The sequence below is a fragment of the Cellulomonas sp. P1_C4 genome, from assembly GCF_056406355.1.
The window spans coordinates 1-57,502 of sequence record NZ_JBFUAI010000010.1 but is presented as its reverse complement, the minus strand read 5'-3'; the positions used below and the strand labels follow the sequence as shown (position 1 = coordinate 57,502).

At 71.7% G+C, this 57,502-nt stretch carries 53 protein-coding genes (1 of these 53 cut by a window edge); 6 read left to right on the top strand and 47 right to left on the bottom strand.

The features are described 5' to 3' along the window. The 15 genes from AC1DYZ_RS09530 to AC1DYZ_RS09460 form a co-directional block, all read right to left on the bottom strand. On the bottom strand, window positions 1-1,902 hold the 5' portion of the coding sequence (locus AC1DYZ_RS09530) for a primosomal protein N' family DNA-binding protein (protein WP_477065064.1). 153 nt of this gene lie to the left of the window's left edge; 1,902 of the gene's 2,055 nt are visible here — the first part of the coding sequence; its start codon is at window positions 1,900-1,902; its stop codon lies beyond the left edge, outside the window. Between the two features lie 85 nt (window positions 1,903-1,987). Continuing rightward, entirely contained in the window at window positions 1,988-3,190 is a 1,203-nt protein-coding gene (metK, locus tag AC1DYZ_RS09525; RefSeq protein ID WP_477064964.1) for a methionine adenosyltransferase, read from the bottom strand. A gap of 43 nt (window positions 3,191-3,233) precedes the next feature. Further along, complete coding sequence (gene coaBC / locus AC1DYZ_RS09520; protein ID WP_477064963.1) at window positions 3,234-4,430, bottom strand: bifunctional phosphopantothenoylcysteine decarboxylase/phosphopantothenate--cysteine ligase CoaBC; 1,197 nt, start codon at window positions 4,428-4,430, stop codon at window positions 3,234-3,236. Between the two features lie 10 nt (window positions 4,431-4,440). After that, window positions 4,441-4,704, bottom strand: a complete 264-nt coding sequence (gene rpoZ / locus AC1DYZ_RS09515; protein WP_028046344.1) for a DNA-directed RNA polymerase subunit omega — start codon at window positions 4,702-4,704, stop codon at window positions 4,441-4,443. Between the two features lie 40 nt (window positions 4,705-4,744). Then, the gene (gene gmk / locus AC1DYZ_RS09510) at window positions 4,745-5,314 is read right to left on the bottom strand and encodes a guanylate kinase (RefSeq protein WP_477064962.1); all 570 of its coding nucleotides are present in this window, start codon (window positions 5,312-5,314) and stop codon (window positions 4,745-4,747) included. 43 nt (window positions 5,315-5,357) lie between these two features. Continuing rightward, a complete protein-coding gene (gene mihF / locus AC1DYZ_RS09505; protein ID WP_370505526.1) occupies window positions 5,358-5,669 on the bottom strand; it encodes an integration host factor, actinobacterial type in 312 nt (103 codons plus the stop codon). Window positions 5,670-5,813: 144 nt separating this feature from the next. Beyond that, the gene (gene pyrF, locus AC1DYZ_RS09500; protein WP_477064961.1) at window positions 5,814-6,674 is read right to left on the bottom strand and encodes an orotidine-5'-phosphate decarboxylase; all 861 of its coding nucleotides are present in this window, start codon (window positions 6,672-6,674) and stop codon (window positions 5,814-5,816) included. Then, window positions 6,671-10,009, bottom strand: coding sequence for a carbamoyl-phosphate synthase large subunit (gene carB / locus AC1DYZ_RS09495; protein ID WP_477064960.1), 3,339 nt, complete (start codon window positions 10,007-10,009; stop codon window positions 6,671-6,673). Before carB ends, pyrF begins: the two co-directional genes overlap by 4 nt. After that, window positions 10,009-11,166 (bottom strand): glutamine-hydrolyzing carbamoyl-phosphate synthase small subunit, encoded by a 1,158-nt coding sequence (gene carA / locus AC1DYZ_RS09490; protein ID WP_477064959.1) that lies wholly within the window; start codon window positions 11,164-11,166, stop codon window positions 10,009-10,011. The genes carB and carA overlap by 1 nt, the downstream gene beginning before the upstream one ends. Further along, window positions 11,163-11,699, bottom strand: coding sequence for a PH-like domain-containing protein (locus tag AC1DYZ_RS09485; RefSeq protein WP_477064958.1), 537 nt, complete (start codon window positions 11,697-11,699; stop codon window positions 11,163-11,165). The genes carA and AC1DYZ_RS09485 overlap by 4 nt, the downstream gene beginning before the upstream one ends. Beyond that, window positions 11,696-13,015: a dihydroorotase gene (locus AC1DYZ_RS09480; RefSeq protein ID WP_477064957.1), complete on the bottom strand. Its 1,320-nt coding sequence runs from the start codon at window positions 13,013-13,015 to the stop codon at window positions 11,696-11,698. Before AC1DYZ_RS09480 ends, AC1DYZ_RS09485 begins: the two co-directional genes overlap by 4 nt. Then, on the bottom strand, window positions 13,012-14,016 hold the full coding sequence (locus AC1DYZ_RS09475) for an aspartate carbamoyltransferase catalytic subunit (protein ID WP_477064956.1): 1,005 nt from the start codon (window positions 14,014-14,016) through the stop codon (window positions 13,012-13,014). Before AC1DYZ_RS09475 ends, AC1DYZ_RS09480 begins: the two co-directional genes overlap by 4 nt. Continuing rightward, window positions 14,013-14,603 (bottom strand): bifunctional pyr operon transcriptional regulator/uracil phosphoribosyltransferase PyrR, encoded by a 591-nt coding sequence (gene pyrR, locus AC1DYZ_RS09470; RefSeq protein WP_477064955.1) that lies wholly within the window; start codon window positions 14,601-14,603, stop codon window positions 14,013-14,015. The genes AC1DYZ_RS09475 and pyrR overlap by 4 nt, the downstream gene beginning before the upstream one ends. A gap of 122 nt (window positions 14,604-14,725) precedes the next feature. After that, window positions 14,726-16,132 (bottom strand): pyridoxal phosphate-dependent decarboxylase family protein, encoded by a 1,407-nt coding sequence (locus tag AC1DYZ_RS09465; protein WP_477064954.1) that lies wholly within the window; start codon window positions 16,130-16,132, stop codon window positions 14,726-14,728. Next, entirely contained in the window at window positions 16,129-17,520 is a 1,392-nt protein-coding gene (locus tag AC1DYZ_RS09460) for an MFS transporter (protein ID WP_477064953.1), read from the bottom strand. The genes AC1DYZ_RS09465 and AC1DYZ_RS09460 overlap by 4 nt, the downstream gene beginning before the upstream one ends. A gap of 76 nt (window positions 17,521-17,596) precedes the next feature. Here AC1DYZ_RS09460 and AC1DYZ_RS09455 point away from each other — a divergent pair, with 76 nt between their 5' ends. Then, window positions 17,597-19,885, top strand: coding sequence for a putative bifunctional diguanylate cyclase/phosphodiesterase (locus tag AC1DYZ_RS09455; protein WP_477064952.1), 2,289 nt, complete (start codon window positions 17,597-17,599; stop codon window positions 19,883-19,885). Between the two features lie 14 nt (window positions 19,886-19,899). On the opposite strand, the gene nusB is transcribed toward AC1DYZ_RS09455, so the two are convergent. The 26 genes from nusB to AC1DYZ_RS09325 all read right to left on the bottom strand — a co-directional run bounded on the left by nusB (window position 19,900) and on the right by AC1DYZ_RS09325 (window position 46,256). Next, on the bottom strand, window positions 19,900-20,316 hold the full coding sequence (gene nusB / locus AC1DYZ_RS09450) for a transcription antitermination factor NusB (RefSeq protein WP_456824660.1): 417 nt from the start codon (window positions 20,314-20,316) through the stop codon (window positions 19,900-19,902). A gap of 1 nt (window position 20,317) precedes the next feature. Then, window positions 20,318-20,881, bottom strand: a complete 564-nt coding sequence (gene efp, locus AC1DYZ_RS09445) for an elongation factor P (RefSeq protein ID WP_456824659.1) — start codon at window positions 20,879-20,881, stop codon at window positions 20,318-20,320. A gap of 121 nt (window positions 20,882-21,002) precedes the next feature. Beyond that, a complete protein-coding gene (locus tag AC1DYZ_RS09440) occupies window positions 21,003-21,443 on the bottom strand; it encodes a type II 3-dehydroquinate dehydratase (RefSeq protein ID WP_477064951.1) in 441 nt (146 codons plus the stop codon). A gap of 49 nt (window positions 21,444-21,492) precedes the next feature. After that, a complete protein-coding gene (gene aroB / locus AC1DYZ_RS09435) occupies window positions 21,493-22,617 on the bottom strand; it encodes a 3-dehydroquinate synthase (protein WP_477064950.1) in 1,125 nt (374 codons plus the stop codon). Continuing rightward, window positions 22,614-23,180, bottom strand: coding sequence for a shikimate kinase (locus AC1DYZ_RS09430; RefSeq protein ID WP_477064949.1), 567 nt, complete (start codon window positions 23,178-23,180; stop codon window positions 22,614-22,616). The genes aroB and AC1DYZ_RS09430 overlap by 4 nt, the downstream gene beginning before the upstream one ends. Next, window positions 23,177-24,367 carry a chorismate synthase gene (gene aroC / locus AC1DYZ_RS09425; protein ID WP_477064948.1) on the bottom strand — a complete coding sequence of 397 codons (1,191 nt, stop codon included), beginning with the start codon at window positions 24,365-24,367 and terminating at the stop codon, window positions 23,177-23,179. Before aroC ends, AC1DYZ_RS09430 begins: the two co-directional genes overlap by 4 nt. Window positions 24,368-24,499: 132 nt before the next feature. Continuing rightward, window positions 24,500-25,267, bottom strand: a complete 768-nt coding sequence (locus AC1DYZ_RS09420) for a hypothetical protein (RefSeq protein ID WP_477064947.1) — start codon at window positions 25,265-25,267, stop codon at window positions 24,500-24,502. A 1-nt stretch (window position 25,268) separates the two neighbouring features. Continuing rightward, complete coding sequence (locus AC1DYZ_RS09415) at window positions 25,269-25,964, bottom strand: PilN domain-containing protein (RefSeq protein WP_477064946.1); 696 nt, start codon at window positions 25,962-25,964, stop codon at window positions 25,269-25,271. Further along, window positions 25,961-27,022 (bottom strand): type IV pilus assembly protein PilM, encoded by a 1,062-nt coding sequence (gene pilM, locus AC1DYZ_RS09410; protein ID WP_477064945.1) that lies wholly within the window; start codon window positions 27,020-27,022, stop codon window positions 25,961-25,963. The genes AC1DYZ_RS09415 and pilM overlap by 4 nt, the downstream gene beginning before the upstream one ends. 89 nt (window positions 27,023-27,111) lie before the next feature. Continuing rightward, window positions 27,112-27,897: a prepilin peptidase gene (locus AC1DYZ_RS09405; protein WP_477064944.1), complete on the bottom strand. Its 786-nt coding sequence runs from the start codon at window positions 27,895-27,897 to the stop codon at window positions 27,112-27,114. A 1-nt stretch (window position 27,898) separates the two neighbouring features. Continuing rightward, window positions 27,899-29,494, bottom strand: coding sequence for a ricin-type beta-trefoil lectin domain protein (locus tag AC1DYZ_RS09400; protein WP_477064943.1), 1,596 nt, complete (start codon window positions 29,492-29,494; stop codon window positions 27,899-27,901). After that, a complete protein-coding gene (locus AC1DYZ_RS09395) occupies window positions 29,491-30,132 on the bottom strand; it encodes a PulJ/GspJ family protein (RefSeq protein ID WP_477064942.1) in 642 nt (213 codons plus the stop codon). The genes AC1DYZ_RS09400 and AC1DYZ_RS09395 overlap by 4 nt, the downstream gene beginning before the upstream one ends. Next, entirely contained in the window at window positions 30,132-31,985 is a 1,854-nt protein-coding gene (locus AC1DYZ_RS09390) for an Ig-like domain-containing protein (RefSeq protein WP_477064941.1), read from the bottom strand. The genes AC1DYZ_RS09395 and AC1DYZ_RS09390 overlap by 1 nt, the downstream gene beginning before the upstream one ends. A gap of 25 nt (window positions 31,986-32,010) precedes the next feature. Then, a complete protein-coding gene (locus AC1DYZ_RS09385) occupies window positions 32,011-32,418 on the bottom strand; it encodes a type IV pilin protein (RefSeq protein ID WP_477064940.1) in 408 nt (135 codons plus the stop codon). 122 nt (window positions 32,419-32,540) lie between these two features. Then, window positions 32,541-33,017, bottom strand: a complete 477-nt coding sequence (locus tag AC1DYZ_RS09380) for a prepilin-type N-terminal cleavage/methylation domain-containing protein (protein WP_477064939.1) — start codon at window positions 33,015-33,017, stop codon at window positions 32,541-32,543. Window positions 33,018-33,192: 175 nt separating this feature from the next. Then, window positions 33,193-34,422: a type II secretion system F family protein gene (locus tag AC1DYZ_RS09375; protein ID WP_477064938.1), complete on the bottom strand. Its 1,230-nt coding sequence runs from the start codon at window positions 34,420-34,422 to the stop codon at window positions 33,193-33,195. After that, window positions 34,422-36,023 (bottom strand): type IV pilus twitching motility protein PilT, encoded by a 1,602-nt coding sequence (locus AC1DYZ_RS09370; protein WP_477064937.1) that lies wholly within the window; start codon window positions 36,021-36,023, stop codon window positions 34,422-34,424. Before AC1DYZ_RS09370 ends, AC1DYZ_RS09375 begins: the two co-directional genes overlap by 1 nt. A 123-nt stretch (window positions 36,024-36,146) precedes the next feature. Continuing rightward, on the bottom strand, window positions 36,147-37,820 hold the full coding sequence (locus tag AC1DYZ_RS09365) for a GspE/PulE family protein (protein ID WP_477064936.1): 1,674 nt from the start codon (window positions 37,818-37,820) through the stop codon (window positions 36,147-36,149). Window positions 37,821-37,910: 90 nt separating this feature from the next. Then, complete coding sequence (locus AC1DYZ_RS09360; protein WP_477064935.1) at window positions 37,911-38,729, bottom strand: shikimate dehydrogenase; 819 nt, start codon at window positions 38,727-38,729, stop codon at window positions 37,911-37,913. Next, complete coding sequence (mltG, locus tag AC1DYZ_RS09355; protein ID WP_477064934.1) at window positions 38,726-39,874, bottom strand: endolytic transglycosylase MltG; 1,149 nt, start codon at window positions 39,872-39,874, stop codon at window positions 38,726-38,728. The genes AC1DYZ_RS09360 and mltG overlap by 4 nt, the downstream gene beginning before the upstream one ends. Before the next feature lie 58 nt (window positions 39,875-39,932). Beyond that, entirely contained in the window at window positions 39,933-40,502 is a 570-nt protein-coding gene (gene ruvX / locus AC1DYZ_RS09350) for a Holliday junction resolvase RuvX (RefSeq protein WP_477064933.1), read from the bottom strand. A 1-nt stretch (window position 40,503) separates the two neighbouring features. Beyond that, on the bottom strand, window positions 40,504-43,182 hold the full coding sequence (gene alaS / locus AC1DYZ_RS09345; RefSeq protein WP_477064932.1) for an alanine--tRNA ligase: 2,679 nt from the start codon (window positions 43,180-43,182) through the stop codon (window positions 40,504-40,506). Window positions 43,183-43,217: 35 nt separating this feature from the next. After that, entirely contained in the window at window positions 43,218-43,580 is a 363-nt protein-coding gene (locus AC1DYZ_RS09340; protein ID WP_477064931.1) for a hypothetical protein, read from the bottom strand. Further along, a complete protein-coding gene (locus tag AC1DYZ_RS09335) occupies window positions 43,580-43,948 on the bottom strand; it encodes a DUF948 domain-containing protein (RefSeq protein WP_477064930.1) in 369 nt (122 codons plus the stop codon). Before AC1DYZ_RS09335 ends, AC1DYZ_RS09340 begins: the two co-directional genes overlap by 1 nt. Before the next feature lie 112 nt (window positions 43,949-44,060). Then, window positions 44,061-44,687 carry a 30S ribosomal protein S4 gene (gene rpsD, locus AC1DYZ_RS09330; RefSeq protein WP_456824634.1) on the bottom strand — a complete coding sequence of 209 codons (627 nt, stop codon included), beginning with the start codon at window positions 44,685-44,687 and terminating at the stop codon, window positions 44,061-44,063. 198 nt (window positions 44,688-44,885) lie between these two features. Continuing rightward, window positions 44,886-46,256 carry a replication-associated recombination protein A gene (locus tag AC1DYZ_RS09325; RefSeq protein ID WP_477064929.1) on the bottom strand — a complete coding sequence of 457 codons (1,371 nt, stop codon included), beginning with the start codon at window positions 46,254-46,256 and terminating at the stop codon, window positions 44,886-44,888. 71 nt (window positions 46,257-46,327) lie between these two features. On the opposite strand from AC1DYZ_RS09325, the gene AC1DYZ_RS09320 reads away from it, so the two are divergent. After that, window positions 46,328-48,571, top strand: a complete 2,244-nt coding sequence (locus AC1DYZ_RS09320) for an MMPL family transporter (RefSeq protein ID WP_477064928.1) — start codon at window positions 46,328-46,330, stop codon at window positions 48,569-48,571. An 86-nt stretch (window positions 48,572-48,657) separates the two neighbouring features. Continuing rightward, window positions 48,658-49,008 carry a hypothetical protein gene (locus tag AC1DYZ_RS09315; protein WP_477064927.1) on the top strand — a complete coding sequence of 117 codons (351 nt, stop codon included), beginning with the start codon at window positions 48,658-48,660 and terminating at the stop codon, window positions 49,006-49,008. A gap of 1 nt (window position 49,009) precedes the next feature. Here the strand turns inward: AC1DYZ_RS09315 and AC1DYZ_RS09310 are convergent, their stop codons facing one another. The 4 genes from AC1DYZ_RS09310 to AC1DYZ_RS09295 are packed head-to-tail and all read right to left on the bottom strand — an operon-like array spanning window position 49,010 to window position 53,342. Then, a complete protein-coding gene (locus AC1DYZ_RS09310; protein ID WP_477064926.1) occupies window positions 49,010-49,765 on the bottom strand; it encodes a GNAT family N-acetyltransferase in 756 nt (251 codons plus the stop codon). After that, on the bottom strand, window positions 49,765-51,534 hold the full coding sequence (gene aspS / locus AC1DYZ_RS09305) for an aspartate--tRNA ligase (RefSeq protein ID WP_477064925.1): 1,770 nt from the start codon (window positions 51,532-51,534) through the stop codon (window positions 49,765-49,767). Before aspS ends, AC1DYZ_RS09310 begins: the two co-directional genes overlap by 1 nt. Window positions 51,535-51,587: 53 nt before the next feature. Continuing rightward, a complete protein-coding gene (locus AC1DYZ_RS09300) occupies window positions 51,588-52,241 on the bottom strand; it encodes a hypothetical protein (protein ID WP_477064924.1) in 654 nt (217 codons plus the stop codon). Between the two features lie 39 nt (window positions 52,242-52,280). Then, entirely contained in the window at window positions 52,281-53,342 is a 1,062-nt protein-coding gene (locus tag AC1DYZ_RS09295) for an Rv2578c family radical SAM protein (RefSeq protein WP_477064923.1), read from the bottom strand. Window positions 53,343-53,425: 83 nt separating this feature from the next. Here AC1DYZ_RS09295 and AC1DYZ_RS09290 point away from each other — a divergent pair, with 83 nt between their 5' ends. Further along, a complete protein-coding gene (locus AC1DYZ_RS09290; protein ID WP_477064922.1) occupies window positions 53,426-53,950 on the top strand; it encodes a TspO/MBR family protein in 525 nt (174 codons plus the stop codon). Here the strand turns inward: AC1DYZ_RS09290 and hisS are convergent. Beyond that, window positions 53,943-55,301 (bottom strand): histidine--tRNA ligase, encoded by a 1,359-nt coding sequence (hisS, locus tag AC1DYZ_RS09285; protein WP_477064921.1) that lies wholly within the window; start codon window positions 55,299-55,301, stop codon window positions 53,943-53,945. The genes AC1DYZ_RS09290 and hisS overlap by 8 nt on opposite strands. Before the next feature lie 42 nt (window positions 55,302-55,343). Continuing rightward, window positions 55,344-56,048, bottom strand: coding sequence for an MBL fold metallo-hydrolase (locus tag AC1DYZ_RS09280; protein ID WP_477064920.1), 705 nt, complete (start codon window positions 56,046-56,048; stop codon window positions 55,344-55,346). A 160-nt stretch (window positions 56,049-56,208) separates the two neighbouring features. On the opposite strand from AC1DYZ_RS09280, the gene AC1DYZ_RS09275 reads away from it, so the two are divergent. Together AC1DYZ_RS09275 and AC1DYZ_RS09270 are read left to right on the top strand one after the other, a co-directional pair. Then, window positions 56,209-56,991: a peptidylprolyl isomerase gene (locus tag AC1DYZ_RS09275; protein ID WP_477064919.1), complete on the top strand. Its 783-nt coding sequence runs from the start codon at window positions 56,209-56,211 to the stop codon at window positions 56,989-56,991. Further along, window positions 56,988-57,502, top strand: a 515-nt coding sequence (locus AC1DYZ_RS09270) for a hypothetical protein (RefSeq protein ID WP_477064918.1), incomplete at its 3' end; no start/stop codon positions are given. The genes AC1DYZ_RS09275 and AC1DYZ_RS09270, both read left to right, overlap by 4 nt.

Below are 57,502 nucleotides of genomic sequence, written 5' to 3'. Positions count from 1 at the left end.
GCCGGCCTCGGCCTCCCCGACGGGGACCGGACCGAGGACCTCGGCGTCCGCCAGGTCGAGCCGCGCCAGCAGGGTGTCGACGGCGTCCCGCGGCCCGGTGACGGCCGCCATGCGGACCGACGGCGGGAGCGCGAGCTCGACCCGCTCGCCGACCTCCCGGGAGGCGTACCCGGCCGGGTCCCACCGCACGAGCGCCTGCGTCGCGCGCTCCTCGGCGTCGCCGACCAGCACGACGACCCCGCCCTCGGACGAGGGGCGCACGAGGGCCGCGGCAGCCAGCCAGCGACGCAGGGCGTCCTCGCCGGTGCGCAGCGACACCCCGGCGGTGCTCACCGCGGCGTCGAGCAGGAGGGCCGCCGCGTAGCCACCCGGTGCCACCGGCTCGGCGCCCGGCGTCGAGACGACGACGGCCGGCACGTCTGGGACCGTCGCCAGCACGCCGGCGGAGGCGCGCGCGCCGGACACCCGGACGGGGACGCCCGGGAAGGCGCGACCGAGCTCCTCGGCCGTCCGTTCCGACCCGACCCGCACCGACCGCAACGCCCCGGCACCGCACTCGGTGCAGCGCCAGTCGGTGGCCAGCCGGCCGCACCAGCCGCAGGTCGGGACCCCGCCGGCGCTGGTMAGGCCGAGCGGGCCGTGGCAGACGCCGCACAGGGCGGCCGTGCGGCAGCGGCCGCAGGCGACGACGGGCACGTACCCGGCGCGCGGCACCTGGACCAGCACGGGTCCGTCCGCGAGCCGGTCCCKGAGCGTMTTCCACGCGGGCGCGGGCAGCCGAGCGGCGGCCGCCGGACCCTCGCGGGCAAGCTCGACGGACGTGAGCGCGAGCACCCGKGCGGCCCGGGCGCGCGTCGTCGCCCGGTCCGCCGTGACCTCCCGCGCCCAGCCGGACTCCACGAGCGCCTGCGCCTCGACGCTGCGGCCGTGCGCCGCTACGAGGAGCGCGCACCCCTCGAGCTCCGAGCGCAGCGCCAGCACCTMGCGCACGTGCGGGTAGGGCGCGCGCGGCTCGGCGTGCAGCGGGTCGCCGTCGTCCCAGACGACGGCGAGCCCGAGGTTCTGGACGGGGGCGAACGCCGATGCGCGCGTCCCGACGACCACCGATGCCTGCCCGCGCAGCGCAGCGAGGAACGACCGGTAGCGCGCGGCGGGGCCGTCGTCGGCCGCCAGGCGGACGGCTCCGCCGGACGAGCCAGGGGTCCAGCGTGGGATCCCGACGTCCTCGAGCGCCGTGAGGACGCGGTCGATGTCCCGGGCGTCGGGGACGACGACCAGAGCGCCCCGGCCACCCAGCACGCACGCCGCGACGGCCTGGGCGAACGCGTCGGGCCACCGATCCCCCGCCGCGCCGGGCAGCGCCGACCAGACCGCACGCGGCGCCCCGCCGGCGGTCACGTGCTGCAGCAGGGCGGCGCCACCGCGGTACGGCGCCCACGCGGTGGCCGACGGCGACGGAGCCGGCGGCTCGTCCGCGGGCGTCGGCACCTCGGCCTCGACGCGGGCGTGCCGCGCGGGGATCGCGAGGCGCAGCACGTCGTTGAGCGTGCCGGCCCAGCGGTCGGCCACCGCGCGGGCGAGGCGCGCGACCTGCGGGGTGAGGACTGGCTCCGCGGACACGACCTTGCGCACGGGCACGAGCGCACCGTCGTGCTCCGCCTCGTCCACGCGGTCGAGGACGTAGCCGTTGACGTCTCCCTGCGCGCCGAACCGCACCTTGACCCGGGCGCCCGGCACTGCGGTGTCCGCCAGCGCCGCGGGCACCAGGTACTCGTACACGCGGTCGAGGTGGGCGGGCACCAGGTCCACGCACACCCGCGCCACCGGCTGGTGCTCGGCCAGGGCCGCACCGCCGGGCAGGGCGCGGGACCGGCGCCGGGGCTGCGGCAGGCCCTCGAGCATCAGCTGCTCGCCGCTCCCGCTCACGTCCACCGGGTCATCACACCATCCGCCGCCCACGGGTGACGGCCCGCGGGAAGGAGCCGGTTCAGCCCACCGCGGACTGCAGGTCCGCCACGCGGTCCGTGCGCTCCCAGGTGAACTCGGGCAGCTCGCGGCCGAAGTGGCCGTAGGCGGCGGTCTTGCGGTAGATCGGGCGCAGCAGGTCGAGGTCGCGCACGATCGCGGCCGGGCGCAGGTCGAAGACCTCGCGGATGGCGGCCGTCAGCCGGGCGACCGGCACGGTCTCCGTGCCGAACGTCTCGACGTAGAGGCCGACGGGGTTCGCCTTGCCGATGGCGTAGGCGACCTGCACCTCGCAGCGGCGCGCGAGACCCGCGGCGACGATGTTCTTGGCCACCCAGCGCATCGCGTACGCCGCCGAGCGGTCCACCTTCGACGGGTCCTTGCCGGAGAACGCGCCTCCGCCGTGCCGCGCGATGCCGCCGTACGAGTCCACGATGATCTTGCGGCCCGTGAGGCCCGCGTCGCCCTGGGGACCGCCGACGACGAAGGTGCCGGTCGGGTTGACCAGCAGGCGGTAGTCGGAGATGTCGAGGTCGAGCTGTGCGAGGACCGGCGTGACGACCAGCTCGGAGATCGCGGGCCGCAGCGTGGTCTCCAGCTGCACGTCCGGGTCGTGCTGCGTGGACAGGACGACCGTGTCGAGCCGCACGGCGCGGTCGCCGTCGTAGCCGATGGTGACCTGGGTCTTCCCGTCGGGCCGCAGCCCCGGGACGACCTCCTCCTTGCGCACGAGCGTCAGGCGCTCGGCCAACCGGTGCGCGAGCCAGATGGGCAGCGGGAGCAGCGTGGGGGTGTCGTCGCTGGCGTAGCCGAACATCAGCCCCTGGTCGCCGGCGCCCTGCGCGTCGAGCGGGTCGAGGTCCGACGTGTCCTCGCGGACCTCGATTGCCTTGTCCACGCCCGCGGCGATGTCGGGCGACTGCTGCCCGATCGACACGGAGATGCCGCACGAGTCGCCGTCGAAGCCGATGGCGGAGGACGTGTAGCCGATGCCCTTGACCACCTGGCGGACGATCTGTGGGATCTCGACGTACGCGCTGGTGGTGACCTCGCCGGCGACGTGCACCAGGCCCGTGGTCACCATCGTCTCGACCGCCACGCGCGCCTGCGGGTCCTGCTCCAGGATCGCGTCGAGGATGGCGTCGGAGATCTGGTCGCAGATCTTGTCCGGGTGCCCCTCGGTCACGGACTCGGACGTGAAGAGGCGCAGGTCGGGCTGAGTCATGGCCGACAGCGTAATGGGCGCGCCCCGCGCCAGGTGCTCGATCTCAGCCGCGGGCCACGACGGCGTCCCAGACGGCGTCGGCGACCTGGTCCTTGCTGCCGCTGGCCTCGGCGACGACCGCACCCGTCCCGTCGAGGATCGTGACGTCGTTGGCGTCGCTGCCGAACCCCCGACCACCACCCACGGCGTTCACCACGAGGAGGTCGGCACCCTTGCGCAGCGCTTTGGCGCGACCGTGCTCGAGCACGCTGCCCGTCTCGTCGCCCGTCTCGGCCGCGAAGCCGACGACGACCTGGCCCGCGCGCAGCCGGTCGGCGGCGAGCTCGGCCAGGATGTCGACCGTCTCGACCAGCTCCAGCACCGTGGGTTCGCCGTCGTGCTGCTTCTTGATCTTCGACTCCGCGCTCGTGCGCGGTCGGTAGTCGGCGACCGCGGCCGCCATGACGACGACGTCGGCGTCCTTCGCGGCGGCCCGGACGGCGTCACGCAACTCCGCGCCGGTCTCGGCGCGCACCACGTCGACCCCAGCCGGGGCGGGGACGTCGATGTTCGCGGCGACCAGCGTGACCCGGGCGCCCCGGGCGTGCGCCGCCCGGGCGAGCGCCACGCCCTGGCGGCCCGAGGACCTGTTGCCGAGGAAGCGAACCGGGTCGAGGGGCTCACGGGTGCCGCCGGCGGAGACCACGACGTGCCGGCCGACCAGGTCACGCGGCCGGTCGACGAGCAGGGCCAGGGCGGCGGCCGCGATGTCCTCGGGCTCGGGCAGCCGGCCCGGTCCGGTGTCCGCGCCGGTCAGGCGACCGGCGGCGGGGTCGAGCACGTGAGTGCCGCGGGCTCGCAGCGTCGCCACGTTCGCGACGGTGGCCGGGTGCTCCCACATCTCCGTGTGCATCGCGGGGGCGAGCAGCACCGGGCACCGGGCGACCAGCAGGGTGGCGGTCAGCAGGTCGTCCGCCTGGCCGGCGGCCGCACGGGCGAGCAGGTCCGCCGTCGCCGGGGCGACGATCACGAGCTCGGCCTGCTTGCCGACGGCGACGTGCGCCACCTGGTCGACGTCCTCGAACACGTCGGTGGTCACCGGCTGGCCCGAGAGGGCCTCCCACGTGGCACGGCCGACGAATTCGAGCGCCGCCCGCGTGGGCACCACGCGGACCTCGTGGCCCTGCTCACGCAGCAGCCGGAGCAGCAGCACAGCCTTGTAGGCGGCGATCCCGCCCGCGACCCCGAGGACGATGCGCATGGTGGGGCGGTCAGCCCTCCGTGGCCTCGGACGTCAGCAGGCCGGCGTCGATCTCGCGCATGGCGATCGAGAGCGGCTTCTCCTGCGGACGGGTGTCGACCAGCGGGCCGACGTACTCGAGCAGGCCCTCGTTGAGCTGCGAGTAGTAGGCGTTGATCTGACGCGCGCGCTTGGCCGAGTACAGGACGAGCGCGTACTTGGAGTCGGCGCGCTCGAGCAGACGGTCGATGGGCGGGTCGGTGATGCCGGTGGGGGCGGCGACGGTTCCGGACACGGTGATCTCCCGTACGTAAGAGGGTGGGACTGGGTCCATCCTACCTGGTCGCGATCCCCATCCCGCGGACCAGCTCGTCGGTCGCCCGGTGCACGTCGTCGTTCACGATGACCTGGTCGAACTCCGCCTCGGCCGCGAGCTCGACCCGCGCCGTCGAGAGGCGGCGCTCGCGCTCCTCGGCGTCCTCGGTCCCCCGCCCGACCAGGCGGCGCTCCAGCTCGGTGAACGACGGCGGCGCGAGGAACACGAAGTGCGCGTCCGGCATCGAGGCGCGCACCTGCCTCGCGCCCTGCAGGTCGATCTCGAGGAGGGCCGGCTTGCCGGCCGCGAGCCGCTCCTCGACCGGCTTGCGGGGGGTGCCGTACCGGTTGCGCCCGTGCACGACGGCCCACTCGAGGAGGTCGCCGCGCTCGACCATGCGGTCGAACTCGTCGCCCGAGACGAACAGGTAGTGCACCCCGTCCACCTCGCCCGGCCGCGGTGACCGCGTCGTCGCGGACACCGAGAGCCAGACCTCCGGGTAGCGGGAGCGGACGTCGGCGGACACCGTCCCCTTGCCGACGGCTGTCGGTCCGGCGAGCACGGTCAGCCGGGCAGGCGTCGTCGTCATGGGTGGTGCGGTACTCCTCGAGATGCGCGGCGCCGGCAGCCTGTCACCCGAAGCGGTCGACGAGGGCCTTCACCTGGTGCGGTCCGAGACCGCGGACGCGCCGGGTCTCGGAGATTCCGATCTCGGAGATGATCGCACGCGCCTTGACCTTGCCGACGCCAGGGAGCGACTCGAGCAGCGCCAAGACCTTGAGCTTGCCGATCGTCTCGTCCTGCTGCCCCTGGGCGATCACCTCGGAGAGCGTGCCCTGCGAGTACTTGAGGCGATTCTTGACCTCAGCGCGGGCCTGCCGGGCGGCCGCGGCCTTCTGGAGCGCTGCCGCTCGTTGTTCGGGAGTCAGCGGAGGGAGTGCCACGCGCGTCACCTTCTCGTCAGTGGGCCGGCGACCCACGTGGAGTGCGCGGGATCGTGAGAACGAAACTAGCGAGCGCCACCCTCATCGGCAATGTGAGCGGGCGTCCAACGCGCCCGGACCTGCACCGACACGCCGTGCGCGAGCTCAGGAGAGCGCCGCGGCAGCCTCGTCCGACCCCTTGCGGGCCGCGGCGCGCAGCGCGCTCACGGACGGGCCTGCGGCCAGGACGCCCCGCGACGACGACGCGAGCACCGACCGGCGCGCGTCGCCGAAGACGTCGGCCAGCTCGGCCGCGCCGGCGCCCTGGGCGCCGACCCCCGGGGCGAGCAGGGGTCCGCGGACGGCGGCGAGGTCGACGCCCACCTGACGCGCGGCGTCGCCGATCGTCGCGCCGACGACCAGGCCGAMCGACCCCAGCGCCGCGCCCGACGACGCGATCTCCGCCTCGTTGGCCGCCTGTGCCGCCCGCGCGATGCTCGCCGCCACCGAGACCCCGTCGGCGCTGCGCGCGTGCTGGACGCTCGCGCCCTCGGGGTTGGATGTCAGCGCCAGGACGAAGAGCCCGCGGCCCGAGGCCGACGCGGCCTCGAGCGCCGGGGCGAGCGATCCGAAGCCGAGGAACGGCGAGACGGTCAGCGCGTCGCCGGCCAGCGGGGAACCGTCCCGCAGGAAGGCGTCCGCGTAGGCGCCCATGGTCGAGCCGATGTCGCCCCGCTTGGCGTCCACGATCACGAGGGTGCCGGTGTCCCGGCCCGCCGCGACGACCTCCTCGAGCACGGCGACGCCGGCGGACCCGTGCCGCTCGAAGAACGCGGCCTGCGGCTTGACGGCCGCGACCTGCCCGGCGACCGCCTCGAGCACGGTCAGCGCGAACCGCCGCAGGCCCGAGGCATCGTCGGCCAGCCCCCATGCCTCCAGCAGGCTCGTGTGGGGGTCGATGCCGACGCACAGCGGCCCGTGGGCCTCCATGGCGGCCGCCAGGCGGGCGCCGAACGCGGCGATCACGCGCGGGCCGCCGCGCGTGCCTCGCGGCGCACCAGGGCGGCCGCGTCGTGCTCCTGCAGGCTGGTCACCTTGAAGGGGCCTGCCAGCCGCGCCTCGATGGCCTGCACGGCGGCGCCGAGCTGCTGGACGGTGGTGACCATGGCCTTGTCGGCCGCGGTCGTCGCCGCCCGGATCTCGTAGCCGTCCGCGCGGGCGCCCTGGCCCGACGGGGTGTTCACCACCATGTCGACGGAGCCGTCGGTGATGAGGTCGACGATGGTCGGCTCCCCCGACTCGCCGCGACCCGAGGAGTACTTGCGCACGACCGTCGACGCGATGCCGCTGCGGTGCAGGACGGCCGCGGTGCCCTCGGTCGCCAGGATCTCGAAGCCCAGCTCCGCCAGGCGCTTGACCGGGAAGATGATCGAGCGCTTGTCCCGGTCGGCCACCGAGATGAACGCCCGCCCGCCGGTCGGCAGGCCGCCGAACGCCGCGTCCTGCGACTTGGCGAACGCCGTCGGGAAGTCGACGTCGAAGCCCATGACCTCGCCCGTGGAGCGCATCTCCGGGCCGAGCACGGTGTCGACGACCACGCCCTCCTTGGTGCGGAACCGCTTGAACGGCAGCACGGCCTCCTTGACGGCGATCGGTGAGTCGAGGTCGAGCACGCTCGCGTCGTCCACCGGGAGGATGCCCTGGTCGCGCAGGTCGGCGATCGAACGGCCTGCCATGACCAGCGCGGCGGCCTTGGCCAGGGAGACGCCGGTGGCCTTGGAGACGAACGGGACCGTGCGCGACGCCCGCGGGTTGGCCTCGAGCACGTAGAGCACGTCGGAGACCAGCGCGAACTGGATGTTGAGCAGCCCGTGCACCCCGACGCCCCGCGCGATCGCCTCGGTGGACAGGCGGATGCGCTCGAGCTCGCTGGCCGAGAGCGTGACCGGCGGAAGCGTGCACGCCGAGTCGCCGGAGTGGATGCCAGCCTCCTCGATGTGCTCCATCACGCCGCCGAGGAACAGCTCGGTGCCGTCGAAGAGCGCGTCGACGTCGATCTCGATGGCGTCGTCGAGGAAGCGGTCGATGAGCAGCGGCGGCAGCGTGCCGGCCCGCCCCCCGTCGGCCGCGTTGTCGAGCGCACGCTGGACGTACTCGTTGAGCTGCGGCTCGTCGTAGACGATCTCCATGCCGCGCCCGCCCAGCACGTAGCTCGGGCGCACGAGGACCGGGAAGCCGATGCGGCGGGCCGTGTCGCGGGCCCCCGCCTGCGTCGTCGCGGTGCCGAACGCGGGTGCGGGCAGGCCGGCGGCCTCGAGCACCTTGCCGAACTCCCCGCGGTCCTCGGCGGCGTCGATCGCGGCCGGCGAGGTGCCGAGGATCGGCAGGCCGGCGTCGAACAGGCGCTGCGCCAGCGACAACGGCGTCTGGCCGCCGAGAGTGACGATGAGGCCCTCGACCGGTCCGGCGGCGAGCTCGGCGGTGTAGACCTCGAGCACGTCCTCGAACGTCAGGGGCTCGAAGTACAGCCGGTCGGACGTGTCGTAGTCCGTCGAGACGGTCTCCGGGTTGCAGTTGATCATCACGGTCTCGTACTCGCCCTTGAGCGCCAGCGCGGCGTGCACGCACGAGTAGTCGAACTCGATGCCCTGGCCGATGCGGTTGGGGCCGGAGCCGAGGATGAGGATCGCCGGGCGGGTGCGCGGGGCGACCTCCGACTCCTCGTCGTAGGACGAGTAGTGGTACGGCGTGCTGGCGGCGAACTCGGCGGCGCAGGTGTCGACGGTCTTGAACACCGGGCGCAGGCCGACCGCGTGGCGGGCGCCGCGGACGGCGTCCTCCGACGTGCGGCGCAGGGTCGCGATCTGGGCGTCCGACAGGCCGTGGCGCTTGGCGTGCAGCAGCACGTCGCGGGTGAGGGCGTCGGCCGTGCGGGTCTGCTCGGCCACCTCGTTGATGAGCTGGATCTGGTCGAGGAACCACGGGTCGATGCCGGTGAGCTCGTAGACCTTCTCCAGGCTGACGCCGAAGCGCAGGACCTGCTGGACGTCGACGAGGCGGTGCTCGGTGGGCCGGGAGATCGTCGCGACGAGCGCGTCGAGGGCGTCACCGGTCAGGGCGTCGCCGGCCCAGTGGAACACCGAGCCCTTCTTGTCGATCGACCGCATGGCCTTGCCGAGCGCCTCGGTGAAGTTGCGGCCGAGCGCCATCGCCTCGCCGACCGACTTCATGGTCGTGGTCAGCGTGTCGTCGGCCGCCGGGAACTTCTCGAACGCGAAGCGCGGGACCTTGACGACGACGTAGTCGAGCGTGGGCTCGAACGACGCCGGCGTCGAGCCGCCCGTGATGTCGTTGGGGATCTCGTCCAACGTGTAGCCGACCGCGAGCTTGGCCGCGATCTTGGCGATCGGGAACCCGGTCGCCTTCGAGGCCAGGGCGCTCGACCGCGACACGCGCGGGTTCATCTCGATGACGACGATGCGGCCGGTCGACGGCTCGATGGCGAACTGGATGTTGCACCCGCCGGTGTCGACGCCGACCTCGCGGATGACCGCGATGCCGATGTCCCGCAGGCGCTGGTACTCGCGGTCCGTCAGCGTGAGCGCCGGGGCGACCGTGACCGAGTCGCCGGTGTGCACGCCGACCGGGTCGACGTTCTCGATCGAGCAGACCACCACGACGTTGTCGTGCTTGTCGCGCATGAGCTCGAGCTCGTACTCCTTCCAGCCGAGGATCGACTCCTCCAGGAGCACCTCGGTGGTCGGCGAGTAGTGCAGGCCCTGGCCGACGATGCGGCGCAGGTCGGTCTCGTCGTACGCGATGCCCGAGCCGAGACCGCCCATGGTGAACGACGGGCGCACGACGACCGGGTACTTGAGGTCGTCGACGGCGGCGAGCGCGTCGTCGATGGTGTGGACGATCGCGGAGCGGGCGCTCTCGGCGCCGCAGACCTCCACGACCTCCTTGAACTGCTCGCGGTCCTCGCCCTTCTGGATCGAGGCGATGTTGGCGCCGATGAGCTCGACTCCGTACTTCTCCAGCACGCCCGCCTCGTCCAGCGCGATCGCCGCGTTGAGCGCCGTCTGGCCGCCCAGCGTCGGCAGGATCGCGTCCGGGCGCTCCTTGGCGATGATCGTGGTGAGGACCTCGGTGGTGATCGGCTCGACGTAGGTGGCGTCGGCGAACTCCGGGTCCGTCATGATCGTCGCCGGGTTCGAGTTGACCAGGATGACCCGCAGGCCCTCCTCCTTGAGCACGCGGCACGCCTGCGTCCCCGAGTAGTCGAACTCGCACGCCTGGCCGATGACGATCGGGCCGGACCCGATGACGAGGACGCTCTGGATGTCTGTGCGCCGGGGCATCAGGCGGCACCCTTCTTCTCGTTCATGAGGTCGACGAAGCGATCGAACAGGTAGGCCGCATCGTGCGGGCCTGCCGCCGCCTCCGGGTGGTACTGCACCGAGAACGCCGGCAGGTCGAGCGCCTGCAGGCCCTCGACCACGTCGTCGTTGAGGTCGACGTGGCTGACCACGACCCGGCCGTAGCGGCCGCCGTCGTGCGGCGCGACGGACTCGCCGTCCAGCGGGGCGTCGACCGCGAAGCCGTGGTTGTGGGCCGTGATCTCGACCTTGCCCGTGGCGCGGTCCATCACCGGCTGGTTCACGCCGCGGTGGCCGTAGCCCAGCTTGTAGGTGCCGTAGCCGAGCGCGCGGCCGAGCAGCTGGTTGCCGTAGCAGATGCCGAAGAACGGGATCCGGCGGTCCAGCACGTCGCGCAACAGGTCGATCTCGTGCGTCGCCGCCGCGGGGTCACCGGGGCCGTTGGAGAAGAAGACGCCGTCGGGCTGGGTCGCCAGGACGTCGTCGATCGTCGCGGTGGAGGGCAGCACGTGGACCCGCACGCCGCGCTCGGCGAGCCGCTGCGGCGTCATGGCCTTGATGCCGAGGTCCACCGCCGCGACGGTGGCGATGTGCTCCCCCACCGGCTCGACCACGTACGCCTCGTCGGTGGACACCTCGCCGGCCAGGTCGGCGCCCGCCATCGCGGGCGCGGCCAGCACGTCGTCCAGCAGCTCGTCGTCGGGCCGGCGCTCGCCGTCGCCGTCCAGGAGGGCGGCGCCCGAGAAGATGCCGGCGCGCATGACGCCGCGCTCGCGCAGGTGGCGCGTCAGGGCGCGGGTATCGATCTCGCTGATCCCGACGATGCCCTGGGCCACGAGGTCGTCGTCGAGCGTCCGCTGGGAGCGCCAGTTCGACGCACGCCGGGCGGGGTCGCGCACCACGTAGCCGGCCACCCAGATCTGCGCGGACTCGTCGTCCTCGTCGTTCACGCCGGTGTTCCCGATGTGCGGGGCCGTCATGACGACGATCTGCCGGTGGTACGACGGGTCGGTCAGGGTCTCCTGGTAGCCCGTCATGCCGGTGTTGAAGACGATCTCGCCCAGCGTGGAGCCTTCGGCGCCGTACGGGCGACCCGTGAAGGTCCGGCCGTCCTCGAGAACGAGCACTGCGTCGGTCATGAGTTCTCCTCCTGCGCGGGCGCCTCGCCCGTGGTGGTCAGCGTCGTGATCGCGTCGATGAGCCGCGCGTGGTCCGCGGCGTGCTTGGGCCGAAGGCCGGTGTCGAGGCCGCGGGGATCGGCGGGGTCGCCCTGCCAGGTGAGGACCACGAGGCCCTCTCCCCCGACGACCTTGCCGGCCATGCCCGGCGCGGACCCGGCGGACCGGACCGCGGCGGCGGGGACGAACAGGTCGGTCGAACCCTGGCGGGTGATCCGCACGCCGGCGTCGAACACGCCGACCTGCGCGGGGCTGCGCACGCCCAGGCCATAGGCGGTGACCCGGTCGAGCCAGTCTCCCGCGCGCGTGGTCGACACGTAGACGGCATCAACCGGGGCGAGCCGCTCCGCCCCCAGCCCGGCGGGTGGCACCGGCAGCGCCGGGAGCAGCGCGGCCGACCGTCGGGTACGTGCCTGCCAGCCGGCGCGCATGCCGCGGTAGACCAGCAGCACGACCAGGACGAGGACGATCGTCGAGATCGCCTGGCGGCTCACGAGGAGACCACGACGCTCTCGTCGCACGCGGACCCGTCCATCACCGTGGCCCGGCCGCGCAGGAACGTCGCGATGACGCAGCCCGACAGCTCGCGGCCGCGGAACGGCGAGTTGACGCTGTGCGTCGCCTGCTCCTCGGGCACGACGACGCGGCGGATGCCCGGGTCGACCAGCGTGAGGTTGGCGGGCTCCCCCACCGCGATCGGTCGGCCATGGTCGCTGACCCGGCCGATGCGGGCCGGCGCGGTGGACAGCACGCGGGCGACGTCGGCCCAGGTCATCCGGCCGGTGTCGACCATCGTCTCCTGCACGACGGACAGGGCGGTCTCCAGCCCGGTCATGCCGAACGCGGCGGCCCCCCACTCGCAGTCCTTGTCCTCGCGCGTGTGCGGCGCGTGGTCCGTGGCGACGATGTCGATCGTGCCGTCGGCCAGGCCCTCGCGGACAGCCTCGACGTCCCGCTGGGTGCGCAACGGCGGGTTGACCTTGAACACCGGGTCGTACCCGCGTGCCAGCTCGTCGGTGAGCATGAGGTGGTGCGGCGTGACCTCGGCGGTGACGTCGATGCCCCGCGACTTGGCCCACCGGATGATCTCGACCGAGCCGGCCGTCGACAGGTGGCAGACGTGCAGCCGCGACCCGACGTGCTCGGCCAGCAGCACGTCGCGCGCGATGATCGCCTCCTCGGCGACCGCGGGCCACCCGGCCAGGCCCAGCTCCGCGGAGACGACGCCCTCGTGCATCTGGGCGCCCTCGGTGAGCCGCGGCTCCTGCGCGTGCTGCGCGATGACCCCGTCGAACGCCTTGACGTACTCGAGCGCGCGCCGCATGACGACCGGGTCGTGCACGCACTTGCCGTCGTCGGAGAACACCCGCACCTGAGCCGCGGACTCGGCCATGGCCCCCAGCTCCGCCAGGCGCTCGCCCTCGAGGCCGACCGTGACGGCGCCGATCGGACGAACGTCGGCCCACCCGGCATCGCGGCCCAGCCGCCAGACCTGCTCGACGACGCCCGCGGTGTCCTGCGTCGGCGTCGTGTTGGCCATCGCGTGCACGGCGGTGAAGCCACCCATCGCCGCGGCGCGGGTGCCGGAGCGGACCGTCTCCGCGTCCTCGCGGCCGGGCTCGCGCAGGTGCGTGTGCAGGTCGACCAGGCCGGGCAGGAGGACGAGCCCGCGGCCGTCGATGATCACCGGGTTGTCGGCCTTCGCCTCGGCGTCATCACCGATCGCCGCGATGATGCCGTCGGCCAGCAGGACGTCCGTCGTGCCGTCGCCCAACGGGCTCACGTCCCGCAGCAGGTAGTTCCTCGTCACGCGTCAGCGCCCTTCTCGTCGGTACTGGTGATGGCTCGAGCGGGGGCGTCGCCGCCCGCGAGCAGCAGGTACAGGACGGCCATGCGGACCGCGACCCCGTTCGCCACCTGCTCGACGATCACGGCACGCGCGGAGTCGGCGGCGTCCGCCGAGATCTCCAGGCCGCGGTTCATCGGGCCGGGGTGCAGGACGATCGCGTGCTCCGGCAGGTGGCTCAGGCGCCGCGCGTCCAGGCCGTAGCGGCGGGTGTACTCGAGCGGGCTCGGGAAGAACCCGCCGCCCGCGCTCGACATCCGCTCCCGCTGGACGCGCAGCATCATGATCGCGTCCGGCTTCTCGTCGGCGATCACCTCGTCGAGGTGGTACGACACGCGCGCCGGCCAGGCGCCGACCCCGACGGGCAGCAGCGTGGGCGGAGCGACGAGCACCACCTCAGCGCCGAGCGTGTGCAGCAGCTGCACGTTGGACCGCGCGACGCGGCTGTGCAGCACGTCGCCGACGATCGCGACCCGCAGCCCGGCCAGGTCGCGCCCGGTGACGTCGCCCGGACCGACCAGGTGCCGGCGCAGCGTGTAGGCGTCGAGCAGGGCCTGCGTCGGGTGCTGGTGCATCCCGTCGCCCGCGTTGATCACGGCGCCGTTGGTCCAGCCGGCCGTCGCCAGCGTGTGCGGCGCGCCGGAGGCGTGGTGGCGGATCACCACCGCGTCGGCGCCCATGGCCTGCAGGGTCAGCGCGGTGTCCTTGAGGGACTCCCCCTTGGAGACGCTCGACCCCTTGGCGGAGAAGTTGATGACGTCCGCCGACAGCCGCTTCGCGGCCGTCTCGAACGAGATGCGGGTCCGGGTGGAGTCCTCGAAGAAGAGGTTGACCACCGTGCGGCCGCGGAGCGTGGGGAGCTTCTTGATCTCGCGAGCCTGCGTCGCGGCCATGGAGCCGGCCGTGTCGAGGATGCGGACCGCGTCGACGACGTCGAGGTCGGCCGTGGACAGCAGGTGCTTCATCGCGCCCCTCCCTCGATGAGGACGGCATCGCGCCCGTCGCTCTCCTCCAACAGGACGCGCACGCGCTCGCTGGTGGAGGTGGGCAGGTTCTTGCCGACGTAGTCGGCACGGATCGGCAGCTCGCGGTGGCCGCGGTCCACCAGCGCCGCGAGCTGGACCGCCCGCGGGCGACCGAGGTCGTTGATGGCGTCCAGCGCCGCGCGGATGGTCCGGCCCGAGTAGAGGACGTCGTCCACCAGCACGACGACCTTGCCGTCCAGGCCGCCGCCGGGGATGTCCGTGGCGCCGATGGTCCGGGTGGGGTGCTGCGCGAGGTCGTCGCGGTACATCGTCACGTCGAGGCTGCCGACGAGGAGCTCGGGGTCCAGGCCCGGCTCGACCGCGACGAGGCGGTCCGCGAGGCGGCGGGCCAGCGGCAGGCCGCGCGTGGGGATGCCCAGCAGGACGACGTCGGCGCCACCCTTGTTGCGTTCGAGGATCTCGTGCGCGATGCGCGTGAGGGCCCGGCTGATCTCCGGGGCGCCGAGGACCACGTTCGCGTCGTCGTCGACGATGTCCGTGGCGGGCGTGGGCGTGCCAGTGCTCATCAAGCAAACTCCTTCCCCGCCTCACGGGACGGGTCTTAAAGGAATGTCTCTCGAGCAGCCACCCTACCGCGCAGAACGGGCGCCCCTGACGCTGTGTCCGTCAGCGCCTTGCGCGATGTCCGTCACGCCCGTGACGGGTCGATCGCCCCCGCCAGCACCTGGATGAGCAGGGGGTGGACCATCTCGGCCGGCAGCGCCTCGAGCGTGGCCATGACACCCGCGAGCTCGTCGGGGAGGCCCTCGGTCAGGACGCGTCCGGCGAGCGACGGGTCCGGGACGGCGGGCGGCAGACCCCGCACGGCGTCCGCGGCGGCGACGAGCGCCGCGACGAGTTCCTCGACGATCCCGGCCGTCACGGCGGTGACCGTGAGATGGGCCGTCCGCGGCAGCGGCGCGCCGCCGGGCTGGTCCATCGCGGGCTGCGCCTGGAGCAGCCAGCCGTGCCGGCGCACCTCGTCGATGAAGGTGAAGGGATCCACCCGCTCACCTGCGGGCAGCGACTCGTCCGTGGCGAGCGCGATGAGCGGCCCGGTCGGGTTTCCGACGACCCGCAGGCCGCGGATCCCCGCCGCGGCCCCGACCAGGCGGTCGGTGGCGCGCCGCGTCGCCGCGACGAGCTCCGCCAGGCCGTCCGTGCCGAGCACCTCGAGCACCGCCCACGCGGCGGCCATCGACCCCGCGCCCCGCGAGCCCAGGATGGTCGGGTTCACCACGGGGTACCCGGGCCACGCGGTCGTCGCGAAGTACTGCGCGCGGTGGCGCTCGCGGCCGCGGTAGAGCACGACGGACGCCCCCTTGGGCGCGTAGCCGAACTTGTGCAGGTCCGCCGAGATCGACGTGACGCCAGGCACCGCGAGGTCCCACGGCTCCGCGACGCCGCCCCACCAGGGCAGCACCCACCCGCCGACGCAGGCGTCGACGTGGCAGGCCACCCCGCGCTCGGCGGCGCCGGCCGCCACCGCGACGACCGGGTCGATCGCGCCGAACGGGTAGCTGGGCGCGCTGACGACGACGAGCGCCGTCCGGTCGTCGACGTGCGCGAGGACGTCGGCCGCGCTCGGCACTCCCGTCGCGCGGTCGACCGGCACGGGCACGACGTCGAGGTCGAGGTAGTGCGCGGCCTTGTGGAACGCGGGGTGCGCGGTCGTCGGGAGCACGAGGGTGGGTCGGGCCTGCGCGCGCGACGGGTCCGCCGCCCGCCACAGGTCGCGCGCCGACTTCACCGCGAGCATGCAGGACTCCGTGCCGCCCGACGTGACCGACCCGACCGTGTCGGCGTCGCCGTGGAGCACGTCGCGGGCGAACGCGACGAGCCGGCTCTCCAGCGCGGCGACGGACGTGAACGTCGTCGGGTCCAGGCCGTTGACCGGCAGGAACAGCCGGACCGCCTCGGCCGCGACCGCGTCGAGGTCGGGGCGACCCGGGTCGTAGACGTACGACAGGACGCGTCCCCCGTGCGTGGGCGGGTCCGCCGCGCGCAGGCCGGCCAGGTCGGCGAGGACGTCGTCGGAGGTGCGGGGGGTGCTCACGGGCGGGACTCCTCGATCGAGCTGGCGGGGGTGGCGTCGACGACGGCCTCCGACAGGGGGTAGCGGGACAGCGGGAGCAGGCTGACGAAGGCGAGCACCGCGGGCAGCACGGAGAACGCGAGCGTGATCCCCGTGAGCGCGGACGCCGGCTGGGTGACCACCTCGTCGCCCGTCCGCGAGGTGAAGCCGGTCAGGGCGAGCATGCCCAGCACGAGCGTGGGGCCGAGGGCGAGGCCGGCGGTCTCCCCCGCCGTCCAGACGCCGCCGAGCACGCCGGCGCGGTCCTCGCCGCGCTCGCGGGCGTCGACGGCGACCACGTCGGGCAGCATCGCGAGGGGATAGAGCTGCATCCCGGCGTACGCGACCCCGGCGAGGGCCACCGAGACGTAGACCCAGCCCCCCGGTGCCCAGCGCATCGGCAGCAGGGAGAGCGCCGCGACGGCGAACAGCGTGGACGCGCCGACGAGCGACGTGCGCTTGCCGACCCGTCGGGCGAGCCTCGTCGCGAGCGGCATGACCAGCAATGCCGGCGCGACGAGCGCGACGAAGAGGTAGGTCACGGCACCCTCGGACCCCAGCGTGTACGTCGCGACGTACTGCGCGCCCGCGAGCATCGCCCCCGTGGCCAGCGCCTGCAGCACGAACGTCGACAGGAGCAGGCGGAACGCGGGGATCTCGCGCAGCGCCGACAGGCCGAGACGCAGCGCCTCGCCCCTGCGCTCCGGGCGGCGCTCGACGGGCTGCCCGGCGGCCACCGCGTCGCGGGGAGCGCCCCACCACGCGGTGAGCATGCCGAGCCCGATGACCAGGCCACCGACTGCGCCCATCAATGCGTACCCCGTGCGACCGCCGCCCGCGGCGTCACGCACCAGCGGTCCGCCCGCGCCGAACGCGAGGATGGCGACGGCAAGCACCGCGATGCGCGGGGCCAGCAGCCGCGTCCGCGACCGGTAGTCGGGCGCGATCTCGGCCGGCAGCGCGATGTAGGGCACCTGGAAGACGCTGAACGAGGTGGCCGCGGCGACGAAGGCGACGACCACCCACGCGGCCGCCGACCAGCCGGTGAGCGCGCCGGGCACCACGAAGAGGGCCGCGAAGAGCACCGGGATGGTCACCGCGCCCGCGAGCAGGAACCGTCGGCGGTTTCCGTGGCGGGCGGCGGACCGGTCCGACGCCGCGCCGATGAACGGGTCGATGACGACGTCCCACAGCTTGGGGACGGTCACGACCAGGCCGGCCAGGCCCGCGGCCACGCCGAGCGTGTCGGTCAGGTAGTACGCGAGCACCAGGCCGGGCAGGGTGCCGAAGCCCCCGGTGCCGACCGATCCCAGCGCGTAGGTGGCGACCGTGCGGCGGGAGAGCGGCGCGGCGGCGGGCGGCGATGTCACGGCGTGAATGATGCCAGGCCAGCCGTCACTCGGATGCCACGTCATTCCCTGGCGTCCGGGTGACGATGTCCAGTTCGTGCTCGGAACCGTTCCTACGTGGATCACCGTGCTGCAGCTGCTCGCTGCGGGCCTGGTGGGCGGCTTCTGCGTCCTCCAGTGGGTGTGGTGGCGCGGCGAGCTGCGGCCCGCCGGCGCCGCCTGGTCGCTCGCCTGGTCGATCGACATGGCCCTGGTGCTGCTGGTCGGTGGGCTCTTCGCCCTGACCACGCCGGGCAGCGGGCGCGACGCGCTCGTGTACGTGCACGCGCAGCTCATCGCCGGCTTCCTGGTCATCGCGATCCCGGCCACCCGCGCGATCGCCGGCGGCCCCAAGGTCCGGTACTGGATGTGGGCCGCCTGCGCCCTGTTCGTGGCCCGCGCCGTGCTGTGGTGGGTGCCGCTCGACCGGCTCGTCGCCGACGCCTCCGTCGTCCAGGCCGCGCTGCTGCTCGTCCCGACCGCCGTGGTCGTGTCCTACGTCGTGGTCGCGGTCGGGCGGACCCAGCTGACCGCGTTCGGCTCGCTGCTGGTGGTCGCGGGCGCCGAGTCGCTCGCCATCTTCACCGCCGGCGTCCTCGTCATGGACAGCGCCGTGGGCGCGATGTGCGCGGCGCTCTGGGCGATCCCGCTCGCGCTCGGGATCGAGGCCCTGGCCCTCAATCGGCTCCGCGACGCGCAGGACGCCGCCACCCGACAGAACCGGATGCGCGACGCGCTCGCCCGGCTGGCCAACGCCGCGTGGTTCGTCAAGGACGCCGACGGCCTGCTGGTCACCGCCCGGGACGAGGCGCGCACGATCCTGGGTGACGCCAGCCTCGAGGGCTCGCTGCGTCCCATCGCCCGCGACCGTTTCGTCACCGAGCTCTTCTCGGCCGACAAGGTCGAGCACTCGCCCCAGGCGCGCACGTTCCTCATCGACCTCGCGCAGATCGTGTCCGCGGCCGCCGAGCGGTACCAGCTGGCCGAGCGGCTGCATACGACCGCGTTCGCGGACCCGCTGACCCGACTACCCAACCGGCGCGCCGTCGAGGAGCACCTCCTCGCGATGCTCGACCGCGCCAATGTCGAGCGCACCCGGGTCTCGCTCATCTACTGCGACCTCGACGGGTTCAAGCGCGTCAACGACTCCTACGGGCACGCGCACGGCGACGCCCTGCTCGTCCGGGTCGCCGACTACCTGCGATCCGCCCTCGTCGACCGCGAGGCGTTCGTCGGGCGAGTCGGGGGTGACGAGTTCGTTATCGTGCTCGCCCGAGCCCCCCAGGACGTCGACCTCGTGGCGATCGCCCGGGCGATGCGCGAGGGGTTCATCGACCGCACCGGCGGCAGCCGGCCGGCACGCCTCACCGTGGGCGTCGCCACCTGGGTGCCCGGAGACGTCGTCGACGCCGACGCCCTGGTTCGGCACGCCGACACGGCGATGCTCGAGGCCAAGCGCTCGCGATCAGGCTTCCGGGTCTTCGACCGTGCGCTGCGCCGACGCGTCGAGGCCGAGCGGCACCAGCGCGCCGCCCTCGAGGCCGCCGTCACCGCGGGCCACTTCACCGCGTTCTTCCAGCCCATCGTCGACGCCGAGACCCTCGAGATCGTCCAGGTCGAGGCCCTCGCGCGGTGGGACCACCACGGGCACCTCATCCTCCCCGCCGACTGGCTCGAGCTCGCCGAGGAGTCGGGGCTCATCGTGCCCATCGGGCTCGAGGTCATGCGCCAGGCCCGCCGCGCGCTCGAGCGCTTCCAGATGCCCGTGTCCGTCAACATCGCCGCCCGTCAGCTCGCCGAACCGGACGCGCTCGAGCAGATCGAGACGGCCTGGGGCGACGCGTTCTGGGAGCACCTGACCCTCGAGATCACCGAGAGCGCGCTCGTGCGAACGTCGTCGGCCGTGCCGGTGCTCTCCGAGCTGCGGGCGCGGGGTGCCCGGATCGCCGTCGACGACTTCGGCACCGGGTACAGCTCACTGGCGCGCATCGCCCGCCTGCCCGTCGACGAGCTGAAGATCGACCGGTCGTTCGTGCGCGACATGGGCACCGAGCGGGGCAGGGGCGTCGTGCGCGCGATCGTCGCGCTGGCGCACACCCACGGGCTGGCCATCGTCGCCGAGGGCGTGGAGACGCCTACCCAGCTCACCGCGCTCGCCGAGATGGGCGTGACGCGCGTGCAGGGCAACTTCCTCGGTCGGGCGGCCCCGAACCTCCCGGTGCGCGGGCCGCGACCCGCCACGGGCGCGACGGCGGTCGTCGGCCGCCCGTTGCGGTCGGTCGGTGTGCCGACGCCGGTCTCCGGCCGCGACGGCGCTCGCCTGACCTCGGTCCCCCGCCTGGTCTGACGTTCTGCTTCGGGTCAGGCGAGCAGCGTCGGCTTGAGGTCGACGATCCGGCCCAGGAGGCCGTTGACGAACTGCGGCGAGTCGTCCGTCGACAGCGACCGCGCCAGCTCGACGGCCTCGTCGACCGCGACAGCGTCCGGCACGTCGTCGTTGAAGAGGATCTCCCACGTGCCGATGCGCAGCAGCGCCCGGTCCACGGCCGGCATGCGGTCGATCGTCCACCCGTGCGCGTGCGTGGCCAGCAGCTCGTCGATGCGGTCCTGCCGCTCGATCACACCCTCGACCAGGTCCACGGAGTACTGCGGCAGCGACGACTCGGTGCCCGGGTGGGCGATGCGGTCGGCGAGGAGCGTCACCGGGTCCAGGCCGCGCTGGTCGGCCTCGAACAGGACGTCGAGGGCCCGCTTGCGGGCCTTGGTGCGAGCACCCACCTCAGTCGTTCACACGGCCCAGGTAGGAACCGTCGCGGGTGTCCACCTTGACCTTCGTGTTGGACTCGAGGAACAGCGGCACCTGGATCTCGTAGCCGGTCTCGAGGGTCGCCGGCTTGGTCCCCGCCGACGAGCGGTCGCCCTGCAGGCCCGGCTCCGTGTACGTGACCTCGAGGATCACCGACGGCGGCAGCTCGACGTACAGCGGCACGCCCTCGTTCGTCGCGACCATCGCGTTCTGGTTCTCCAGGAGGAAGTTCGCGACGTCGCCGACCGTGACCTCGGAGATGTGGATCTGGTCGTAGTTGTCCGTGTCCATGAACACGAAGTCCGTGCCGTCCTTGTACAGGTACTGCATGTCGCGCTTGTCGACGTTCGCCGTCTCGACCTTCAGGCCGGCGTTGAACGTCCGGTCGACGACCTTGCCGGACAGGACGTTCTTCAGCTTGGTGCGGACGAAGGCGCCACCCTTGCCGGGCTTGACGTGCTGGAACTCGATGACGGTCCACAGCTGGCCGTCGATCTTGAGCACGGTGCCGTTCTTGAGGTCGTTGGTGGTCGCCACGATCGTCGCTTCCTGTCGAGTGAGAGTTCTGTGCGGTCCGCCGGAGGCGCTCCTGAGGGTGTGCGCGGCTGTCGACGGCCGCAGACCGCCGACCATCGTACCGTGCGGGCAACGTGACGCCTCACAGGCGTGAGGCGATCGCCTCCAGCGCGAACCGGTAGCCCTCGACGCCGAAGCCCGCGATGGTGCCGGTGGCGATCGGGCCGATGACCGAGACGTGCCGGAACGTCTCACGCGCGTAGGGGTTGGACAGGTGCACCTCGACCAGCACGAGCCCCGCGTGCGTGACCTGCGCGGCCGCGTCGCGCAGCGCGTAGGAGTAGTGCGTGAACGCCGCCGGGTTGAGGGCGACGTGCGCGCGCGCGTCGACAGCCTCGTGCAGCGAGCCGACCAGCACCGACTCGTCGTCGGTCTGCCGCACCTCGGCGTCGAGCCCCAGGTCAGCCGCCCACTTCTCGACCGCCGTCGAGAGCTCCTCGTGGGTGGTCGAGCCGTAGACCTCAGGCTCACGGACTCCCAGGCGCCCGAGGTTCGGACCGTTGAGCACCAGCACTCGCGTCATGACTGTGAGCCTAGGACTACCCGTCTCCCCGCCGAGCGAGCCGCGCGGGTCACAGCGAGATCACCCGCGACGGCGCGGGAGCGCCCTCGCTCAGCTCGGCGTAGGCGGCGGCCAGGAGCGTCGGGTCCGGGCCCTCCAGCCGCACGGGCTTGCCGATGTCCTCGAGGACGACGAACCGCAGGAGGTCGCCGCGGGTCTTCTTGTCCCGTCGCATCGCGGCGAGGAGCCGGTCCCAGCGGTCGCCGCGGTACGTCACGGGCAGGCCCAGCGACGTGAGGATCGAGCGGTGCCGGTCGACGACCTCGTCGGACAGCCGCCCGGCGAGGCGCGCCAACTCCGCGACATAGACCATGCCCACCGAGACGGCAGCGCCGTGCCGCCACTGGAACCGCTCGACGTGCTCGATGGCGTGCGCGAACGTGTGGCCGTAGTTGAGGATCTCCCGCAGCCCACCCTCGCGCAGGTCCTCCGCGACGACCCGGGCCTTCACCGCCACGGCGCGCTCGATGAGCTCGAGCAGGACGGGCGACGACGCCGCCGCGACGGGATCGGTGAGCACCGCGGTGTTGGCCTCGACCAGCTCGAGGATGCGCGGGTCGGCGATGAACCCGCACTTCACCACCTCGGCGAGGCCCGCGACGAAGTCGTGCTTCGACATCGACTCCAGCGCCGCGAGGTCGCACAGCACCCCCGCCGGTGGGTGGAACGCGCCGACGAGGTTCTTTCCCTCGGCGGTGTTGATGCCGGTCTTCCCGCCGACCGCGGCGTCGACCATGGCGAGCAACGTCGTCGGGACCTGGACCACGCGGATGCCGCGGAGCCAGGTGGCGGCGACGAACCCGCCGAGGTCCGTCGTCGCGCCTCCCCCGACCGCGACGACCGCGTCGGAGCGCGTAAAGTCCGCCTGGCCCAGCACCTGCCAGAGGAACGCGGCGACCTGGGCGGTCTTGGCCTCCTCGGCGTCGGGCACCTCGGCGATGAACGCCTCGTAGCCGTGGGCGCGCAGGTCCTCACGGACCGCGTCCGCCGTCGTCGCCAGCGCGGCCGGGTGCACGACCAGGACCCGGCGGACGCTGTCACCCAGGAGGCCGGGCAGCGCGCCGAGCAGGTGGCGCCCGATGACGACGTCGTAGGGCCGCTCGCCCTCGACCCGGACGGTCCGTGCGTCGGTCATGACCCGCTCCCCTCGCCGCGGCGCAGGACCGCGAGCTCCTGTTCGATCAGCTCGGCGACATCGGCCGGTCGATGTCCGTCCGTCAGCACCCGGACCGTCGCCAGCGCCTCGTACACCGGTCGGCGGGCCTCCATCAGCGCCTGCCACTGCGCCCGCGGGTTGCCCAGCAGCAGCGGGCGCGACTGGTTGAAGCCGACCCGCGGCGCGGCGTGGGCGAGCGTGACGTCGAGGAACACGATGACTCCGCCGGCCGCCGCGTAGGCCACCAGGGCCTCCTGCGACGACGGGTCGAGCACCGCTCCCCCGCCGAGCGCGAGGACGCCGTCGTGCTCGGCGAGCGCCACGCGCACGGCATCGCGCTCGAGCGCACGGAAGATCGGTTCCCCGTCCTCGACGAAGATCTCTGCGATGGCCTTGCCGGCCGTGCCCTCGACGTCCTGGTCGGTGTCGCGGACCGCGAGCTGCCAGCGCTCCCCGAGCGCGACGGCGACGGTCGACTTGCCCGAGCCGGGCGGCCCCACGAGCACGATCGCCGGGCCGCCGGAGGGGAACTCGGGGGTCACGCGAGCAGGTCCGGGATCGACGCGACGTACGCCTCGAGGTTGCGACGGACCTCGGCCACCGAGTCGCCGCCGGTCTTCGCGAGCAGCGCGTCGGCGAGCACCAGGGCGACCATGGCCTCAGCGACGACCGCGGCAGGCGGCACCGCGCAGACGTCCGACCGCTGGTGCTGCGCCTTCGCAGCCTCCCCGGTCGCGGTGTCCACCGTGTCGAGCGCGCGCGGCACGGTCGAGATCGGCTTCATCGCCGCGCGCACGCGCAGGATCTCGCCGTTCGTCATCCCGCCCTCGAGCCCGCCAGCGCGGTTGGTGCGCCGCACGATCCGGCCCGACGCGTCGCGCTCGATCTCGTCGTGCGCCTGCGAGCCCCGGCGGGCGGCGGTGCGGAACCCGTCGCCCACCTCGACGCCCTTGATCGCCTGGATGCCCATGAGCGCGGCGGCCAGCAGGCCGTCGAGCCGGCGGTCGGAGTGCACGTACGAACCCAGCCCGGACGGCAGGCCGTAGGCGAGGACCTCCACGACGCCGCCGAGCGTGTCGCCATCCTTGTGGCACTCGTCGATCTCGGCGACCATCGCCGCGGACGTCGCCGCGTCGAAGCAGCGCACCGGGTCGGCGTCGAGGGCGGCGGTGTCGTCGGGAGTCGGCACGGCCGCGTCCTCGGGAGCTGCCACGGGCCCGATGCTGACGACGTGCGACACCAGCCGCACCCCGGCGGCCTGCTCGAGGAACCGTGCCGCGACCGTGCCCAGCGCGACGCGCGTGGCGGTCTCGCGGGCGCTCGCGCGCTCGAGGACCGGCCGGGCGTCGTCGAAGCCGTACTTGCGCATGCCGACGAGGTCGGCGTGGCCGGGGCGCGGCCGCGTGAGCGGGGCGTTGCGGGCGCGCAGCAGCACGTCTGGGTCTTCGACCGGGTCGGACGACATCACGTCGACCCACTTGGGCCACTCGGTGTTGCCGATCTCGATGGCGATCGGCCCGCCCTGCGTGCGCCCGTGCCGCACGCCGCCGAGGAGCCGGACCTCGTCCTGCTCGAACTTCATGCGGGCGCCGCGGCCGTACCCGAGCCGGCGACGCGCGAGCGCCGCCTGGATGTCCTCGGAACGGACCTCGACGTCCGCCGGGAGCCCCTCGAGGATGCCGACGAGCGCCGGGCCGTGGGACTCACCGGAGGTCAACCAACGCAGCATGTGCCGCATCCTTCCACGCTCGCCGGAGTCCACCGGCTGGCGTCCKGCGGACGGACGCGACCACGGGACGACGAAGCCCGCCCGTTGCCCCGAGAGCGGAGAACGAGCGGGCGTCCGTCGATGTCGCGCCTGTCAGTGGAGCGGCAGCAGTGGGTTGCGTCCATTCGGTGCGGGCAGGGCCGGCGGCGCGGGAGCCGCCGCACCGTCCGCGACGGGCACCTCGGTCGGCGGCGCCGCAAGGACGTACACCGAGCCGTTGATGGCGACGTGCAGGTCACCCTCGACGACGGCAGGCCGTCCGCCGCTCGCCTCGCTCGGCGCCGGCGCGTCCGCATTGATCTGCTCGACGAGGAACAACCGCTGCGTGCCGACCTGCAGGTCCTGCAGGAAGGCCAGCACATTGTCGTAGGAACCCATCGCCTCCAGGGAGAGCGGGATCGCGTACACCGGGTCGGACTTGACGGCCGGGACGGGGTCGGCTTCGCTGCTGGACTCGGCATTGGTTGCGGCGGCCGGGTCCTCGGGAACAACCGGTGCTGCCACCGGCGCCTCGATCACTGCGGGCGTCGCTGACTGCACCGAGACGATGGTGACGCTGTGGGACTTCGCCACCGCGTCAAGCTGTCGCCGATAGTTGGCCATGTCGGCCCCTGTGGGGATCTGCAGCCGGAGACCGTCCAGCTCGGCCTGCAGCGCATCGATGTTCTCGAACTGCGCCTTGAGCTGGGCGTTCTTCCGCTTCGTGAGCAGGTTCTGCTCCACCTGCGACTGCGCCTGGGCCTCCGTGTCGGCCGCCGTCGCGAGCGTGGGAGATATGGCCAGGAACCACGCCGCCAGCGCCAGCATGATGCCGATCACGACGGTGGCGGCGATCCAGCCGCCCGCCTTGGTCTGCGTCATGTCAGTTCCCCTCCGTCGCTGCGTCTGCGGGCTCCGCGAAGCGGTTGGCCAGAGCCGAGGCATTCACCTGGACCATCGACGTCACGGTGTAGGCGACGACGTCCTCGGACTCCTCGAGGGAGTCCGAGCTCGACGTGGCGCCGTACATCCCCGGGATGGAGTTGAGGGCGTCGGTCCATGCCGCGTCGTCGGGCAACGTGCGCGCCTTGGTGGTGAACATGATCGTGGCGACGCCCTGCTCCGTCAGCCCGTCGGGTGACGCGGGCGCTGGTTGCGTCGCGCTCCCCTGGATGACCGAGAACGTCGTGATCGCCACGTCCGCGGGAAGCACGGCCGCGATGGCGTCGAGGTAGGGCTTCCAGAGCACCTCGGTCCCCATCGCCAGCAGGCGGGAGTCCTTGGTCGTCTTCAGCCCCTTGAGCACGGGCTGGACCTTCGCGTACTTGCGCGCCTCGTTCTGGAGCTGAGTGCTGTCCTGCTGCGCGTCGGCGAGCTGGTCGTCCGCGCTGCTGCGCTGCATGACGGCGAACGCGTAGCCCACGGCGAGCACGGCGACCACGACCACGAGGGCAATCGCAAGCCACTGCTTGACGTGCCGCAACGCGCGCGCCGCGCGCACCTCGGGCGGCAGCAGGTTGACCTGGGGCAGTCCCACGCTCACGTTCGTGGACGGGCGAACTTCTGTTGCGGTGCTCATGCTGCCACCCCGTAGGCCAGGCCCACCGGCAGAGCGGCAAGGGCTTCGAACCCGGGCACATTGTCGCGGCGGGCGAGCTTCCCGGTCTTGAGGCCTGCGAGCGGGTCACCAAGTGTGACGGGGAGCCTGCTCGCACTCGACAGATACTGACCAAAACCGGGCAGGTGTGCACCGCCGCCCGAGAGCACGACGACGTCCACGGCACCTCCGCTCGTGCTGCTGAAGTAGACCAACGTGTTCCGGATCGACTCGACGAGAGGGCGCACCACAGAGGCGACCGCCTCGACGGCGTCCGCGGCCTCGGCGCCGTGCGCGAAGCCGATTCCGACCTCACGCTTGACCTGCTCGGCGTCCGTGGCAGCGATCTTCAGGACACTGGCGACGGAGCTGGTGATGTTGTGCCCTCCCGAGGGGAGGGAACGCACGAGCCGCGGTGAGCCGTCGACCGCGACGACGACAGTCGTGATGCTCGCGCCGATGTCGACGAGGGCGACCGTCCGACGCGCGAGATCGCCACGCGCCAACGAGCGCAGCAGGGCGAAGGCGTTCAGATCGACCATCCGAGGGCGAAGGCCGGCGCTCTCGACGGCGACGACGTTGGCGGACACGGTTGCGCGCTGGGCAGCGACGAGCATGCCGCGGAGCATCCGGCCCTGAGGCCCCTGGACCTCCTCAGTCGGGTAGAAGTCGAGCAACGCCTCGTCCAGCGCCATCGGCAGGGCCTCGGCCACCTGGAAGGGAAGCGTGTCCTTGATCTGCGCGCGCGGGACCCACGGCAAGTCGAAGTCGCGCACGATGACGCGCTGGTTGCCGACGCCAATGATGACGTCCTTCGACTCGAACTTCGTGCGTGACCAGAGGTCCCGCAGGGCCGCGGCGACGATGGGAGCCTGCGTGACCTCGCCGTCCCGCACGGCTCCGACCGGGAGCGGGGCGTGACCGAAGCGTACGAGGGTGGGCGGGTTCTTCCCGGTCGGTCCCCCGCTCCCGAACTCCAGCTCTGCGGCGCGCACGCCCGATGAGCCGATGTCCAGGCCGATGACACGTGACGTGGCCACGAGTGTCCTTCCGACGGTCGATGTGTTCGTAGGTCCTATCGGGTGCGAGACGCGCCGACTTGAGTAATTTCGGATCCGTCCGCAATTCGTCAGAGGTAGGCCAGGTACCAGTCCATGACGGGGGCCCCAGCGACGATTCCGACGAAGGCCCCGGCAAGCATCCACGGTCCGAATGGAATACCCGATCGACGGCCTGCCCGGCGCACGGCCAACAAGGCGACGGCAAAGACGCCACCGAGCAGGAATGCCGCGAACCAGCCGGTCACCAGGGGCGCCCAGCCGAACCACGCGAGATACATGCCGAGGACCCCCGCGAGCTTGACATCGCCAAATCCCATGCCGGCTGGATAGACGAGCACGAGCAAAAAGTAGATCGCGAACATCGCCGCGCCGCCGATCACTGCCCGCAGCAACGAGCCCCAGTCCGGCTCACCGCCCGGGTTCCAGCTGGCGAGCGCGAGTAGCAGGACCCCGACGACGTACGACGGCAGGACGATCGCGTCCGGAAGGCGGTGCACGTCGAGATCGATGAGCGCGAGCGCGACGGCGACAGCCACCAGGTAGAGCATCGCGGGGAGCACCCACGCGGGGCCGATCCACCAGGCCGTGAGCGCGAACAGAACGCCCGTCAGCAGCTCGACGGTGGGGTACCGCCGAGAGATCGGGTTGCCACAGTCCCGGCACCGTCCCCGCAGCAGGAGCCACGAGACCACGGGAACGTTGTCGCGGGGCCGAACCGCGTGCCCGCATCCCGGGCACGCGCTGGGGGGCCGCACGATCGACTGGCCGCGCGGCACGCGCCAGACGACGACGTTGAGGAACGACCCGATCAGCAGACCGAGGACCCCGCAGAACACGACGAGTGCTAGCTCCATGTCAGCCGCCGGCCGCCTCGGTGTAGTCGCCCACCTCGGCCTCGACCTGGATCGCCGGGGCGTTCCATTTCTGGGCCGTCGAGCCGTCGCACGCGGCGACCACGAGCGAGGTCCACTTGGCCTTGTACTTCTCCCCCGAAGCGCTGATGCAGCGACCGGTGTAGTCACGGAACGTCCAGCTGGTGGTCTTGTCGCCCGTCGCCTTCGACCGGATCCACTGCTGGGTCTGGTCAGCGAGGTTGCACGACGAGGTCAGGATCGGGTACCAGCCAGCGTGGACGCCCTGGAGGTTGGGGTTGGTCTCCGCCGCGGGGGTCTTGAGGCAGTACTTCGTCGAGTTGTTCTGCAGCACGTAGATGAGCTGCGGCGCGCCGACCACGCCCGCCTCGGGTTCGTCGTAGAACCACTTGTGGTTCCACGCCAGGGCTGCACCTGCGGGCGGGTCCTGCTTGCAGGGGTACGAGATCATGAAGGTCGAGGTCACCTGGGTGTCCGTCACGTCGAAGCACCGGCCGAACTCGAGGTAGTTCACGATCTGGTGGGTGTAGACGCTCGCGGCGCCCGGGCCCACGGCGGCGTCCGGGTTGAACGAGCCGCGAGGCTCCTGGTTGGCGCAGGTCATCAGCTTGAGCCGGCCACCGTCGCTCGGGCTCGCACCGCTCCCGAGGTTCGTCCCCAGGCACAGCTTGGGGTTCGTGTCGACGCTGCCCGGGTCCTGCGCCACCCAGGACGCGTTCCCGTCGGGGTGCCAGGCCCACTGCTGCGTGCTGTCGCCGGTGCACGTCTCGAGCTTCACGTCGTTCCCCGAGCCGGTCTGCGTGAGGCACAGCCTGGTCGCGTCCACTGAGCTCGCCAGCGCGATCGTGTAGTCGCGGTCGTACACCCAGAGCTCGGTGTTCTCCGAGCCGGCACCACCGCACGACGCGGCGGTGCGGTAGGTGACCGCACTGCCTGCAGTCGTGCCCTCGGCACGCAGGCACCAGGTCGCGTCCGCGCTGTTGGCCCAGGAGAAGATGCGCCCACCGAGGATGTTCGTGGTGGTGGTCTCGAACTGGTAGCTCATCGACATCGTGCGGTCGCCCTGGTCCGACGCCACCAGCGCCGAGGAGCCGGCCTGCCCGTGCGCTGTGATGTAGGCGTACTGGGGCATCGTCGTCCCCGTGCCGTTGCCCTCGACGCACGCCATCGCGTGCCCCGCGCGCCAGGCGTCGTCGTGCGGGACGGGATCCTCGGAGAAGTACTGGACGAGCACGGTGTAGGCACCGTCATCGTTGTCGTCGTTCACCGCTCCGGTGAGACTGCACGGCAGATTCTTGGGATTGCCGAATACCTTCCCGCGGAAGTCCGGTGAGCCGGCCGCCGTCCGGATGGCGCCAAGCGTCGCCTCGACTCCCGCCTCGGCGGCATAGACGGTGCGCGTGTTCTTCTCGGCGAAGTGCGTGGGACCCATCTGCCCGACGACGACCGCCAGCACCACGACGCTCAGCGCGCTGAGCAGCATGATCATCATGAGGGCGACGAGCATGGCCACGCCGTCCTCGCCACTGGCCCGGGCCGCGTCGCTGCGCCGGCGCACGGCGTGCACGCCCCGGGTCACGGCCGGATCCCCGCTCGCCAGCAGGTCGGCGCGTCCGACAGTCCGTCGTGGTTGTTGTCGAGGTTGCCGGGTGCGGACGCGTCGCTGTTGCGGGCGACGAACGTCGACTGTGACGACACCTCCCGCTCGAGAGAAGGCCTCTGCACGGTCAGGTTCACGATGAGCTCCTGATGGGGTCGCTGTGGCGATGCTTGGACCATCGTGAAGATGGGGGTCGCCCCGACGATGTTCGTCGCGACGGTGCGGAACGCCGGCAGCGTGGCGGCGCTGGCGGCCCAGCTGCGCGTCTCGAGCAGCTCTTCGGTCGGGTTCCAGCGCCACTGGATGCACGTCGTCACGCCCGACGGCGAGACGTTCTCGTCCTGGCGGAACTCGATGTACGTGCGCCCGGCGCCTCCGGCGCCCGGCAGGTTCATCGAGTCCGCGTAACGGACCTCGCGGTCGAGCTGCTGGAACGCGCGTCGCAGCCCGTCGCTGGCATCGGCCGTCGCCTGGTTGCGCGCGGTGCTCTTGGTCATGACGACCAGGCCGCTCATGAACACGGTGATCACGACGAGGAACATCCCCATCGCGACGAGGAGCTCGATCGTGGTGTATCCCCAGTCGGATGCCACGCCCGGCTGGTCCTGGCCGCGCATCAGTTGGTCACCGTCACGTTCACGCGGATCGTGGTCGTCGTGGTGAGTCCCAGGTTGTTGTCGACGGGCTCCAGCTGGTACTCGAAGTAGCAGCTCGACGTCGTAGTCGTCCCCGCCTTGAACGTCAAGGTGCCCGTCGAGGACCAGGTCGACGAGTCGGTCACCGAACCGCACGAGCTGACAGGGTTGGTGATCAGCTTGAACTTCGTGTTCTTGTATGCGGCGTCGTTGGCCCCGAGGTTGAGCAGCTGCGTGGTGTTGCTGCTGCTGCTCGAGCGCTTCGGAACCGAGACCGAGTCCGGCGACGCTGCCGGATGCACCTTGATGGTCGCCGTACTGGCGGCACCGGGCGACAGACCGCCCAGCGGGTCCATGATCTTGAACGGGAACTTCCACACCCCCGAGGTCTTCGTCGGCGGAGTGAACTTCGCATCGAACCCAGTCAGCGGCGTGTTTGCCGGAGCCAAGGTGGTGCCATCGACCTTGAGAGTGGCTCCCGACGGGGTCGAGCCCGCTTGCGAGATGGCACCCGTGACCTGGACCCGGTAGGAGGACGAGTTGCTCGTGAGCGTCTGCATGTTCAGGTAGTAGTCGACCGACGAACCCGGTACGTCGGCCGTGACGTTGCTCGCCTGAGCGGCAGGGATGACGGTCATCTTGACCTTCCCCTCCAGGCTATTCATGCCCTCCGTGTCGGCGTACGTGTAGCGCAGCTCCGAGACGGTACCGACGCCCGCAGTCGGCGTGTACTTGACGGAGGTCCCCGTGATGCTCCATCCGGTGGGCAACGCACCCACCGGTGCGATGGAGACGGGGCTGGCGCCGTAGCGGGTCTTGATCGCGACGGTGCGCGCGGCCCCGACCACGGCACTCTCGTCGTAGTCGACCGCGAGCGGGTTGACGTTCACATGCACCATGGCTTGAGCGGTGCGCGCGCCGGTGGTCACGGAGTACTTGAAGATGACCTGGCCGTGTGAGTCGGGGCCAGGGGTGTACTTGATGGTGCGGTCGGCGTTGACGGTCGCGGTTCCCATCGCTGCGGCAGAGATGGAGTGCACGGGCCCGGGAGCGACTACGCCAACCGTGGGCGCTCCTGCGCCGGCGAGGAGCGTGTCATTGTCCAGGACGTCGATCACGACGCTGGTCGTATCGCCGGCGTTGACGATCTTGGCGTCGTCCGCGGCCACGAGGCGCGACGTGTTGTTCCACTCGAGGTCCGTGTTCGGGTCAGTGAGAGACGCGATGCTGTACTGGCAGCTGCCGCCGCACGTGCCCGTGATGTCCGGCCACGTGACCACGACGATCGTCCGCATGATGCGCAGGTGGGATCCGTCCGCCACCCCGGTCGCGCTGCCGCCGGCCTTGGTGCACTCGCCGTCCGCGGTGTTCTTCGCCCGGTAGCAGGTGCCGATGAGCGTCGTCACGGCGTAGTCGATGCTCGATTTCCTCACCGCGTCGGTCAGGGGCACCGCGTCGTCGTCGGTCCCGAGCAACGGGGCCGGCAGGGTGGCCTGGTCCCAGTCGGAGTAGGTATCGGCCACGCCGACCGCGCCGGCGGAAGCTGCCCACGCGGCGTCGACCTCGGCCTTCGTCCGCCCGGTCACGAGGCCAGACGTGCCGGACGCCGACGCCGTCGGGATGCGCGCGAACGCCAGCTCCATCGACTCGTTGGCGACCGTGACGGCGTTCTGCTGACGCTGCTGCGTGGTGACCGTCCGGGTGCCCTTCACGAAGAACGTGAGGGAGGCCGCCGCGACGATGGCCAGGAGCGCGAGCGAGACGGTCACCTCCATGAGCGTGAAGCCCGCGTCAGACGCGGCAGCGCGGCGCAAGCGGTGCACCTTGGCGTTCATCCGTGTCTCCTCGTCGATCTTCTGCTCAGCAGGGGGTCTCGCTGGGGCCACCCTGGACACTGCTGATGTAGTAGTCGCGCGACGCCTTCTCGTTGTGCCCGACGATGCAGTACCCGAGGCCGTCGTCCGTCAGGGCGCCGTCGATGTCGTTGCCCTTGCTGACCCGCACTGAACGCGGCGTCGGGGTGTCGATCGACACGGAGCCGGGCGTGCCCGTCACGGTGTAGTAGTCGTGGAGCTCGGCCTGGACGCTCTCGAGCTCCACAGCCACCGTGTGCAGGTCCGACTGGATCGAGGCGTCGTACGCCTTCTTGCGCTGGTTGAGGAAGGACGGGATCGCGATCGCGGACAAGAGCCCGATGATGGCGATCACGACGAGAAGTTCCACGAGTGTGAAGCCGCGCTGTCGGCGGTCGTGCGCGCTGTGATACATGGCTGCCGTCCGTTCGCTCGCCGAGACCCCTCTAGTGCGCCGATCGGGCCGGCGACTTGCAGAAGGCGTGGTCCGTGAACCGAGACCGGCTCACGGACCACGCCTTCGTGTGCGCTACGAGATCACGGCGCCGGGGTCGTGGTCTTCACCATCTCCGGGTTCAGGCCGCCCTCGGCGCTGTTGTACTCGAAGTGGCCGTCAGTCCCGTTGGCGGTCGCCTTCTCGTTCGTGCCGGTGAGGACGTACGACTCGCCGGTGCCGTCCAGCTTGTACGTGACGACGTTCCCCTTGCTCAGGGTGATGTCGCCGTCCTCCGTCGCCCCGTTCACGTCGATCTTGTTCGGGCCGGTGGTCGGGTTGGTCGAGTCAGCGACCGTGGCCGGGTACTCCTGGTGGTCGGTGTAGTACGTCTCGACCTCCTCGGCGACCGTGCGCAGGTCGGACTTGATCGACGCGTCGACCGCCTTCTTGCGCTGGTTGAGGAACACCGGGATGGCGATGGCCGAGAGAATGCCGATGATGATGATGACGACGAGGAGCTCGATAAGGGTGAAACCCTTGTCCTTCTCGTTCATCGACTTCTGCACACGAGCGATCATTGTCTGCTCCCTGAGTCTGGGTGGATGTTCGTTGTCAAATCCAGTCCGGTTAAAACCGGTTCGGTGCTACTCCCGGTCTATCGGCGCCTGACCTGCAACGCTTGAGCCGCTCGCGAACTTTCCGTGGCAATCACCCGTGCGGAGCAATGCGCGGGGCGCGCTGCGGGGAAATTGCCTACTGAATGAGGTTGAAGATGCCGAAGATCGGCATGTACATCGCAATGACCATCGCACCGATGATCGCGCCGATGACCACGATCATGAGGGGCTCGATGAGGCTCGTGAGCTGCTCCGTGGTCGCTTCAACCTCGTCGTCGTAGAAGTCCGCGATCTTGCCCAGCATCGTGTCCAGGGCACCGGTGTCCTCACCGACGGCCATCATCTGCACCACCATCGGCGGGAAGACGCTGTGATGCGCCAGCGGCCCGGATAGCGACTCGCCGCGCCGCACGGACTCCTGGACGGCCTTGGCGGCCTTCTCGATCACGAGGTTCCCGCTGGTCTCCCCGACGATATCGAGGGCCTGCAGGATCGGGACGCCGGCGTGGATCATGGTGCCGAAGTTGCGGGTGAACCGGGACACCGCGATCTTGCGGAACAGGTTGCCGAAGACCGGGACCTTCAGCTTCCACGGGTCGACGGCCTGGCGGACGGCCTTGTCGTTCTTGTGCCGGCCCCACCACACCGCGAACGCGATGAGCACGACGACCGTCGGGATGATCGTCACCTTGAGGATGCTCGACGCCGTCATGAGGATCCGGGTGGGCAGCGGGAGGGTCCCGCCCAAGCTCGAGAACATGCCGGCGAACACGGGCACGATGAACAGCAACATGCCCGTGACGGCGAGAATCGCCACGACGAAGACCACGACCGGGTAGGTCATCGCCGACTTCACCTTGCCGCGGAGCTTGACCTCCGCCTCGAAGTTCTCGGCCACCGACACCAGGACCTGGTCCAGGAACCCGCCCACCTCGCCGGCCTTGACCATGTTGATCATCAGGGGCGGGAAGACATCGGCGTGCTTCGCCAGCGCGACCGAGAACGCCGAGCCGACCTCGACGTCGGAGCGGACCTGACCGACGACCTTGGCGAGCGGCTTCGACTCGGTCTGTTCCGCGAGGATGCTGAGGGCGCGGATGAGCGACAGGCCCGAGTCGATCATGGTCGCAAGCTGGCGCGCCATGATGGCCAGGTCCTTCAGCGAGATCCGGTTGCTGAAGCCGGGGATGTTGATCTCCGAGTTGAGGCCACCGGTGTTGACCTCGGAGATCGACACCGCGGCGAGGCCCATCTCGCGCAGCCGGTTGGCCACGGCCACCTGGTTCGGCGCCTCGACCCGCCCCTTGACCAACTTGCCGGCCTTGTCCCGGACCGCGTACTCGAACGTCCTGGCCTCAGCGGCCATCAGAGCACCCCGCCGATGCCGGCGCCGTTGCCCATGGTCATCGCGTCTCCCATCCCGGTGCTGCCCTGCGCCTGCCCCGAGAACCTGCCCGTCAGCCGGTTGAAGTCCTCGAGGTGGTGGCACTTCTCCAGGCCGACCTCGTAGGTGATCTTGCCCGTCTTGACCAGCTCGGCGAGGTGCTGGTCGAGCGTGTGCATCCCCTGCTTCGCGCCGGCCTGCATGGCCGAGTAGATCTGGTGCGTCTTGCCCTCGCGGATGAGGTTTCGGATGGCCGGCGTGGCGACCATGACCTCGGTCGCCACGGCACGGCCGGGTGCGTCGGAGCGCTTGCACAGCGTCTGGCAGACGACACCCTGGATCGCGCCCGCCAGCTGGGTGCGGACCTGTGCCTGCTGGTGCGACGGGAAGACATCGATGATGCGGTCGATGGTCTGCGCGGCGTCCTGGGTGTGCAGCGTGGCGAAGACCAGGTGACCGGTCTCGGCGGCCGTCAGAGCGACGGAGATCGTCTCGAGGTCGCGCATCTCGCCGACCAGGATGATGTCGGGGTCCTGCCGCAGCACGTGCTTGAGCGCATTCGCGAAGGAGTGCGTGTCCTGGCCGACCTCGCGCTGGTTGACCACGCACTTCTTGTGCCGGTGGAGGAACTCGATCGGGTCCTCGACGGTCATGATGTGGTCCTCGCGCGTGCGGTTCGCGAGGTCGACGATCGAGGCCAGTGTCGTGGACTTGCCCGAACCGGTGGGGCCCGTGACGAGCACCAGACCGCGGGGCAGGCCAGCGAACGTGCCCACCACTGCCGGGACCCCGAGCGCCTCGAGCGGCTTGATCTCGTAGGGGATCACGCGGAACGCCGCGCCGATGGACTCCCGCTGCTGGTAGATGTTCACGCGGAAGCGCGCAAGGCCGCGGACGGAGTACGACAGGTCGAGCTCGAGGTTCGTCTCGAACTTCTCGCGCTGCTTCTGCGTGAGGAACGCGTAGAGCGTCCGGCGCAGACCTTCGGGCTGGACCTGTCCGAAGCCTTCGAGCGCCCGCAGCGAGCCGTTCACCCGGACCATGGGCGTCGTGCCGGTGGTGAGGTGCACGTCCGACGCGCCGGCGCGCACCATCTCCGTCAGGATCTCGTCGATCGGGAGGTCACCCTCCTGCTTCTCCTCACCCATCCCGCGGCGTGGACCACGGTCCCGTGTCGTCGCGGCCGGCGCAGACGGGCGCCCCGCGGGTGGCTGCGGTGCCTGCACGGGCTCTGGCGCTACGACGGCCGGGGCCGGCATGAACACCTGGGTCGCGCCCATCGGCGCCACACCCCCGCCCTGCGGCACGAACGTCGTCTGCGACGGCGCGGCCATGTAGGCCGGCGGCACCGTCGGTCCCTGGTACGCCGCGGCAGGAGCCGTCGGGACCGTCGGCGCGATCGGCTGGCGCGGCGCCGGCGCTGCGGTGCTCTGCGACGGGATCGGGGAGAACATGGCAGCGGCGCCGGGATGCGTCGGCTGCCCGGGCGACATCGGCGACGCACTCGCCTGAGGGCCGACCGGACGGTACGGCGGCAGCGGCCGCTGTGGCTCCCCCGCAGGGAGCTGGTAGGACTCGCTCACGTCATTCCCTCCACGTGGTCACCCGGATGCGACCGGCACGGACGTGCCGGAACCGGCAGTTCGCTCTGACGTTCATCGGCCGCGCCGATGCCCGACTTGAGGCGGCGATGCAGGTCAGTCCACCTACACGACGACGCGCAGGATCTCCTCGATCGAGGTCTGACCGAGCGCTACCTTCTGCCAGCCGTCGTCGCGCAGCGGGATCATGCCCTGCTTGATGGCGGTAGCAGAGATGTCCGCACTCGAGGAGTGCGCGACGGCGTGGCGCTCGATGTCCTCGGTCACGCTCATCACCTCGTGCAGCGCGAGGCGGCCGCGGTACCCGGTCTTCGAGCACGTCACGCAGCCGCCGGGGCGGAACAGCTCGGGGATCGGCTCGCCCGGCATCCACGGGAACCGTGCGCTGGCCATCTCCTCGGGCGATGGCTGATAGGCGACCTTGCACTTGCCGCACAGCCGCCGCGCCAGGCGCTGGGCCACCACGCAGTCGAGCGCGGAGCCGACGAGGAAGGGTTCGATCCCCATCTCGGTCAGGCGCGTGACCGCCGAAGGCGCGTCGTTGGTGTGCAGCGTCGACAGAACCAGGTGACCGGTGAGTGCCGCCTCGATTGCGATCTGCGCGGTCTCGTGGTCGCGGATCTCACCGAGCAGCACCACGTCKGGGTCGGACCGCAGGATCGAGCGCAGAGCACCCGCGAACGTGAGTCCTGCCTTGACGTTGACCTGCACCTGGTTGATCCCCGCCAGCCGGTACTCGACGGGATCCTCGACCGTGATCACGTTGATCTCCGGCTTGGACACCGCGTTCAGCGTGGCGTACAGCGTGGTCGACTTGCCCGAACCGGTCGGCCCGGTGACCAGGATCATCCCGTACGGCTTGGAGTAGGCCTCCCGGTAAACCTCGTAGTTCGAGTCCAGAAAGGACAGGTCCCGAAGGTCGAGGCTGGCCGTGGAGTTGTCCAGGATTCGCATGACGATCTTCTCGCCCCACACCGTGGGTAGCGTGGCCACGCGCAGGTCGATCTTGCGTCCGTTGTGCACCACGGACATGCGGCCGTCCTGCGGCTTGCGGCGCTCGGCGATGTCGATGTCACTCATGATCTTCACCCGGCTGATCACGCCGCCGGTGATCTGCTTCGGCGCCCGCTGCGTCTCGTGCAGCACGCCGTCGATCCGGTACCGCACGCGCAGGTCGTGCTCCGACGGCTCGATGTGGATGTCGGACGCGCGGTCGGTGATCGCCTGGGTGACCAGGAGGTTGACGAACCGCACGATCGGCGCGTCGTCGTTGCCGATCTCCGCCATCTTGGACAGGTCGGTGTCGGTCTCCTCTTCGGCGTCCTCGAACGCCTGCGAGAGGTCTTCCATCTCGTCGTCGGCGCGACAGAACCTGTCGATGGCACGCAGCAGGTTGTCGTGGGTGGCGATCACCGGGATGACCGTCATTCCGGACATGGACCGGACGTCGTCGACGGCCATGACGTTGCCGGGATCGGAAGTTGCGAGGACGATCGACCCACCCTCGAGACCGACGGGAAGGACCGAGTGCCGCCGGCACAGGGCGCTGGGCACGAGACTCACCGCAGCGCGGTCCACCGGGTAGTCGTCGAGGTCGACGAAAGCCATGCCGACCTGGTTGGCGAGTGCCTTGACCAGCTGCCCCTCGGTGAGCACACCGAGCTCCACCAGGGTACGGCCCAGCGACGAACCGCGGGCCATGGTCTCGTCCAGGGCAGCGAGCAGCTGCGCCTCCGTGACGAGGCCGTCGTCGAGCAGGATCTCCCCGAGCTGCTTCACGCGCGTCCCTCCGTCGAGCCGGCGGCCGGTCATGGCCGCACGGGTGTCTCCAGAGGTCAATCGGCAGGTACAGCGACGTGCGTGAGCGACTCAGGCGGTGAGTTTGCGGTCGAGCGCGTCGGCCATGGCGGCGAGCGGTGCGGGGTGGCCCGTCATCAACCGGACCTGCTCCGCGGCCTGGTGCAGCAGCATCTGCTCGCCGCCGACCACCGCTCCGCCGAGCGCCGCCCAGGCGACGGACAACGCGGTGGGGCGTGGGTCGTACGCGACGTCCAGCAGCACGCCGTCAGCGGAAGACAACAGGGCGGCGAGGGAGTCCGCCGCGAAAGGCGGCAGCGTCGAGACGACGACGTCGACCCGACCGATCTCGGCGGGCGCCAAATCCAACGTGCGGTACACCGGCGTCACGCCCATCCGGTGCGCCGCGCGCATGAGCCCACCGGCTCGCGCGACCGAGCGCACGTAGACCACGGGCGACGTGCAGCCCAACTGGGCGAGCGCTGCGAGCGTGGACGAAGCCGTCGCGCCGGCGCCGAGCACCGCAGCAGAACCAACCGACGCCAGACCCAGCGCCGCGACGATTCCGTGGACGTCGGTGTTCGCCCCGATCAGGGACCACCCCTGCACCAGCACGGTGTTGACGGCCCCGACCACCTCGGCCAGCGGCTCGACATGGTCGAGCAGCGGGATGACGGTCTGCTTGAGGGGCATGGTGAGGCTGAGCCCAGCCCACGTGGAATCGAGAGAACCGACGAAAGAGGCGAGGTCGTCCGACGTCACGTCGACCGCGTCGTAGCTCCAGCCGGTCAGCCCGAGGGCCTCGTAGGCGGCGCGGTGCAGCGTCGGTGACAGCGAGTGCGCCACCGGGTGCCCCAGCACCGCCGCCCGTCGGGCGGCGGGGTGCGTCACTTCCCGTTCGCCGCCTGCCACTCGCGGAGCTTCTGCACGTTGGCCTGGTGGTCCGCCAGGTTGTTCGCGAAGAGCGTCTCGCCCGTGTCGAGGTTGACGGTGACCCAGAAGAGCCAGTCACCCTCGGCCGGCGACAGGACCGCCTCGATCGACGCGAGCCCGGGCGACGCGATCGGCGTGGGCGGCAGACCCAGGTTCTTGTACGTGTTGTACGCGTTGCTCGCGTCCTGCGTGTCCGCGGTGGTCACGCCGGTACCCGGCTTGTTGAGGCCGTACGCCACCGACGAGTCGATGTCGAGCGGCATCTCCTTCTCGAGCCGGTTCTCGATCGCGCGCGCGACCTTCGGCCGGTCCTCGGGCAGGCGCGCCTCGCGCTCGACCAGCGACGCCTTGTTGAGCACCGTCTCCCACTGGTCCTGCGGGATGCCCTTCTGCGTCAGGACGGCCACGGTCTGTGCGGTCATCTGCGTGAGGACGCTCGCGGCGGTCGCGCCGGGCTCGACGTCGTAGGTCGCCGGGAAGAGCCAGCCCTCGGTGTTGCCGTTCGCCTCGGCCGGCAGGCCGATGGCTGCCGGGTCCGCCAGCGCGGCGTTGAGGTCGTCGACCGGGATCAGGGTCTTCTCGTTGATCTTGGCGACGATCTGGTCGCGCGTCAGGCCCTCGGGGACGGTGACCTTGAAGGAGACGCGGCTCGACGGGTTGAGCAGCGCGGTGACGGCGTCCGAGGCCTTCATCTCGAGGAGCATCCGGTAGGTCCCGGGCTGGATCGAGCTCGCCTGGGGGTTGGCGGCGAAGGCCGTGTTGAACGCCTTGGTGCTGGCGACGACGCCCGCGTCGACCATCGCGGTCGCCATCTGGGCGCCGGTGTCCCCGGGCTTGATGACGACGTCGACGCTGCCGTGCCCTACGCCGGAGTAGTCCTCGACATTGCCGCCAGCGCTCGTGCCGCCGCCGAACATGCCGCCCATGAGCTCGACCACGACATATCCCGCGCCGACGACCATGAGGACGGCGACGACGAGGACCCAGATCGAGCGTCGACGACGACGCTTGCGCTCGCGCTGYTCCTTGGCACGGCCACGGGCGCGCGAGGACTTGTGCTCGACAGGGGCGACGCGAGTGTCGCCACCGAACAGGTCGCTCACCTCGTCACTCCGTTCTGCAGGGGCCCAGCGGTCAGTCTGGCTGTTGGTCACGTGCGCGTCACTCCACCGTCGTCCGTGCGTCGCCCGCAGCCCCCCCGCGCGCCACCGGACCGTGCTTCGCTGGGTCCGCCACGACCCGCTCTCCGGGACGTCGCCCCGACGCACGCTCCGCGTCCAGCGCGGACTGCAAGATCACCACCGCGGCCGCCTGGTCGACAACCTGACGGTGGCTGCGTCCGGATCGGCCGGACGCATGCAGCGCGTGATGGGCGGACACCGTGCTCATCCGCTCGTCGACCAACCGCACCTCGGCCGGTGCGATGGCCTGCGCCAGTTGGACAGCGTACGCGCGCGCGGCCTCCGATGCTGAGCCTTCGGTCCCCGACAGGTGTACGGGAAGCCCGACGTACACAACACCCACACCTCGCTCGTGCGCCTCGCGCACCACCTCCGCGAGGTCGGCGGGGAGCCGGCCCTTCTTGCTCGCGGCGCGCGCCAGGGTGGCCACCGGGGTGGCGATCAGCCCGTCCGGGTCGCTCGTCGCGAGCCCGACGCGTACCGAGCCGACGTCGATCCCGAGGCGCCGGCCGCGGACGACCTCGCCGTCGGACGCAGTCCCGCCGGTCACGTCAGCCGTTCGCCGCCGCGCTGACGGCGGACAGCGCCTCCGCCAGCCGTGCGGGGTCCGTGCCGCCGCCCTGGGCGAGATCGTCCTTCCCGCCGCCACCGCCGCCGAGGATGGTCGAGGCCGTGCGCACGAGCGCTCCGGCCCGGATCCCGCGCTCGCGCGCGGCGGCATTCGTCGCGACGACGACGACCGGACGACCCTTGCTGACGCCGCCGATGGCGACGACCGCGGGCGCCGACTCGCCGAGCCGCGACCGCACGTCGAGCACGAGCGTGCGCAGCTCGTCGCCGCCCACCTCGCCCGCGTCGTGCGTGACCACGCGGGTCTCCCCCACGGTCGCCGCGCCCGCGGCGAGCGAGCCCGCCTGCGCGAGCAGGGTGGCCTGCCGCAGCGTCGCCAGCTCCTTCTCCGACTCCTTGAGCCGGGTCAGCAGCCCCGACACGCGCTCGGACAGCTCGTCGGGACGTGCGCCGAGCAGGCCGGAGAGCTGCCCGACGAGCGCGCGCTCCTTCGCCTGGTACCCGTACGCGCCGGCGCCCACAAGCGCGTCGACACGCCGCACACCCGAACCGATCGCCGACTCGGACAGGAGGGTGACGAGCCCGAGCTCGCCGGACCGCTTGACGTGCGTGCCCGCGCACAGCTCCAGCGACCAGCCGTCGCCGATGTCGACGACGCGGACCTCGTTGCCGTACTTCTCGCCGAACAGGGCCATCGCGCCCTTTCCGCGGGCCTCGTCGATGTTCATCACGGAGTCGGTGATCTCGAGGTCGTCCTGGAGCCGCTCGTTGACGCGCGCCTCGATCTCCGCGACGACCTCCGACGGGGTGGCCGACGGCGAGCGGAAGTCGAAACGCAGCCGGCTGGGCGCGTTGAGCGAGCCCGCCTGCGTCGCGTTCTCCCCGATGGACTCGTGCAGCGCCTTGTGCACGAGGTGCGTCGCCGTGTGGGCGCGCGCGATCGCCCGACGGCGGTCGACGTCGATGGTCGCCGTGCCGGACTCACCGAAGGTGACGGTGCCGTCGACCAGGCGCCCGTGGTGCACGGACAGGCCCTTGACCGGAGCCTGCACGTCGTCGACCTCGATGCGCGCGCCGCCGTCGAGCACGATCACGCCCGTGTCGGCCAGCTGGCCGCCCGACTCCGCGTAGAACGGCGTCACGTCGAGCACGATCTCGACGTCCGCCGGCGCGGTCGCCGCGGGAGCGGGAACGCCGTCGACGAGCAGGCCGACGACGCGTGACCGGGACGTCGCATCGGTGTAGCCGATGAACTCGACGGGTTTGGCGTTCTCGCTGCTCAGCGTGCTGTGCAGGTCTTGGTACGCGGCGTTGTCCGCGCGGCCCGCGCGCTTGGCGAGCGCGTCCGCCCGCGCCCGGTCGCGCTGCTCCTTCATCAGGCTGCGAAACGCCGTCTCGTCGACCGTGACGCCCTGCTCCGCTGCCATCTCCAACGTGAGGTCGATCGGAAAGCCGTAGGTGTCGTGCAGCTGGAACGCCTGCGCGCCGGTGAGCGCCGCGCTCGCCTGCTTCTTGATGGTCTGCACCGCGGTGTCGAGGATCGTCGTGCCCGCCGCGAGCGTGCGGCGGAACGTGTCCTCCTCCGCGTACGCGACCTGGCTGATCCGCTCGAAGTTCGTCGCGAGCTCCGGGTAGGACGGGCTCATCGCGTCCTTGCTCAGCGGGAGCAGCGTGGGCAGCGCGAGGTCCTCGACGCCGAGCAGGCGCATCGCGCGGATGGACCGGCGCAGGAGCCGGCGCAGCACGTAGCCGCGGCCCTCGTTGGAGGGCGTGACGCCGTCGCCCATGAGCATGAGGGCGCTGCGCACGTGGTCCGCGACGACCCGCATGCGGACGTCGTCGTCGTGGGACGCGCCGTACCGCTTGCCGGACAGCTCCTGCGCTCCCCCGATGACCGGGAAGACCTCGTCGATCTCGTACAGGTTGTCGACGCCCTGCAGCAGGTACGCGACGCGCTCGAGACCCATGCCGGTGTCGATGTTCTTCTGCTTGAGGTCACCGAGGATCGGGAAGTTCTCCTTGCCGCCCCCGTCACCCCGCTCGTACTGCATGAAGACGAGGTTCCAGATCTCGAGGTAGCGGTCCTCGTCGACGACCGGACCGCCCTCGGCGCCGAACTCCGGCCCGCGGTCGACGTAGATCTCGGAGCACGGACCCGACGGCCCGCGCGCACCGGTGGACCAGAAGTTGTCCTTCCAGCCCCGGCGCTGGATGCGCTCGTCGGGCAGGCCCGCGATCTGCTTCCAGAGCGCCGCCGCCTCGTCGTCGTCGTGGAAGACCGTGACCCAGATGGTGTCGGGGTCGAAGCCGAAGCCGCCCGTCTCCCGCGACCCGGTGACCAGCTCCCAGGCGTAGGTGATCGCGCCTTCCTTGAAGTAGTCCCCGAACGAGAAGTTGCCGTTCATCTGGAAGAACGTGCCGTGCCGGGTGGTCTTGCCGACCTCCTCGATGTCGAGGGTGCGCACGCATTTCTGCACGCTGGTCGCGCGCGGCCACGGCGGGGTCTGCTCGCCGAGCATGTACGGGATGAACGGGACCATGCCGGCGATGACGAACAGGGTCGAGGGGTCGGGCGAGATCAGCGAGGCGGACGGCACGACGGCGTGGCCGTTGCCCTCGAAGTAGTCGAGCCAGCGCTGGCGGATCTCGGCGGTACGCATCGTGTCCTCGTCGTCAATCTGTGTAGGGGTAGTGCCTAGAAGAAGGTGTAGCCGTCGTCGTCGTCGGGGTCCTCGGTCGGACCGGCCCAGTCGGGGTCGCGATGACGGGCGGTGGACCATGCGCGCTTCAGGTTCTCGGTGCGCTCGGGCCGCTCGGCCTTCAACGCCTCGACGTCGACGTCGCCCACCAGGTCGTGCCGCAGCTGCTGCTCCCGCTCGGCCATCCCGGCGAGGAACTCGCTCTTGAGCGTGGCCACGGCGTGCGAGACGCGCTGCACCCCGTCGAGCGTCTCGCCGGTGCCGGCGGGCAGGTACGTGTCGACGATCGTGCGCCCCTTGCGGATCACGATCACGGTGACGACGACGCCCAGCGCGAGCCAGGTGAGGCGGCGCGCCATCATCGGCTCCGGCGCGAGCTCGCCGCGAGGCCGGACAGTGCCCGGCGCACCCCGTACGAGAACGCAGCGACCTTGATCAGCGGCGAGCCGACCGTCGCGGCGAACAGCGACGTGAGGGCCGAGACATTCTCCGACACCTGCGCGGCGGCCGTCGTGACCGTGTCGATGTTCACGAGCTGCGTGTTCGAGGACGCGACCAGCGTGGCGGTCTCGTCGAGCACCGGCACCGTGTGGTCGGTGATCTCCTTGACCGACGTCCGCGTCTCGTCCAGCACGTGCCCCAGCTTGATCAGCGGCACCGCCAAGAAGCCCACGAGCAGCACGAACGCGATCGCGGCGATCAGACCCGCGACGTCACCCACCGACATGTCCAGCCTCCTGGTCCTGGGGTCCTCGACCCCGCGGAAACCCTACCCGTCCCCGGACGCACGGACGCCCCGCAGCGCAGGTGCGCGGCGGGGCGTCCGGGAGGAGATCAGATCAGCGGGCGTAGTACTCGACGACCAGCTGGACCTCGCACGTCACGGGGATCTCGGCGCGCTTGGGGTGGCGGACCAGGACGGAGCTCAGCTTCTCGAGCTGGACGTCGAGGTAGCCCGGGACGGCCGGGAGGACGTCGCGGTGGGCACCGGCGGCGGCGACCTGGAACGGCACGGTGGCCTGGCTCTTCGGCTTGACCTGGAGCGTCTGGCCCGGCTTCACGCGGAAGGAGGGACGGTCCACGATCTTGCCGTCGACGAGCACGTGACGGTGCACGACGACCTGGCGCGCCTGCAGGATGGTGCGGGCGAAGCCCGAGCGCAGGACGAGCGCGTCCAGGCGGGTCTCGAGGTTCTCGACGAGCGCCTCACCGGTCAGGCCCGGGGCCTTGCGGGCATCCTCGTACGCACGAGCCATCTGCTTCTCGCGCAGGGCGTACTGGGCGCGGAGACGCTGCTTCTCGCGGAGGCGGACCGCGTAGTCCGACTCGGTGCGACGACGCGCACGGCCGTGCTCGCCGGGGGGGTACGGCCGCTTCTCGAAGTGCTTGACGGCCTTGGGCGTCAGCGCGAGGCCGAGGGCGCGGGAAAGGCGCACCTGGCGACGCGAGCGGGTCACGCTGCTCACAGAGTTACTTCCTGTCGTTGTAGACGTCACACCCGGAGACGGAGATGTTCCGCCGGGCGTGGGGCCGACCGTGGATGCGTCGCGTCTGTTCTCGACGCTGGCTAAGGCCCCAGGTGGCCGTCCGAGCGGGGGCGTGAGTGCACACCCTTCCCGCGGACGACCTCGACACTCTACCCTGCGACGGCCTGATCCGGAGAATCAGGCCTGGTCATCCAGGATCGCGCGGATGCGGTCCAGCCGTTCGGTGACCTGGCGCTCATAGCCGCGGTCGCTCGGCTCGTAGTACCGGGTGCCCTGCAGCTCGTCCGGCAGGTACTGCTGGGCGGCGACGGCGTGCGGCTGGTCGTGCGCGTACACGTACGACGTCCCGTGGCCCAGCACCTTGGCGCCCGCGTAGTGCGCGTCACGCAGGTGCGCCGGGACGGAGCCGATGCGGCCCGCGCGGACGTCGGCCAGCGCGCGGTCGATGCCAAGGTAGGCAGCGTTCGACTTCGGCGCCGTCGCCAGGTGGACCACGGCCTCGGCCAGGATGATCCGCGCCTCCGGCATGCCGATGAGGGCGACGGCCTGCGCGGCCGCGACCGCCGTCTGCAGGGCGCTCGGGTCCGCCATGCCGACGTCCTCCGCCGCGGAGATGACGATCCGACGGGCGATGAACCGGGGATCCTCGCCCGCCGCGATCATCCGTGCCAGGTAGTGCAGGGACGCGTCGACGTCGGAGCCGCGCACCGACTTGATGAACGCGCTGATCACGTCGTAGTGCTGGTCGCCGTCGCGGTCGTAGCGCACGGCGGCGACGTCGATCGCGCGCTCCATCGTGGCCAGGTCGACCAGGACGGGCGGTGCCGCGCCGTCTTCCGAGAGCGCCGACCCCGCCGCGGCCTCGAGGATGGTGAGCGCCTTGCGCGCGTCCCCGCCCGCCAGGCGCAGCAGGTGGTCCTCGGCGTCGTCGGACAGCGTGATCGCCCCACCGAGGCCCCGCTCGTCCTCGACCGCCCGGCGGACCAGGCGCCGCACGTCGTCCGTGTCGAGCGGCTGCAGCGTGAGCAGCAGCGACCGGGACAGCAGGGGCGAGTTGACCGAGAACGACGGGTTCTCCGTCGTCGCCGCCACGAGGGTGACCCAGCGGTTCTCCACGCTGGGCAGCAGGGCGTCCTGCTGGGCCTTGGTGAACCGGTGCACCTCGTCGATGAACAGGACCGTCTCGGTGCCGTCGGTGGCCAGGCGGCGGCGGGCGTCCTCGATGACCGCGCGCACGTCCTTGACCCCTGCGGTCACCGCGGAGAGCTCGACGAACCGGCGGCCGGACGTCGCGGCGATGAGGTACGCGAGGGTGGTCTTGCCCGTGCCCGGCGGACCCCAGAGCACCACCGAGGTGGGCGCGGCCCGACGGGCGGCCTCGTTCGCCGGCTCCACCAGACGGCGCAGCGGCGAGCCGGCGACCAGCAGGTGCTCCTGCCCGGCGACCTCGCCCAGCTCCCGCGGCCGCATGCGGACGGCGAGCGGCGCACCGGCCCCGACGGCGGGCAGACCCGTGGCCGTCGACGTGACCGCATCGAACAGGTCCATGCGGGCAGGGTACGCACGCGAACCCACATCCGAGAGCCACCGTGTGCGCGACGGCCGTTCCACCTGCGACGATGGCCCGCGTGTTCGCCCGAGTCGGTCGCGCCGTCGCCCACCATCCACGCCTCACCGTCGTCGCGTGGTTGGTGCTCGCCGTGCTCGGGTACGGGCTGGCCGTGCTCGGGGTCCACGGCGAGAGCCTCTTCGACCGGCTGAGCACGGGCGCACCGGGGGTCCCCGGCTCCGAGAGTGCCGAGGGCCGGCAGATCCTCGAGGACGCGGACGAGAGCGGGCCGTCGCTGACGCTCGTCCTCGAGGGCGTCGACCCCGCCGACCCCGACGTGGCCACGGCGCTCGCCCCGGCCCGGGAGGAGCTCGCGGCGATCGACGGCGTCGTCTCCGTGATCGACCCCCTCGKGCTGCCGGACGGCGCCGCGAACCCCGCCGCCGCGCCTCTCGTCGCGCAGGACGGCGACGGCTTCCTCGTGGTGGTCGAGCTCGAGCCCGACCTGTCCGCGGAGGACCAGCAGGCCGCGCTCGACGACGTCGAGCAACGCCTGCGGGAGATCCCCACCGACCTCGAGGTCGTCGCCCCGGGCGTCACCGGGATCGTCGGCGGGACCACGCTCATCGTCGAGGCCATCACGGCGCAGGTGGAGACCGACCTGCGCACCGGCGAGGCCATCGCGCTGCCCATCGCCCTGCTGGTCATGATCCTGGTGTTCGGGGGGTTCCTCGCCGCCTCCATGCCGATGGCCGGAGCGATCGCGTCGATCGCGGGCGGGCTCGCGGCGCTGCTGGCGTTCTCGTACGTGCTCGACCTCGACTCGTCGGTGGTCAACATCGTCACCGTGCTCGGCCTGGGGCTGTCGATCGACTGGGGCCTGCTCATGGTGTCGCGGTTCCGCGAGGAGCTGCACCACCTGGTCGACGACGACGACGGCCAGGCGAGCCGACGACGGCGCGGCGACGGTGCGGTGCTCACCGCGATCGAGCGCACGACCGCGACGGCGGGTCGGACGGTCGCCTTCTCGGCGCTCATCGTCGCCATCTCGATCGCCGGGCTCCTCGTGTTCCAGCCGCCCATCCTGCGGGCGTTCGGCGCGGCCGGGGTCGCGGTCATCGTGGTCGCTGCCGCCACGGCGCTGACCCTGGTCCCCGCGCTCCTCGTCCTGGCCGGGCGTCGCCTCATCCGGCCGAGCATCCTGGCGCGCATCCCCGGGCTGCGCGGGCTCCTGGCGCGGACCGCCGACGTCCAGACCGAGGAGGGCGTCTTCTCCCGGCTCACGGCGCGCRTCCAGCGCCATCCGTGGTTCGTCCTCGTCGGCTGCCTCGTCGTGCTCGGCATCCTCGCGCTCCCCCTGGCGCACCTCGAGCTCCGCAACTCGACCACGGAGCTGCTCCCGGCGGGCAGCACGCAGCGCGAGTTCGTCGACACCCTGGCCCGCGACTACCCGGCCGCTTCGGCGCCGGCGATCACGGTGGTCGCCCAGACCTCCCTGGACGAGGCGACGGCGTGGGCAGCCACGCTCGACGACATCGACGGTGTCGCGTCGGTCGACCCGCCGTCGCCGACCGGGTCGTACGTCGTGATCGGCGTCCGGCCCGACACGGACGACCCCGGCGACGCCGTCGCGCGCGGCGTGGTCCAGGACATCCGCGACCTCGACGCCCCGTTCCCCACGTGGGTCACCGGGCAGGCGGCGTCCCAGATCGACTTCACCGCCGCGGTCGTGGACCGGGCGCCGTGGGCGATCGCGATCGTCGCGCTGACCAGCCTGGTCCTGCTCTTCCTCATGACCGGGTCGGTCGTCGTCCCCGTCAAGGCGCTGCTCACCAACGCGATCTCGCTGGCCGCGTCCCTCGGCGTGCTCGTCTGGGTGTTCCAGGACGGCCACCTGTCCGGGCTGCTGAACTTCACGCCGACGGGCGGCATCGAGACGTACGTCATCGCGCTCGTCATCGCGTTCGCGTTCGGCCTGGCGATGGACTACGAGGTCTTCCTGCTGTCGCGGATCAAGGAGCTTGTCGACGCCGGGCTGCCCAACGACCAGGCCGTGCGCCTGGGCCTGCAGAGGTCGGGACGGATCATCACGTCCGCCGCGCTCATCGTCATCGTCGTGTTCGCCGGCTTCGTGGCGGGCCAGCTGCTCGTGATCAAGGAGGTCGGCTTCTCGCTGGCGGTCGCGGTGCTCATCGACGCGACGCTGGTCCGGATGCTGCTGGTCCCGGCCACGATGACGCTCCTGGGACGCGCCAACTGGTGGGCCCCGCCGTTCCTTCGGCGGCTGTACGACCGGCTCTCCGTCACCCACTGAGACGCGGACGGGTGAACGCGACGACCCGCCGGCTTCGAGGTTGCTAGCGTGCGCATCCCGCGACGACGCCCGAGGAGTGACCCCCGATGACCTGGCAGGACGTGCTCGGGGTCCGGTGGCACTGGCGTCCGCGGCGTGCGGTCCGGGTCGTCGTCGCGACCGCGGCGACGGTCGCCGTCGTCACTCCCCTGCTTCTCGTCCTCGTCCTCGCGTGTCTGGGGATCGGCGTGCTGTGGACGGCCGTCCTCGTCGCGACGGCGGTGCTGTTCCTCTGGGTCGCCGAGAAGTGGTGGATCGTGGTCGACCCCGACAACCTCCTGCTCTGGCTGAAGCTCCTGCCGAGCATGTGGTCCTGGGCGCACGAGGAGGACGAGGCGCCCGAGACCCGCGGCAACCCGTCGATCGAGCAGGAGAACGGGCCGACGAGGCCGTGGTGACTCAGTCCGGAGGCGTTGCCGCGCCGGCCGGCGAGAACGACGTCAGCTCGGCCTCGGTGCGGTAGCCGAGGCGGTGATAGATCCGGCGCGCGTCGTCGTTGTCCGCGTACATGCCGAGCGACACCCAGGACGCGCCGTGCTCCAGGCCGGCCCGGGTCACCGCCGCCGTGAGTGCGCTGCCCAGGCCCGTGCCGCGCTGGCCCGGGAGGACGCCGAGCCCGTGCACGTGCCAGGACCGAGCGTCGCCGGGACCGCTGCGCTCGGACGCGCCGACGACGCCGACGAGCTCGCCGTCGCCGACGCCCCACCAGCCCAGCTCGTCGGGACCGGTCGGATCGGCCGACGTCCCCGGGTTGGCCACCCGCAGGCACGCGCGGATCGCCTCCGCGTCGCCGACGGGGTCCAGCCGACGGACCTCGCGCTCCCCCGGCACGGCGGGCGGCGCCACATCGCTCGTCATCCAGTCCCACTGCGAGAACGGGACGAGCGCGAGGCGCGCGAGCGTGTCGGCGGTCGGCGCCGAGCCGCGGGGCACGCTCATCCAGCGGACCGCGCCCCGGTCGAGGCCGGCGACGAGACCGTCGACGACGCCCGCATCGCCGCGACCGAGGAGGGTCGGGCGCTCGGGGCCGCCCAGCACCAGCAGGAGGCCGTCGTCGTCGCCGTGCACCTCGACGGCGTCCCACCGTGACCGGTCGCCGACGATCATCCGGTCCTCCCGCCAACGCGGCGGGAGGCGCTCGAGCAGGTCCGCCATCAGGCCTCGGTCGCGACCTTCGCCTTGGCGTCCACGCCGGCCTCGCGGCGCTGCTGCGGCGTGATCGGCGCCGGCGCCGCCGTCAGCGGGTCGAAGCCGCCGCCCGACTTCGGGAACGCGATGACGTCGCGGATCGACTCCGAGCCCGTCAGCAGCGCGAGGATGCGGTCCCAACCGAAGGCGATCCCGCCGTGCGGCGGCGCGCCGAACTGGAACGCCTTGAGCAGGAAGCCGAACTTCTCCTGCGCCTCGTCCGGCCCGATGCCCATGACGTCGAACACGCGCTCCTGCACGTCACGCCGGTGGATACGGATCGAGCCGCCGCCGATCTCGTTGCCGTTGCACACGATGTCGTACGCGTAGGCCAGGGCGGCACCCGGGTCCTGCTCGAACGTGTCGATCCAGTCGGGGGTCGGCGACGTGAACGCGTGGTGCACGGCCGTCCAGGCACCCTCGCCGACCGCGACGTCGTCGTCCTCGCCCGTGGGCTTGAACAGCGGGGCGTCGACCACCCACACGAACTTCCACTCGTTCTCGTCGATCAGCCCGCCGCGGCGGCCGATCTCGAGCCGCGCTGCGCCGAGGAGGGCGCGGGCGTCGTTGATCGGCCCCGCAGCGAAGAAGACCGCGTCGCCAGGGCTGGCGCCCACGGCGGCCACGAGGCCCGCACGCTCGGCCTCGGAGATGTTCTTGGCCACCGGGCCGCCGAGCTCGCCGTCCTCGCCGACCGTGACGTACGCAAGGCCCTTGGCGCCGCGCTGCTTGGCCCACTCCTGCCACGCGTCGAACCCGCGGCGGGGCGTCGAGCCGCCGCCCGGCTGCACGACGGCGCCGACGTACGGCGCCTGGAACACACGGAACGGCGTGTCGGCGAAGAACGACGTCAGCTCGACCAGCTCGAGCCCGAACCGGAGGTCGGGCTTGTCGTTGCCGTAGCGCGCCATCGACTCCGCGAACGTGATGCGCGGGATCGGCGTCGGGACGGTCACCCCGATGAGGTCCCACAGCGCGACGAGGATCTGCTCGCCGAGGGCGATCACGTCGTCCTGCTCGACAAAGCTCATCTCGACGTCGAGCTGCGTGAACTCCGGCTGACGGTCCGCGCGGAAGTCCTCGTCGCGGTAGCAGCGGGCGATCTGGTAGTACCGCTCGAGCCCGCCGACCATCAGCAGCTGCTTGAACAGCTGCGGCGACTGCGGCAGGGCGTACCAGGACCCGGGCGCCAGCCGCGCGGGCACCAGGAAGTCGCGGGCGCCCTCGGGCGTCGAGCGCGTCAGCGTCGGGGTCTCGACCTCGACGAAGTCCTGCGCGTCGAGCACGCGACGGGCGGCCTGGTTGGCCTTGGCGCGCAGGCGCATCGCGCGGGCGGGGGCCGGCCGGCGCAGGTCGAGGTAGCGGTACTTGAGGCGAGCCTCCTCGCCGACGACCTCGTCGAGGGACGACGAGACCTGGAACGGGAGCGGCTCGGACTCGTTGAGCACCACGACGTCGGTGGCGACGAGCTCGACCTCACCGGTCGCGAGGTTGGGGTTCTCGTTGCCCGCGGGCCGACGGCCGACCTCGCCCGTCACCTGCAGCACGTACTCCGCGCGCAACCCGTGCGCCACGGCCTCGTCGCGGACGACGACCTGGGCGATGCCCGAGGCGTCCCGCAGGTCCACGAACGCGACCCCACCGTGATCGCGCCGCCGGTCCACCCAGCCCGTGAGGGTGACGGTGGTACCGATGTGCTCGGCTCGCAGCGAGCCGGCCGTGTGGGTGCGGAGCACGGAGGGTCCTTCGGGGTCGAGGGTGGGAGCGCCCGTCGGACGCCCGCACGATCTTAGTGCCCGTGCGGTGAGGGGTCCGCCGTCAGTTCGATGGTCGTGCGCACGCGGGTCACGCTAGGCGCCGTCGGGACCGAGGAGAACCCGAAACGCACCGCCGGCACGACGGACGCCAGTGCCCCGAGGTCCGCCGAGCCCCAGAGTGCCCGGACCGCCGTGATCGCGTGCTGGTCGGTCGCGGTGTACCACTCGCGATACCCCCGACCCGTGGTGCCACGGGTGCGGACACCGTCCAGGAGCACCTGGGCGAAGGGATCCACGGCGGTGGCGACGAGGGGCGCGACCTTCTCGTGCCGCGGGACGACGACGAGCAGGCGGCCGATGCCCGTGCGGGGCCCGATGCCGATGTCCGCGGTCAGGGGTCCGGCGCGCAGGCGCCACCGCCGGCGGGCCTCATCGGCGCGCAGCCCGACCGGGACTACGTGGACGGCGTCGAACTCGTACGCCGATGCCACCAGCTCCCCCACGTCGTCCCGAGGCGCCAGGAGCAGGCGGGTGCCGTCCGCGCGCTCGACCATGACATCGACGAAGGGACCGAGCGGCGAGCCGAGCCAGCGACCGACCACCACGCGGGTCCCCTCCGCGGTGCCGAAACCGGCGATGTGGCCGTCGAACGCGAGCCGGGTCACGCCGGAGGCCGATGTCGTCACCGCGCCACGCTAGGCGCGGTCGGCGCTCTGCGCCCGTCGTCAGAACAGGACGGGCTGCGCCGTCGCGACAGTCGGCTCGTGAACCGGCAGCCCGGCGTCGGCGATGCTCCCCGTCGGGTACGAGCCCTCCCCGGTAACCCGGTGGCCGCCGCCCCGACCGGCGAAGCCGTACCGGACCATCAGCGGCCGGATCCGCTCGTCGAGCCACGCCGCGTACTCGCGCGGGGCGTACGCGCCCTTCCCGTACAGCTCCTGGTACCTGGGCAGCAGCGCGGGAGCGTGCTCGGCCAGCCAGGTGAAGAACAGGGGCTTGACCGGCCCCCGCAGGTGCAGCGGGAGCACAGTCACACCTGTCGCGCCGGCGCTCGCCAGCTCCCGCAGCAGGGCGTCGAGCTGCCGGCGGTCGTCCGTGAGCCAGGGCAGCACCGGCGCGACCATGACGCCGCACGGCAGCCCGGCATCCCGGATGGCGCGGATCAGATCCAGGCGCGCCCGGGGCGTCGGCGTCCCTGGCTCCATCGCCTGCTGCAGCGACTCGTCCCCGATGGCCAGGGAGACGCCGATCCCGACCGGCACCGTCCGCGCGACCTCCGCGAGGAGCGGGAGGTCCCGACGCAGCAGCGTGCCCTTGGTGAGGATCGAGAGCGGCGTCCCGCTCGCCGCCAGAGCCTCGATGATCCCCGGCATGAACCGGTATCGGCCCTCCACCCGCTGGTAGGGGTCCGTGTTCGTGCCGAGCGCCACGTGCTCACGCTTCCAGCTCGGCCGGGCGAGCTCGGCCCGCAGCACCTCGACGACGTGCGTCTTGACGACGATCTGCGTCTCGAAGTCGCGGCCGGCGTCCATGTCGAGGTACTCGTGCGTCGGGCGGGCGAAGCAGTAGGAGCATCCGTGAAGGCAGCCCCTCGTCGGGTTGACCGTCCAGCGGAACGGCATCCGCGACGCCTCGGGCACCTTGTTCAACGCGCTCTTGCACGTCACCTCGTGAAACGTGACCCCGGCGAACTCCGGCGTCCGCACGCTGCGCTGGAGCCCAGCCAGGGCGAGACCGGGCAGCGCGGTCGCCTCGGCGGTGCCCAGCTTCTGCCCGTCCCATCGCATGCACCCATGCGAACATGTGTTCGAACCGGTGTCAAGCAGGCGCTCCGGTTGCCGTGCCGCAGCGCCACCCGCACGCTCGGTCGATGGGAACCGCGCAGGTCGACGCCCCCGATGCCCGCACGGAGCACCCGCAGCGGGGCGTCGGCAGCGTGCTCGTGCTCGCGCTGCTCGTCGCCGTGAACTTCGTCGTCGGCGGGCTGGGCGGGTTGTCGGCGGCGTCCGGCGTGGACGGCTGGTACGCGGACGCCGAGAAGGTCCCGTGGAACCCACCGAGCTGGGTCTTCGCCCCGGCCTGGAGCGTGCTGTACGTGCTCATGGGCGTCGCGGCGTGGCTCGTCTGGCGCCGCGGTGGCTGGGCGCCGGCACGCCGGGCGCTCCCGCTCTACATCGTCCAGCTGGCCCTCAACGCCGCATGGACGCCCATCTTCTTCAGCGGCCGGCTCGTGTGGGTCGCTTCCGCCGTCATCGTTGCGCTGGAGGTCGTGCTCATCGCCACGGCCGTCGCGTTCTGGAAGCACTCGCACGTCGCGTCGTGGCTCCTCGGCCCCTACCTGACGTGGGTGGCCTTCGCGACGACGCTCAACCTCGGCATCGCCGTCCTCAACTGACCGCCGGCACCACCCGCGGCCAGAGGTCTGCCTCGACGGGCGCCCACGATGCGGCGTCGGCGTCCACCTGCTCGCCGGAGCGGATGTCCTTGACCTGGTCGGGGGCGCCCGCGTCGTCGGCCACGAACCACACGAACGGGATCCCTCGGCGGTCGGCGTGCCGGATCTGCTTGCCGAACTTGGCCGCGGACGGCGCCACCTCGACGGGGATGCCGCGGGCGCGGAGAGCGGCGGCCACGGCGTCGGACCGGTCGCGGTCGTCCTCGTTGGTGACGGCCACCAGGACGGCGCTCGGCACGGACCGCGTCGCCGCGACGAGACCGCTGCCGATCAGTCGGGACACCAGCCGGGACACCCCGATCGACAAGCCGACGCCCGGGTAGGTCGTGGCGCCGTCGGAGGCGAGCGTGTCGTAGCGCCCGCCCGAGCAGATCGAGCCCAGCTGCTCGTGACCGACCAGCACGGTCTCGTAGACGGACCCGGTGTAGTAGTCGAGACCGCGGGCGATCTTGAGGTCGGCGACGACGACGCCGGGCGCGCGCACGGCAGCAGCGCGGATGAGGGCACCCAGCTCGGCCAGGCCCTCGTCGAGAAGCTCGTTGGTCTCGCCGGCGAGCTCCCGCACCCGGTCGACGACCGACTCGTCGGAACCGCTGATGGACGCGAGCTCGAGGCACTTGCGGGCCTGGTCCTGGTCGGCGCCGGCCTCGGCGACGAGGAGCGCCGCGACCTTGTCCGGCCCGATCTTGTCGAGCTTGTCGATGTTGCGCAGAACGGCCTCGACGTCCGTCAACCCGAGACCCCGGTAGAACCCCTCGGCGACCTTGCGGTTGTTCACCAGGATGCGCACCGGCGGCACGCCGATCTCCTGCAGCGCGCCCAGCGCCTCCGCCATCACCAGCGGCAGCTCGACCTCGTAGTGGTACGGCAGCGCGCCGGCCCCGACGACGTCGATGTCCGCCTGGACGAACTCGCGGAAGCGGCCGTCCTGGGGCCGCTCGCCACGCCAGACCTTCTGGATCTGGTAGCGACGGAACGGGAACGCGAGATGGCCCGCGTTCTCCAGCACGTACCGGGCGAACGGCACGGTGAGGTCGAAGTGCAGGCCGAGCGTCCCGGCGCGGTCCGGCTCGGCGCCGGCCTCCTCCTGGAGCCGACGCAGCACGTAGACCTCCTTGGAGGTCTCGCCCTTGCGCAGCAGCTGGTCGAGCGGCTCGACCGCACGCGTCTCGATGCCCGCGAACCCGTGCAGCTCGAACGTCCGCCGCAGGACGTCGAGCACGTGCTGCTCGACGAGGCGCCCCTCGGGGAGCCACTCGGGGAATCCGGACAGGGGGGTCGGTCGCGCCATGGGGCCCGATCCTTCCAGACGCTCGCAGGTGCCAGGGACCGGCTATCGACTCCTGAGGTACGGGTTGTCCGCGAGCTCGGTGGCGATGTCGCTGGTCGGGCCGTGCCCGGGTACGACGACGGTCTCCGACGGCAGGGTCGCGACCACCTCCCGCAAGGTCCGCGCCATCGTCGCGCCGTCGCCTCCGGGCAGGTCCGTCCGGCCGATCGTCCCCGCGAACAGGACGTCGCCGGTGAACGCGATCGCGTCCACCAGGTACAGCGTCGAGCCCTCCGTGTGCCCCGGGGCGTGGCGCGCCGTCACCCGCAGGTCCCCGAACGTGAGGACGACGTCGGTCGACCGTTCGTCGTCGGCGGACCCGAAGGTCTCGACCCGGCCCGGTGCGACGTACCCCGCCGGGTCCACGCCGACGGCGGCCAGCGCCTGCGCGAGCGGACCGGACGGGTCGTGCGTGGGCTCCCCCAGCCCGAGCGTCCCGAACGGGTCCTGAAGGCGGTAGGCGTCGGCGGCGTGGAGCACCACCGGCACGCCGAGGGCGTCGGAGAGCCTGCCGGCGTCCCAGGTGTGGTCGACGTGGCCGTGCGTCGCCAGGACCGCGGCGGGCCGCAAGCCTCGCGCGGCGACCAGCCTGAGGACCTCGTCGGTGACAGCGGCGCCGGCGTCGATGACGACGCACGTCCCGTCGTCGTGGACCAGCACGCTGCAGCGTGCGCCGAACACCGCGGAGACGACCGTGACGACCTGCATGACAGGCACGGTAGCCGCCCGACGTGGCCGGACTGTGATGTCACGCGGTGGCGCCGCTGGTCGCCGGAAGCCGAGGCTTGCCTAGACTGTCCCGGGTTCCCTACATGCAGTGCAGCAGGCGGACGACCTGCCGCACCGCACGACGACGCGAGGAGTGTGCGTGTCCAGCAAGCGCGAGCGTGAGTACGAGCGCCGCCGGTACGAGAAGTGGCAGGAGCGTCAGGCCAAGGCGCGCGCAGCGAAGCACCGCCAGCGGGTCATCGCCGGCAGCATCGTCGGCGCGCTCATCCTGAGCACCGGTGTGGTCGCGGCGTTCGCGCTGACTCGCAGCGACACGCCCGCCGCCTCGCCGAGCCCCTCGGTCACGTCCACCGCTCCCCCGGCGAACGCCGCCGAGGTGCCGGACCCGTCGCTCGCGCAGAACCGCACCTGGACCGGCGACATCAAGCTCACGCAAGGCGATCTCGGCATCGAGCTCGACGGCGCGGCGGCTCCGCAGGCCGTCGCCAACTTCGTCACGCTCGCCGGCTCGGGCTTCTTCGACACGACGAAGTGCCACCGCCTCACCGGCGAGCAGGAGGGTCTCTACGTCCTGCAGTGCGGCGACCCGACCGCCCTCGGCACCGCCGACCCGACCACCGGCGGCTCCGGCGGTCCCGGCTACACCTGGGGCCCGATCGAGAACGCACCCGCCGACGGCGTCTACCCCGCCGGCACGATCGCGATGGCACGGACCCAGAACGACGGCAGCTCCATGGGCAGCCAGTTCTTCCTGGTCTACAAGGACTCACCGATTCCCGCAGACAGTGCGGGTGGCTACACCGTGTTCGGCCACATCACGTCCGGGATGGACGTGCTGCAGGCCATCGCCGACGCGGGCACCGTCGAAGGGACCTCGGTCCCGGTGTCCGACGTCATCATCGAGGGAGTGAACATCCAGTGACTCAGACCCCGACCTCCGGACCCGAATCCGACGACTCCGTCCCGGCCACCGAGGCCGAGCAGCCCGAGACGGCTGCGGTGCCCGACGAGGTCGACGCTGCGGCTCCCGACACGGCTGGTGAGGACGCTCCCGACGAGGTTGCTGTCGACGAGGCCCCGGCCGACGAGGCCGCCGCCGAGGCTCCTGTCGAGGCTCCTGTCGAGGAGGCTCCCGCCGAGGTCGCTCCGGTCGACGAGGCCGCTGTCGAGGAGGCTCCCGTCGAGGTCGCTCCGGTCGACGAGGTAGCCACGGACGAGGCTCCCGTTGTCGAGGCTCCTGTCGACGAGGCGCCCGCGGACGAGGCACCCGGCGACGAGGCCGACGGCGACGTGATCGTCGGCGCCGGGACGTCGGCTGACGTCGACGAGGCCGTCGAGGCCCCCGCCGGCTGGGTTCTGCCCCAAGTGCGGCACCCACTTCGACTTCACGCCCGCGCTCAACCCCGGCGACGTGGTCGGCGGACAGTACGAGG

Bases quoted from the DNA above. Each gene is read 5' to 3' on its own strand.
- metK (WP_477064964.1), bottom strand. From the start codon at position 3,190: ATGACTCAGCCCGACCTGCGCCTCTTCACGTCCGAGTCCGTGACCGAG.
- coaBC (WP_477064963.1), bottom strand. From the start codon at position 4,430: ATGCGCATCGTCCTCGGGGTCGCGGGCGGGATCGCCGCCTACAAGGCT.
- gmk (WP_477064962.1), bottom strand. From the start codon at position 5,314: ATGACGACGACGCCTGCCCGGCTGACCGTGCTCGCCGGACCGACAGCC.
- carB (WP_477064960.1), bottom strand. From the start codon at position 10,009: ATGCCCCGGCGCACAGACATCCAGAGCGTCCTCGTCATCGGGTCCGGC.
- carA (WP_477064959.1), bottom strand. From the start codon at position 11,166: ATGACCGACGCAGTGCTCGTTCTCGAGGACGGCCGGACCTTCACGGGT.
- AC1DYZ_RS09475 (WP_477064956.1), bottom strand. From the start codon at position 14,016: ATGAAGCACCTGCTGTCCACGGCCGACCTCGACGTCGTCGACGCGGTC.
- pyrR (WP_477064955.1), bottom strand. From the start codon at position 14,603: ATGAGCACTGGCACGCCCACGCCCGCCACGGACATCGTCGACGACGAC.
- AC1DYZ_RS09440 (WP_477064951.1), bottom strand. From the start codon at position 21,443: ATGACGCGAGTGCTGGTGCTCAACGGTCCGAACCTCGGGCGCCTGGGA.
- aroB (WP_477064950.1), bottom strand. From the start codon at position 22,617: ATGACCGACGCACGGACCGTCCGGGTCGAGGGCGAGCGGCCCTACGAC.
- aroC (WP_477064948.1), bottom strand. From the start codon at position 24,367: ATGCTGCGTTGGTTGACCTCCGGTGAGTCCCACGGCCCGGCGCTCGTC.
- AC1DYZ_RS09420 (WP_477064947.1), bottom strand. From the start codon at position 25,267: ATGACGCAGACCAAGGCGGGCGGCTGGATCGCCGCCACCGTCGTGATC.
- AC1DYZ_RS09415 (WP_477064946.1), bottom strand. From the start codon at position 25,964: ATGAGCACCGCAACAGAAGTTCGCCCGTCCACGAACGTGAGCGTGGGA.
- AC1DYZ_RS09405 (WP_477064944.1), bottom strand. From the start codon at position 27,897: ATGGAGCTAGCACTCGTCGTGTTCTGCGGGGTCCTCGGTCTGCTGATC.
- AC1DYZ_RS09395 (WP_477064942.1), bottom strand. From the start codon at position 30,132: ATGCGCGGCCAGGACCAGCCGGGCGTGGCATCCGACTGGGGATACACC.
- AC1DYZ_RS09390 (WP_477064941.1), bottom strand. From the start codon at position 31,985: ATGAACGCCAAGGTGCACCGCTTGCGCCGCGCTGCCGCGTCTGACGCG.
- AC1DYZ_RS09385 (WP_477064940.1), bottom strand. From the start codon at position 32,418: ATGTATCACAGCGCGCACGACCGCCGACAGCGCGGCTTCACACTCGTG.
- AC1DYZ_RS09380 (WP_477064939.1), bottom strand. From the start codon at position 33,017: ATGATCGCTCGTGTGCAGAAGTCGATGAACGAGAAGGACAAGGGTTTC.
- AC1DYZ_RS09375 (WP_477064938.1), bottom strand. From the start codon at position 34,422: ATGGCCGCTGAGGCCAGGACGTTCGAGTACGCGGTCCGGGACAAGGCC.
- alaS (WP_477064932.1), bottom strand. From the start codon at position 43,182: ATGCGTACCGCCGAGATCCGCCAGCGCTGGCTCGACTACTTCGAGGGC.
- AC1DYZ_RS09340 (WP_477064931.1), bottom strand. From the start codon at position 43,580: ATGGCGCGCCGCCTCACCTGGCTCGCGCTGGGCGTCGTCGTCACCGTG.
- AC1DYZ_RS09335 (WP_477064930.1), bottom strand. From the start codon at position 43,948: ATGTCGGTGGGTGACGTCGCGGGTCTGATCGCCGCGATCGCGTTCGTG.
- AC1DYZ_RS09325 (WP_477064929.1), bottom strand. From the start codon at position 46,256: ATGGACCTGTTCGATGCGGTCACGTCGACGGCCACGGGTCTGCCCGCC.
- AC1DYZ_RS09315 (WP_477064927.1), top strand. From the start codon at position 48,658: ATGACCTGGCAGGACGTGCTCGGGGTCCGGTGGCACTGGCGTCCGCGG.
- AC1DYZ_RS09310 (WP_477064926.1), bottom strand. From the start codon at position 49,765: ATGGCGGACCTGCTCGAGCGCCTCCCGCCGCGTTGGCGGGAGGACCGG.
- AC1DYZ_RS09295 (WP_477064923.1), bottom strand. From the start codon at position 53,342: ATGCGATGGGACGGGCAGAAGCTGGGCACCGCCGAGGCGACCGCGCTG.
- AC1DYZ_RS09290 (WP_477064922.1), top strand. From the start codon at position 53,426: ATGGGAACCGCGCAGGTCGACGCCCCCGATGCCCGCACGGAGCACCCG.
- hisS (WP_477064921.1), bottom strand. From the start codon at position 55,301: ATGGCGCGACCGACCCCCCTGTCCGGATTCCCCGAGTGGCTCCCCGAG.
- AC1DYZ_RS09280 (WP_477064920.1), bottom strand. From the start codon at position 56,048: ATGCAGGTCGTCACGGTCGTCTCCGCGGTGTTCGGCGCACGCTGCAGC.